The sequence below is a fragment of the Cupriavidus sp. 05N38 genome (genome assembly GCF_056397345.1).
In genome coordinates this window covers 56878-111611 of the sequence record NZ_JBFTNF010000007.1, presented here as the reverse complement: position 1 = coordinate 111611, position 54734 = coordinate 56878, and the positions used below count along the sequence as shown (strand labels likewise).

General features: G+C 66.9%; 55 protein-coding genes and 3 tRNA genes (2 of these 58 only partly in view). 25 read left to right on the top strand and 33 right to left on the bottom strand.

Annotated elements, in window-relative coordinates:
- On the bottom strand, window positions 1-887 hold the 5' portion of the coding sequence (locus AC1DK4_RS07645) for an aldehyde dehydrogenase (NADP(+)) (protein WP_441612448.1). It extends 691 nt beyond the left edge of the window; only the first 887 of its 1578 coding nucleotides appear in the window; it begins with the start codon at window positions 885-887; the stop codon falls past the left edge of the window.
- A 161-nt stretch (window positions 888-1048) separates the two neighbouring features.
- Window positions 1049-1795 carry a FadR/GntR family transcriptional regulator gene (locus AC1DK4_RS07640; RefSeq protein ID WP_441612447.1) on the bottom strand — a complete coding sequence of 249 codons (747 nt, stop codon included), beginning with the start codon at window positions 1793-1795 and terminating at the stop codon, window positions 1049-1051.
- Window positions 1796-2028: 233 nt separating this feature from the next.
- Between AC1DK4_RS07640 and gudD the strand changes: the two genes are divergently transcribed.
- The 3 genes from gudD (at window position 2029) to AC1DK4_RS07625 (ending at window position 5044) form a co-directional block, all read left to right on the top strand.
- A complete protein-coding gene (gene gudD, locus AC1DK4_RS07635) occupies window positions 2029-3417 on the top strand; it encodes a glucarate dehydratase (RefSeq protein ID WP_477131452.1) in 1389 nt (462 codons plus the stop codon).
- 105 nt (window positions 3418-3522) lie between these two features.
- Window positions 3523-4530 carry a Bug family tripartite tricarboxylate transporter substrate binding protein gene (locus AC1DK4_RS07630; protein ID WP_441612444.1) on the top strand — a complete coding sequence of 336 codons (1008 nt, stop codon included), beginning with the start codon at window positions 3523-3525 and terminating at the stop codon, window positions 4528-4530.
- A 136-nt stretch (window positions 4531-4666) separates the two neighbouring features.
- Window positions 4667-5044: a hypothetical protein gene (locus tag AC1DK4_RS07625; RefSeq protein ID WP_441612443.1), complete on the top strand. Its 378-nt coding sequence runs from the start codon at window positions 4667-4669 to the stop codon at window positions 5042-5044.
- Between the two features lie 20 nt (window positions 5045-5064).
- On the opposite strand, the gene AC1DK4_RS07620 is transcribed toward AC1DK4_RS07625, so the two are convergent.
- From AC1DK4_RS07620 to AC1DK4_RS07600, 5 genes are all read right to left on the bottom strand, one after another.
- A complete protein-coding gene (locus tag AC1DK4_RS07620) occupies window positions 5065-5526 on the bottom strand; it encodes a hypothetical protein (RefSeq protein WP_441612442.1) in 462 nt (153 codons plus the stop codon).
- Window positions 5527-5793: 267 nt separating this feature from the next.
- On the bottom strand, window positions 5794-6564 hold the full coding sequence (locus AC1DK4_RS07615; RefSeq protein WP_441612441.1) for an anti-sigma factor family protein: 771 nt from the start codon (window positions 6562-6564) through the stop codon (window positions 5794-5796).
- Window positions 6561-7079 (bottom strand): RNA polymerase sigma factor, encoded by a 519-nt coding sequence (locus tag AC1DK4_RS07610; RefSeq protein ID WP_441612440.1) that lies wholly within the window; start codon window positions 7077-7079, stop codon window positions 6561-6563. The genes AC1DK4_RS07615 and AC1DK4_RS07610 overlap by 4 nt, the downstream gene beginning before the upstream one ends.
- Window positions 7076-7207, bottom strand: a complete 132-nt coding sequence (locus AC1DK4_RS07605) for a hypothetical protein (RefSeq protein ID WP_441612439.1) — start codon at window positions 7205-7207, stop codon at window positions 7076-7078. The genes AC1DK4_RS07610 and AC1DK4_RS07605 overlap by 4 nt, the downstream gene beginning before the upstream one ends.
- A 400-nt stretch (window positions 7208-7607) precedes the next feature.
- Window positions 7608-7697: transfer RNA gene (locus AC1DK4_RS07600), tRNA-Ser, on the bottom strand.
- Between the two features lie 231 nt (window positions 7698-7928).
- On the opposite strand from AC1DK4_RS07600, the gene AC1DK4_RS07595 reads away from it, so the two are divergent.
- Window positions 7929-8471, top strand: a complete 543-nt coding sequence (locus AC1DK4_RS07595; RefSeq protein ID WP_441612438.1) for an outer membrane lipoprotein — start codon at window positions 7929-7931, stop codon at window positions 8469-8471.
- A gap of 72 nt (window positions 8472-8543) precedes the next feature.
- On the opposite strand, the gene hemW is transcribed toward AC1DK4_RS07595, so the two are convergent.
- The 5 genes from hemW to AC1DK4_RS07570 form a co-directional block, all read right to left on the bottom strand.
- On the bottom strand, window positions 8544-9782 hold the full coding sequence (gene hemW / locus AC1DK4_RS07590; RefSeq protein WP_441612437.1) for a radical SAM family heme chaperone HemW: 1239 nt from the start codon (window positions 9780-9782) through the stop codon (window positions 8544-8546).
- Complete coding sequence (gene rdgB, locus AC1DK4_RS07585; RefSeq protein ID WP_441612436.1) at window positions 9779-10393, bottom strand: RdgB/HAM1 family non-canonical purine NTP pyrophosphatase; 615 nt, start codon at window positions 10391-10393, stop codon at window positions 9779-9781. Before rdgB ends, hemW begins: the two co-directional genes overlap by 4 nt.
- 26 nt (window positions 10394-10419) lie before the next feature.
- Window positions 10420-11139 carry a ribonuclease PH gene (rph, locus tag AC1DK4_RS07580; protein WP_441612435.1) on the bottom strand — a complete coding sequence of 240 codons (720 nt, stop codon included), beginning with the start codon at window positions 11137-11139 and terminating at the stop codon, window positions 10420-10422.
- A 164-nt stretch (window positions 11140-11303) separates the two neighbouring features.
- Window positions 11304-12218 (bottom strand): PP2C family protein-serine/threonine phosphatase, encoded by a 915-nt coding sequence (locus AC1DK4_RS07575; protein ID WP_441612433.1) that lies wholly within the window; start codon window positions 12216-12218, stop codon window positions 11304-11306.
- Between the two features lie 54 nt (window positions 12219-12272).
- Complete coding sequence (locus tag AC1DK4_RS07570; RefSeq protein WP_441612432.1) at window positions 12273-13328, bottom strand: serine/threonine protein kinase; 1056 nt, start codon at window positions 13326-13328, stop codon at window positions 12273-12275.
- Between the two features lie 178 nt (window positions 13329-13506).
- On the opposite strand from AC1DK4_RS07570, the gene AC1DK4_RS07565 reads away from it, so the two are divergent.
- From AC1DK4_RS07565 to AC1DK4_RS07550, 4 genes are all read left to right on the top strand, one after another.
- Window positions 13507-14448 (top strand): YicC/YloC family endoribonuclease, encoded by a 942-nt coding sequence (locus AC1DK4_RS07565; protein ID WP_441612431.1) that lies wholly within the window; start codon window positions 13507-13509, stop codon window positions 14446-14448.
- 5 nt (window positions 14449-14453) lie between these two features.
- Window positions 14454-15107: a guanylate kinase gene (gmk, locus tag AC1DK4_RS07560; RefSeq protein WP_441612430.1), complete on the top strand. Its 654-nt coding sequence runs from the start codon at window positions 14454-14456 to the stop codon at window positions 15105-15107.
- An 82-nt stretch (window positions 15108-15189) separates the two neighbouring features.
- Complete coding sequence (rpoZ, locus tag AC1DK4_RS07555; protein ID WP_006578656.1) at window positions 15190-15393, top strand: DNA-directed RNA polymerase subunit omega; 204 nt, start codon at window positions 15190-15192, stop codon at window positions 15391-15393.
- A 266-nt stretch (window positions 15394-15659) separates the two neighbouring features.
- Entirely contained in the window at window positions 15660-18077 is a 2418-nt protein-coding gene (locus AC1DK4_RS07550; RefSeq protein WP_441612429.1) for a RelA/SpoT family protein, read from the top strand.
- Window positions 18078-18095: 18 nt separating this feature from the next.
- On the opposite strand, the gene greB is transcribed toward AC1DK4_RS07550, so the two are convergent.
- Window positions 18096-18677 (bottom strand): transcription elongation factor GreB, encoded by a 582-nt coding sequence (gene greB / locus AC1DK4_RS07545; RefSeq protein WP_441612428.1) that lies wholly within the window; start codon window positions 18675-18677, stop codon window positions 18096-18098.
- Between the two features lie 123 nt (window positions 18678-18800).
- Here greB and AC1DK4_RS07540 point away from each other — a divergent pair.
- The 4 genes from AC1DK4_RS07540 to AC1DK4_RS07525 all read left to right on the top strand — a co-directional run bounded on the left by AC1DK4_RS07540 (window position 18801) and on the right by AC1DK4_RS07525 (window position 20914).
- Window positions 18801-18877: transfer RNA gene (locus tag AC1DK4_RS07540), tRNA-Arg, on the top strand.
- 428 nt (window positions 18878-19305) lie between these two features.
- Complete coding sequence (locus tag AC1DK4_RS07535) at window positions 19306-20055, top strand: DUF1266 domain-containing protein (protein WP_441612427.1); 750 nt, start codon at window positions 19306-19308, stop codon at window positions 20053-20055.
- Between the two features lie 100 nt (window positions 20056-20155).
- Window positions 20156-20437, top strand: coding sequence for a hypothetical protein (locus tag AC1DK4_RS07530; RefSeq protein WP_441612426.1), 282 nt, complete (start codon window positions 20156-20158; stop codon window positions 20435-20437).
- Window positions 20438-20671: 234 nt separating this feature from the next.
- On the top strand, window positions 20672-20914 hold the full coding sequence (locus tag AC1DK4_RS07525) for a hypothetical protein (RefSeq protein ID WP_441612425.1): 243 nt from the start codon (window positions 20672-20674) through the stop codon (window positions 20912-20914).
- A gap of 57 nt (window positions 20915-20971) precedes the next feature.
- Here AC1DK4_RS07525 and AC1DK4_RS07520 read toward each other — a convergent pair whose 3' ends face one another.
- Together AC1DK4_RS07520 and AC1DK4_RS07515 are read right to left on the bottom strand one after the other, a co-directional pair.
- A complete protein-coding gene (locus AC1DK4_RS07520; RefSeq protein ID WP_441612424.1) occupies window positions 20972-21379 on the bottom strand; it encodes a hypothetical protein in 408 nt (135 codons plus the stop codon).
- 114 nt (window positions 21380-21493) lie between these two features.
- Complete coding sequence (locus AC1DK4_RS07515; RefSeq protein WP_441612422.1) at window positions 21494-21781, bottom strand: hypothetical protein; 288 nt, start codon at window positions 21779-21781, stop codon at window positions 21494-21496.
- Window positions 21782-22041: 260 nt separating this feature from the next.
- Between AC1DK4_RS07515 and AC1DK4_RS07510 the strand changes: the two genes are divergently transcribed.
- Window positions 22042-22725, top strand: a complete 684-nt coding sequence (locus tag AC1DK4_RS07510; RefSeq protein WP_441612421.1) for a Fe2+-dependent dioxygenase — start codon at window positions 22042-22044, stop codon at window positions 22723-22725.
- A 155-nt stretch (window positions 22726-22880) separates the two neighbouring features.
- Here the strand turns inward: AC1DK4_RS07510 and AC1DK4_RS07505 are convergent, their stop codons facing one another.
- Window positions 22881-23180, bottom strand: coding sequence for a hypothetical protein (locus tag AC1DK4_RS07505; RefSeq protein WP_441612420.1), 300 nt, complete (start codon window positions 23178-23180; stop codon window positions 22881-22883).
- A gap of 202 nt (window positions 23181-23382) precedes the next feature.
- Between AC1DK4_RS07505 and AC1DK4_RS07500 the strand changes: the two genes are divergently transcribed.
- The gene (locus AC1DK4_RS07500) at window positions 23383-23694 is read left to right on the top strand and encodes a hypothetical protein (protein ID WP_441612419.1); all 312 of its coding nucleotides are present in this window, start codon (window positions 23383-23385) and stop codon (window positions 23692-23694) included.
- Window positions 23695-23854: 160 nt separating this feature from the next.
- Entirely contained in the window at window positions 23855-24757 is a 903-nt protein-coding gene (gene lpxO, locus AC1DK4_RS07495) for a lipid A hydroxylase LpxO (RefSeq protein ID WP_441612418.1), read from the top strand.
- 127 nt (window positions 24758-24884) lie between these two features.
- Here the strand turns inward: lpxO and AC1DK4_RS07490 are convergent, their stop codons facing one another.
- The 3 genes from AC1DK4_RS07490 to AC1DK4_RS07480 all read right to left on the bottom strand — a co-directional run bounded on the left by AC1DK4_RS07490 (window position 24885) and on the right by AC1DK4_RS07480 (window position 28648).
- Window positions 24885-26363 carry a sensor domain-containing diguanylate cyclase gene (locus AC1DK4_RS07490; protein WP_441612417.1) on the bottom strand — a complete coding sequence of 493 codons (1479 nt, stop codon included), beginning with the start codon at window positions 26361-26363 and terminating at the stop codon, window positions 24885-24887.
- Between the two features lie 215 nt (window positions 26364-26578).
- Entirely contained in the window at window positions 26579-26992 is a 414-nt protein-coding gene (locus tag AC1DK4_RS07485) for a hypothetical protein (RefSeq protein ID WP_441612416.1), read from the bottom strand.
- A gap of 168 nt (window positions 26993-27160) precedes the next feature.
- On the bottom strand, window positions 27161-28648 hold the full coding sequence (locus AC1DK4_RS07480) for an aminotransferase-like domain-containing protein (protein ID WP_441612415.1): 1488 nt from the start codon (window positions 28646-28648) through the stop codon (window positions 27161-27163).
- Between the two features lie 175 nt (window positions 28649-28823).
- Between AC1DK4_RS07480 and AC1DK4_RS07475 the strand changes: the two genes are divergently transcribed.
- Both AC1DK4_RS07475 and AC1DK4_RS07470 read left to right on the top strand, forming a co-directional pair.
- The gene (locus AC1DK4_RS07475; protein ID WP_441612414.1) at window positions 28824-29255 is read left to right on the top strand and encodes a hypothetical protein; all 432 of its coding nucleotides are present in this window, start codon (window positions 28824-28826) and stop codon (window positions 29253-29255) included.
- Window positions 29252-30226, top strand: a complete 975-nt coding sequence (locus tag AC1DK4_RS07470; protein ID WP_441612413.1) for a threo-3-hydroxy-L-aspartate ammonia-lyase — start codon at window positions 29252-29254, stop codon at window positions 30224-30226. Before AC1DK4_RS07475 ends, AC1DK4_RS07470 begins: the two co-directional genes overlap by 4 nt.
- Before the next feature lie 21 nt (window positions 30227-30247).
- Here the strand turns inward: AC1DK4_RS07470 and AC1DK4_RS07465 are convergent, their stop codons facing one another.
- Window positions 30248-30553: a single-stranded DNA-binding protein gene (locus tag AC1DK4_RS07465; RefSeq protein WP_441612412.1), complete on the bottom strand. Its 306-nt coding sequence runs from the start codon at window positions 30551-30553 to the stop codon at window positions 30248-30250.
- 222 nt (window positions 30554-30775) lie between these two features.
- Here AC1DK4_RS07465 and AC1DK4_RS07460 point away from each other — a divergent pair, with 222 nt between their 5' ends.
- Window positions 30776-32392 carry an NAD(P)/FAD-dependent oxidoreductase gene (locus AC1DK4_RS07460; RefSeq protein WP_441612411.1) on the top strand — a complete coding sequence of 539 codons (1617 nt, stop codon included), beginning with the start codon at window positions 30776-30778 and terminating at the stop codon, window positions 32390-32392.
- Between the two features lie 30 nt (window positions 32393-32422).
- Here AC1DK4_RS07460 and AC1DK4_RS07455 read toward each other — a convergent pair whose 3' ends face one another.
- Window positions 32423-33685, bottom strand: coding sequence for a TIGR03862 family flavoprotein (locus AC1DK4_RS07455; protein WP_441612410.1), 1263 nt, complete (start codon window positions 33683-33685; stop codon window positions 32423-32425).
- Between the two features lie 178 nt (window positions 33686-33863).
- On the opposite strand from AC1DK4_RS07455, the gene AC1DK4_RS07450 reads away from it, so the two are divergent.
- Window positions 33864-34262 carry a hypothetical protein gene (locus AC1DK4_RS07450; RefSeq protein ID WP_441612409.1) on the top strand — a complete coding sequence of 133 codons (399 nt, stop codon included), beginning with the start codon at window positions 33864-33866 and terminating at the stop codon, window positions 34260-34262.
- Between the two features lie 55 nt (window positions 34263-34317).
- A complete protein-coding gene (locus AC1DK4_RS07445) occupies window positions 34318-34872 on the top strand; it encodes a DUF1415 domain-containing protein (protein ID WP_441612408.1) in 555 nt (184 codons plus the stop codon).
- Window positions 34873-34915: 43 nt separating this feature from the next.
- Here AC1DK4_RS07445 and AC1DK4_RS07440 read toward each other — a convergent pair whose 3' ends face one another.
- Window positions 34916-35818, bottom strand: coding sequence for a class I SAM-dependent methyltransferase (locus AC1DK4_RS07440; protein WP_477131451.1), 903 nt, complete (start codon window positions 35816-35818; stop codon window positions 34916-34918).
- Between the two features lie 439 nt (window positions 35819-36257).
- On the opposite strand from AC1DK4_RS07440, the gene AC1DK4_RS07435 reads away from it, so the two are divergent.
- Window positions 36258-37913, top strand: a complete 1656-nt coding sequence (locus AC1DK4_RS07435) for a DUF342 domain-containing protein (protein ID WP_477131450.1) — start codon at window positions 36258-36260, stop codon at window positions 37911-37913.
- A gap of 474 nt (window positions 37914-38387) precedes the next feature.
- Here AC1DK4_RS07435 and AC1DK4_RS07430 read toward each other — a convergent pair whose 3' ends face one another.
- The 5 genes from AC1DK4_RS07430 to pepN all read right to left on the bottom strand — a co-directional run bounded on the left by AC1DK4_RS07430 (window position 38388) and on the right by pepN (window position 44075).
- Entirely contained in the window at window positions 38388-38918 is a 531-nt protein-coding gene (locus AC1DK4_RS07430; protein ID WP_441612405.1) for a hypothetical protein, read from the bottom strand.
- 464 nt (window positions 38919-39382) lie between these two features.
- The gene (locus AC1DK4_RS07425; RefSeq protein ID WP_441612725.1) at window positions 39383-39751 is read right to left on the bottom strand and encodes a hypothetical protein; all 369 of its coding nucleotides are present in this window, start codon (window positions 39749-39751) and stop codon (window positions 39383-39385) included.
- 211 nt (window positions 39752-39962) lie between these two features.
- Window positions 39963-40038: transfer RNA gene (locus tag AC1DK4_RS07420), tRNA-Thr, on the bottom strand.
- A gap of 196 nt (window positions 40039-40234) precedes the next feature.
- Window positions 40235-41251, bottom strand: a complete 1017-nt coding sequence (locus tag AC1DK4_RS07415) for a class 1 fructose-bisphosphatase (protein WP_441612376.1) — start codon at window positions 41249-41251, stop codon at window positions 40235-40237.
- A 124-nt stretch (window positions 41252-41375) separates the two neighbouring features.
- Complete coding sequence (gene pepN / locus AC1DK4_RS07410; RefSeq protein WP_441612375.1) at window positions 41376-44075, bottom strand: aminopeptidase N; 2700 nt, start codon at window positions 44073-44075, stop codon at window positions 41376-41378.
- A 328-nt stretch (window positions 44076-44403) separates the two neighbouring features.
- On the opposite strand from pepN, the gene AC1DK4_RS07405 reads away from it, so the two are divergent.
- Both AC1DK4_RS07405 and AC1DK4_RS07400 read left to right on the top strand, forming a co-directional pair.
- On the top strand, window positions 44404-45027 hold the full coding sequence (locus AC1DK4_RS07405; protein ID WP_441612724.1) for a DUF4136 domain-containing protein: 624 nt from the start codon (window positions 44404-44406) through the stop codon (window positions 45025-45027).
- Between the two features lie 242 nt (window positions 45028-45269).
- Complete coding sequence (locus AC1DK4_RS07400; RefSeq protein WP_441612374.1) at window positions 45270-47591, top strand: NADP-dependent malic enzyme; 2322 nt, start codon at window positions 45270-45272, stop codon at window positions 47589-47591.
- Window positions 47592-47729: 138 nt separating this feature from the next.
- Here the strand turns inward: AC1DK4_RS07400 and AC1DK4_RS07395 are convergent, their stop codons facing one another.
- The 6 genes from AC1DK4_RS07395 to AC1DK4_RS07370 all read right to left on the bottom strand — a co-directional run bounded on the left by AC1DK4_RS07395 (window position 47730) and on the right by AC1DK4_RS07370 (window position 53563).
- Window positions 47730-47975 (bottom strand): hypothetical protein, encoded by a 246-nt coding sequence (locus AC1DK4_RS07395; RefSeq protein ID WP_441612373.1) that lies wholly within the window; start codon window positions 47973-47975, stop codon window positions 47730-47732.
- 469 nt (window positions 47976-48444) lie between these two features.
- On the bottom strand, window positions 48445-49530 hold the full coding sequence (locus tag AC1DK4_RS07390) for a porin (RefSeq protein WP_441612372.1): 1086 nt from the start codon (window positions 49528-49530) through the stop codon (window positions 48445-48447).
- 167 nt (window positions 49531-49697) lie between these two features.
- Window positions 49698-50216, bottom strand: coding sequence for a 2-oxo-4-hydroxy-4-carboxy-5-ureidoimidazoline decarboxylase (gene uraD, locus AC1DK4_RS07385; protein ID WP_441612371.1), 519 nt, complete (start codon window positions 50214-50216; stop codon window positions 49698-49700).
- A gap of 14 nt (window positions 50217-50230) precedes the next feature.
- The gene (gene puuE / locus AC1DK4_RS07380) at window positions 50231-51205 is read right to left on the bottom strand and encodes an allantoinase PuuE (protein ID WP_441612723.1); all 975 of its coding nucleotides are present in this window, start codon (window positions 51203-51205) and stop codon (window positions 50231-50233) included.
- Window positions 51206-51265: 60 nt separating this feature from the next.
- On the bottom strand, window positions 51266-52672 hold the full coding sequence (locus AC1DK4_RS07375; protein ID WP_441612370.1) for a nucleobase:cation symporter-2 family protein: 1407 nt from the start codon (window positions 52670-52672) through the stop codon (window positions 51266-51268).
- A gap of 147 nt (window positions 52673-52819) precedes the next feature.
- Window positions 52820-53563 (bottom strand): GntR family transcriptional regulator, encoded by a 744-nt coding sequence (locus tag AC1DK4_RS07370; protein ID WP_441612369.1) that lies wholly within the window; start codon window positions 53561-53563, stop codon window positions 52820-52822.
- A gap of 325 nt (window positions 53564-53888) precedes the next feature.
- Between AC1DK4_RS07370 and uraH the strand changes: the two genes are divergently transcribed.
- Both uraH and AC1DK4_RS07360 read left to right on the top strand, forming a co-directional pair.
- A complete protein-coding gene (gene uraH, locus AC1DK4_RS07365; RefSeq protein WP_441612368.1) occupies window positions 53889-54242 on the top strand; it encodes a hydroxyisourate hydrolase in 354 nt (117 codons plus the stop codon).
- A gap of 30 nt (window positions 54243-54272) precedes the next feature.
- A protein-coding gene (locus AC1DK4_RS07360) for a urate hydroxylase PuuD (RefSeq protein WP_441612367.1) crosses the window boundary here: on the top strand, window positions 54273-54734 show its 5' end (the start). Its footprint extends 744 nt past the window's final position; the window shows 462 of its 1206 coding nt (coding positions 1-462); it begins with the start codon at window positions 54273-54275; its stop codon lies off the right edge, out of view.

Below are 54734 nucleotides of genomic sequence, written 5' to 3'. Positions count from 1 at the left end.
CCCATCACCAGCGAATCCACCAGGTTGCGCGCGATCTCGGCCGCGCGTGCGTTCAGCGCCGCGGGCAGCAGGAACACCGGGTTGATGCTGCTCATCTCGGCGTAGACCGGGATCGGCTGCGGCCGGTTGTTCGCGGTCTGCACCAGGGCCAGGCCACCGCTGCGCGAGCCGGTAAAGCCGACCGCCTGGATCGACGGATTGGCCACCAGGGCGGTGCCCATGGTGAAGCCGGAGCCCACCAGCAGCGAGAACACGCCCTCCGGCAGGCCGGCATCGGCCACCGCCTTCTGGATCACGCGCCCGACCAGTTCGGAGGTGCCGAGGTGGCCCGAGTGTGCCTTGACGATGACCGGGCAGCCGGCCGCCAGCGCCGAGGCGGTGTCGCCGCCGGCCACCGAGAACGCCAGCGGGAAGTTGCTGGCGCCGAATACCGCGACCGGGCCCACGGCGATCTTCTGCAGGCGCAGGTCAGGCCGGGGCGGCGTGCGCTCGGGCAGGGCGGAGTCGAGCGTGGCCGATTGCCAGCGGCCGTCGCGCAGCACGCTCGCGAACAGGCGCAGCTGGTTGGCGGTGCGGGCACGTTCGCCCTGCAGGCGCGCGATCGGCAGCGCGCTTTCGGCATGGGCGCGCTCGATCAGCGTATCGCCCAGCGCTTCCAGGCCCGTGGCGATGGACTCCAGGAACCTGGCGCGGGCCTCGGGCGAGGTGTTGCGGTAGGTATCGAAGGCCGCTTCTGCCAGCGCGCAGGCGCGCTCGGCATCGGCCGCGTCGCCGCCGTGGAATTCCGGTGCGAGCGTTTCGCCCGTAGCCGGGTTGGTGGCATGGAGGATCTTCGCGGTGCCGCGTACGGCGCTGGCGCCGATCAGCATTTCGCCGGTGATGGTCATGAGGGTTCCTTCAACTGCGGTCAATTAAGGCGCCCGGGCAGCGGGCGGGTGACGGGCCGGGCACAGTCGCATTCGCTGCGCTTCGTTATAAGACATCCTACAACATCAGAGACCTTGCCTGCAAGCGGGAGAACCCGCGCCAGGCGGGTGCGGGGCGCGGATCAGCCGGCGTCGAGCGCGGCCGACGCCTTGCGCAGCCGTTCGCGGCTGTTGGTGAGGTGCATGCGCATCGCCGCCTTGGCGCCTTCGGGATCGCGCCGTTCGATGGCGTCGTAGATATTCTCGTGCTCGATGTTGACGCGCTCGAGATATTGCTCGCGCTCTTGCGCGCTCACGTGCAGGCGGCTGCGCGGGATCACCATGGTGCCCAGGTGGCCCATGATGTCGGTGAAATAGCGGTTGCCGGTTGCGCGCGCGATGGTCAGGTGGAATTCGAAGTCCGCGCCGACGGAGTCCTTGCCGTCGGTGGCGGTGCGCTTGAGCTCGTCCAGGGCCTGGCGCATGGTAGCCAGTTGCTCGTCGCTGCGGCGCGAGGCTGCCAGGCTGGCCGCCTCGGCTTCCAGGCTGACGCGGAATTCCAGCATGGCCAGCACGTCCATGGCGGTGACCATGGTGGCGGGATCGATGCGGAACGGCGAGGCGCTTTCGGCGGGGCGGGCCAGCACGAAGGTGCCGATGCCATGGCGCGTCTCGACCAGGCCGCTGGCCTGCAGTCGCGACAGCGCCTCGCGCACCACGGTGCGGCTGACGCCGAGCGCGCTCATGATCTCGGACTCGGTCGGGAGTTTGTCGCCCGGCTTGAGCGCGCCTTGCTGGATGCGTTCGCTCAGGCTGCTCACTGCCTCTTCGGCAAGCGTACGGCCGCGGCGCCGCAGCGGAGTGGAGGAAGCAAGCATGGGGTTTGACATGGTTGGCGGGGACTTGACCGGATCGCAATGCGCTCATTATACTTCGTCGTAAGTCATATGACGACCGATAACAGCCATCCGGCAACAAACATGCGCGGCCAGCCTTGCTGGGCGCACAATCTGCCGGAATCGCTAGCATGAGAAAGCCGGCACGATCCGGCACCGCCAAGCCCGAGACAACCCTAAGCGCAGCGTCGCCTGGTCGACCGCCGCGCTTTCCGCCGGAACCCGACATGACCCAAACGCCCAATCCCGCAAGCCACGATGCGTCGGCGACACGTTCGACGTCCGCGCCCGGCGGCACGCCGGTCGTCACCGAACTGAGCGTGGTCCCAGTGGCCGGCCACGACAGCATGCTGATGAACCTGTCCGGCGCGCATGGTCCGTTCTTCACCCGCAATATCGTCATCCTCAAGGACAGTGCCGGCAACATCGGCGTGGGCGAGGTGCCGGGCGGGGAAGCCATCCGCCAGACGCTGGAAGATGCGCGCGAACTGCTGGTGGGCCAGTCGATCGGCAACCACCAGGCGGTGCTCAACCGCGTGCGCAGCGCCTTCGCCARCCGCGACGCCGGCGGCCGCGGTCTGCAGACCTTCGACCTGCGCATCACCATCCATGCGGTGACCGCGCTCGAAGCGGCGCTGCTCGACCTGCTCGGCAAGCACCTCGGCGTGCCCGTGGCCGCGCTGCTGGGCGAAGGGCAGCAGCGCGATGCGGTGGAGATGCTGGGCTACCTGTTCTACGTCGGCGACCGTAACCGCACCACGCTCGGCTACCGCGGCGAGCCCGATGCGGACAACGCATGGTTCCGCCTGCGCAATGAAGCGGCGATGGACGCCAAGGGCGTGGTCCGGCTGGCCGAAGCCGCGTTCGAGCGCTACGGCTTCAACGACTTCAAGCTCAAGGGTGGCGTGCTGCGCGGCGACGAAGAAATGGAAGCGATCCTCGCGCTGGCCGAGCGCTTCCCCAAGGCGCGCATCACGCTCGACCCCAACGGCGCGTGGTCGCTGGCCGAGGCGGTGCGGCTGTGCCGCGACAAGCATGGCGTGCTGGCCTATGCGGAAGACCCCTGCGGCGCCGAGGACGGCTATTCGGGCCGCGAGATCATGGCCGAGTTCCGCACSGCCACGGGCCTGCCCACCGCCACCAACATGATCGCCACCGACTGGCGCCAGATGGGCCATGCGGTGCGCCTGCAATCGGTGGACATTCCGCTGGCCGACCCGCATTTCTGGACCATGCAGGGTTCGGTGCGCGTGGCGCAGATGTGTGCCGAGTGGGGTCTCACGTGGGGCTCGCATTCCAACAACCATTTCGATATCTCGCTGGCCATGTTCACGCACGTGGCCGCCGCCGCGCCGGGCCGCGTCACCGCCATCGACACGCACTGGATCTGGCAGGACGGCGAGCGCCTGACCAAGGCGCCGCTCAAGATCGAGAATGGCAAGGTGGCCGTGCCCACGGCGCCGGGCCTGGGCGTGGAACTCGACGTGGAGCAGCTGGCGCTGGCGCACGAACGCTACAAGAGCATGGGGCTGGGCGCGCGCGACGACGCTGTCGCCATGCAGTTCCTGATCCCGGGCTGGAAGTTCAACAACAAGGCGCCGTGCATGGTCCGGTAGGGGTGCCGTCCTCCCGCCTGGAACGCCAACAATAAAAAAGCGGTATCAATCAGAAGTCGAAAGCTCGCGACATCAAGAAATCCAACAAGAAACCAGGAGACAACGATGACCAAGTTCCAGCAACCCGCCGCGCGGCGCAGGCTGTTCAAGCTTGCCGGGGCGCTGATCGCCGCCCTGGCGGCAGCCGGCAGCATGACCGCCGCCGCTGCGCAGACGTGGCCGACCAAAGCCGTATCGGTGGTGGTGCCGTTCCCGGCCGGCGGCTCCACCGACACCATTGCGCGCATGCTGGCGGTGCCGCTCAACGAGAAGCTCGGCCAGCCATTTGTGGTGGACAACCGCCCGGGCGCGACCGGTGCCATCGGCGCGACCATGGTCAAGCGCGCGCCCGCCGACGGTTACACGCTGATGGTGGCGTCGATCGGCGTGTACGCCGTGAACCCCTTCCTGCAGAAGAACCTGCCCTACGATCCGGCCAAGGATTTCGACCTGCTGACGGTGGCCGTGCGCGCGCCCAACGTGCTGGTGACCAAGCCTGATTTCCCGGCCAAGAACCTGCAGGAACTGGTTGCGTACATGAAGAAGAACCCGGGCAAGGTCGCCTTCGCCACCTCCGGCGCGGGTTCGTCGGACCACCTGACCGCGGCGCTGTTCTGGCAGAAATCCGGCACCGACGGACTGCACGTGCCGTACAAGGGCGGCGCGCCCGCGATCTCCGACCTGTTGGCGGGGCAGGTGGACGCCTCGTTCCAGAACGTCAACGCGGTGCTGCAGCATATCCGCAGCGGCAAGCTCAAGGCGCTGGCCGTGACCGGCGACAAGCGCTCGGCGGTGCTACCCAATGTGCCGACCATGGCAGAAGGCGGCGTGAAGGAAGTGGACGTCTACTCGTGGCAGGGCGTGGCCGCGCCGCGCGGGCTGCCCAAGGACGTCAAGGGCAAGCTGCACGCCGCGCTGGTCAGCGCGCTGGCCGAACCGCAGATGCGGCAGAAGCTGGCCGAAAGCGGTTTCGAGGTCGTCGCCAATACGCCCGAGCAGTTCGACCAGTTCGAGAAACAGGAACTGCAGCGCTGGAAGACCGTGATCGAAGCCGGGAAGATCACCAGCGAATAAATCCACGCCACGCCGATGGCGGGGCGCACCGGTTTCACGCTCCTTGGCCCTGCTTCACGGCAGGGCTTTTTTATTGGGCGGACGCGGGCGTTGCCTGTCGCGCAGGCTGGCAGCAAAGCCTGTTACGCTTGTTGGCATGCACCGCCCCAGGATCCGCCTCTGCAAGTCGCCGCCGTGTCTGCTGATCGAGACCCGCTGGCTGGTGCCGCGCCGCTTCGACGGATTCGCGCCCGGCCCGCTGATCTTGCTGCGGCCCGGCGCGAGCCATGCGCTGATCGAGCACGAGAAGGTCCATGTGCGCCAATTCTGGCGCTCCGGTGGCCTGATGGGCGTGCTCTACCTGCTCAGCCCGCGCTGGCGCCTGCGTTTCGAACTGGAGGCCTACCGCGAACAGCTCAGGCACTGCGAGCCATCCGCGGCGCGCCAGTTCGCCCGCATGCTGTCTCGTCACTACCGCCTGAAGATCTCCGAGGAGCAGGCGTACCGCCTGCTGACGATGCCGGCCGGAGAGTGACGTTCACCATGGCATGCGCATCAGTGATGGCCGCCGCCTCCGCCGCCTCCGCCGCCGCCATGGAAGCCGCCGTGGAAGCCACCACCGCCCCCATGGAACCCGCCGCCATGAAATCCGCCACGGAAGCCACCGCCGACGCGCATCCCGGGCGCACGGAAGAACGCGTGTGCGACATGGTGGGCATGATGGAAGCGATCGATGAAGATCACGCCGCCAAACGCCACGCCATATGGTGCCCAATACCACGGGTCATAGTAGGGCGCGGCGTAGGTAATCACGCCCGCGTCGCCGGTGTCGACCATCTGCCAGCTGCCATCGGGTTGCAGGCAGGCCAGGCCCTGGACTTGCTGCAGGACGCCGTTGATCACGGCCTGTCCCGACATCTCCTCGCAGGGTGGGCCTGATATGTCCTGGCCTGCCGCCGGCAGGCCAAAGCCGAGGGCGGCCAGTGCCGCCGCCGCGGCTGCGAAATGCTTGCCCATGGTTGTTCATCCCGAGCGAGAACTCCCGACGTCACGATACGGCCTACGGCGCTGGTTTTCCGGGGGAGGGGCGAGAGCGGTGAAAGCGGTCTGTGATCGCAGCGCCCCGTTCCGGCATGTCCGTATGGAATCCGGTCTTATCTGAAGGCACATCGGTTTGCCTGCGGGTCCCGTTTCCGTGTCCATCGCGGAACGGTCCTGCACACGATGTAAACGGATCAGGTGCCGGCTTTATTCCCCCGGAGCACGGGATTTATCGGCCACCGCTCAACGCCATTCCTCGGGGGCGCCGCCCAGGCTGCCGCACACGTCCAGTGCAATCTCCCGCAGGCGCGGCTCGGTGCTTTGTCCCGAAACGGCATAGCCCGCGCCGCCGGTGGCCCAGTAGAAGGTGCGCCTTTCATTCTCGCGCAACACGCTGACCGAGGGATGCGTGGAGGAGGCAGAGGCGATGTACAGGGTCAGCCGCTCTCCCGCCGGGTTCTCGTACATCAACTGCGCCGCGGGGCCGGTTGCGCCGGGCAGCAGCCGGCCACCCATCAGCTTGTAGCCGAAGTCGTCCAGCACCGGGATGGTCAGCGTGCGCGACAGCCGGCGCGACAGCCATGCCACGAGATGAGCCTGGTCGGATGCGGGCACCTCGACCGGGTGGCGTTGCTCGACGGCAAAGACCGCATAGGCCAGGTCGGCATGGCGGGCAAAGGCAGCGGGGTCGGCCGCGGCACCCGGCAAGCGGGCGGCGCCCGTGCCGAGCGCCAGGCCGACGACCAGGCACCCCAGCGCCGCTGCGCCACGCCACCACCAGTTCGGCCGCGCGCGCACCACCAGGTAGCGCGCATCGTGCTGCGGCGGAAACAGCGCCTTGAGCGCGGCGCACTGGCGCCGGTAGTCGGCCACCCGCGCGGTGGCCTGCTCGTCATGCGCCAGCCCGGCCAGGGCTTCGGCTTGTGCCCGTGGCGACAACTCACCGTCTACCAGGGCCGACAGACGTTCGAGGTCCGGCTCCGGCGGCGTGGCAGGATCGCGATCGTCGGTCATGACGTGCTCCTCACGGCTTTGAGTTGGGTGGGGCGCTGGCCGGCGCCATCCTGGAGAAGGGCGCGCAGGTGCTCGCGCGCGCGCGACAGTCTCGACATCACGGTACCCACGGGCACCTGCAGGATCGCGGCGGCCTCCCGGTAGCTCAGTTGCTCCAGCGCCACCAGCAACAGCACCTCGCGCTGGTCCGGAGGCAGCCGGTACAGCGCGCGCTGCACATCGCGCAACAGCAATCCCTCGATCTGCTGGTCCGGCGATTCCAGCCGCTCCCAGAGCGGGTCGCCGTCATCGACGGTGAACTCATGCCGCTTGCGCAACTGGTCGATATAGAGGTGGCGCAGCACGGTCAACAGCCAGGCGCGCGTATTCTTGTGGGCGCGCAGCGAGGCCCAGCCGAGTGCGCGCTCAACGGTGTCCTGCACGAGGTCGTCCGCCCAGGCGGCGTCGCCCGTCAGCGCGCGCGCATAGCGCCGCAGTTGCGGTAGCCAGGCCGCCAGATCTTGCTCCAGGCTCACCGCAGCCAGCCGGCCAGGCTGCCCGGTCGGCTGCCGCTGTAGCAAGGGGCGGGCGAGCCGCCGGTGAAATATGGCGCCGGCGCCATGGCGGCGGGCAGCACGGCCGGAATCAGGCGAAGCACTTCCAATTCGATCTCCTCGTGTCCTGCCCTGGATTGCCAGGCTGATGCATGAGGCAGGACTCCGGCGACCGGCCGCAGTGTCGATCGATCTCCTCGACATCGCGTCTGTCCTCACACCGGGTTCCGTTCGGCCTGCCCAATACGGTAAACGAGCCGCGACCGGGATTTATTCCCGCCGCTCGGGCAGGAGGCGCAGGGCGTTGATGCGGTCATCAAGCGATCACGCGATCGAGACGCGCAGGGCCGTTCAGTGTTCAAGCGCCGTGCACGGGCTTGCGGGCATCAAGGGGGGAAGGTCGGCACGCATGCCGCCGGGGGCGACCAGCGCTCGTGGCCGGCGCGCGTGCCGCTTGCCAAGGCGGGAGCGCAATGACGCAACCCGCAGGCCGCCGTGTGACAGGGAAACTGGCGGAAGCGGTGAGATTCGAACTCACGGATGGGTCACCCCATCGGCAGTTTTCAAGACTGCTGCCTTAAACCACTCGGCCACGCTTCCGGGAAGGAAAGAGCGCGCATTATAGCAAGGGAGCTGCGCCTGGTCGCGTGCTCTTGGGCAGGATTGCCTGATGTGGTCTTGTCGGTGTCTGTCGGACAGGGCGGAACCTTCGAAGTGGTGCCGGGCTCCTATGATGCGTGGGGGGGCGCATGGCGACAGGGCCGCGTTCCCCGGCTTTCGGCAATGCAAGCCATTGCGGTCAACATTGCGGTCAATCGAGGAGGATATTTGATGAAGGGCAAAATTCTGGTGGGTGTGGCGGCAGCGGTCGCCGTGGCGGGTCTGGCCGGATGCGCGGCACCGGGCGGCGGCTACAGCGGTGGCTATAACGGTGGGTATGGCGGCGGCTACAACAACGCCCCGCCGCCTCCGCCGCAGCAGCAGCCCGCCTACCAGACTCCGGGCGCCACCACCTACCAGGCGCCACCCGGATCGGTGCTGTACGGCCGGGTCGAGTCGATCGAGCCGGTCACCACGCAGCAAAGCAGTTCGGGCCTGCTGGGCACCGTGATCGGCGGCGTTGCCGGCGGCTTGCTGGGACACCAGATCGGCGGCGGCACCGGCAATACCGTCGCCACCATCGGCGGCGCGGTCGTGGGTGGCGTGGCAGGCAACCAGGTCGAGAAGCGTGCCAGCAGCGGCACCGAGACCGTCTATCGCGTCAACGTGCGTCTCGACGATGGCCGCATGGCCACGGTCACGCAGCGCAATGTGAGCAATCTGCGCATCGGCGCCCGCGCCCAGGTTGCCAACGACATGGCAATGCCCTATTGATCGAAGGTGCCGCACGATGCAATCGGCCACCCGCGAGGGTGGCCGTTTTGCTTGCAGGGGCGCTGCCGGGGCTCAGCCCTTCAGGAACATCTCCTGCAGGTCGTTGAGGAAGCGGCGCCCCAGCTCGGTGGGCCTGATGGTGGCCAGATCGGCTTCGAGCAGGCCCTTTTTCTCGGCGGCGGCCAGGTCGCGGCTGATGGTATGCAGCGGCAGGCCGGTGTGGTCGAAGAAGGTGCTGGCCGGCACGCCGTCGGTCAGGCGCAGCGCGTTGAGCATGAACTCGAAGGGGAGATCCGCCGCGGCGACGTCGTGGCTTTCCTGCACTGCGTTGCCGGCCATGGCCTGCGCCATGTAGGTGGCCGGATGCTTGTGGCGCATCTGGCGCAGCACGCGGTGCGGGAACGAGAGCTTGCCGTGCGCGCCGGCGCCGATGCCGAGGTAGTCGCCGAAGCGCCAGTAGTTCAGGTTGTGGCGCGCTTCGCGATGGGGCCTGGCATAGGCCGAGGTCTCGTAGTGCCGGTAGCCGGCCTGCGCGGTGCGCGCCTCGATCAGGTCCTGCATCTCGTAGGCGCTGTCGTCGTCCGGCAGCGCGGGCGGGAACTTGGCGAACAAGGTGTTCGGCTCGAGCGTCAGGTGGTACAGCGACAGGTGCGTGGTGCCGAACGAGAGCGCGGTTTCCAGGTCCTGCACGCATTCCGCCAGGGTCTGCCCCGGCAGCGCGTACATCAGGTCCAGGTTGACGTTATCGAAGTTGGCCAGCGCGATGCCGATGGCGGCACGCGCCTCGTCGCCGCCGTGGATGCGCCCGAGCGCGGCGAGGTGGCGGTCGTTGAAGCTCTGGATGCCGATCGACAGGCGGTTGATGCCGCTGGCGCGGTAGCTGGCGAAGCGCTCGGCCTCGAAGGTGCCGGGATTGGCCTCCATCGTGATCTCGGCGTCGGCATCGAGCGGCAGCAGCGCGCGGATGTCGGACAGCAGGCGGTCCATGCCGGCGGCCGACAGCAGGCTCGGCGTGCCGCCGCCGATGAACACGGTATGGACCTGGCGGCCCCATACCAGCGGCAGCGATTGTTCCAGGTCCGCCCGCAGCGCATCGAGATAGGCGTCTTCCGGGATATCGTGGCTGCCGTCCGCGCCGGGCACGGCATGGGAGTTGAAGTCGCAGTACGGGCACTTGCGCACGCACCACGGGATATGCACGTAGAGCGAGAGCGGCGGCGACGCCGGCAGCGAGAGCTGGCCGGGCTGCAGCCACAGCGACTTGGTGTCCGCCGGCGCGCTCGCCGCGCCCACGGGAATGATCGGGATCATGGCTGGCCGTGCTGGCCCGAGGCGCGCAAGCGTTCGGTCAGCACCTTGAGCGCCAGCGCGCGGTGGCTGACGGCGTTTTTCTCCTCGGGGCTCAGCTCGGCCGCGGTCTTGCCGATCTGCGGCAGCAGGAAGTGCGGGTCGTAGCCGAAGCCGGCATTGCCGCGCGGTGCGTCGACCACCTCGCCGGCCCACACGCCTTCGGCGATGACCGGGCGCGGATCGTCGGCGTGGCGCACCAGCACCAGCACGCAGTAGTAGTAGGCATGGCGGTTGAGCTTGCCGGCCAGCTGCGAGATCAGGTGCGCGTTGTTGGCGGCATCGGACTTTGCCTTGCCCACCAGTTGCGCGTAGCGCGCAGAGTAGACGCCCGGCGCGCCGTCCAGTGCGTCCACGCAGATGCCGGAGTCGTCGGCCAGCGCCGGCAGGCTGGCCAGGCGGCTGGCGTGGCGCGCCTTGGCGAGCGCGTTCTCGACGAACGTGGCGAAAGGCTCTTCGGCTTCGGGGATGCCAAGCTGGCCTTGCGGCACCACGTCATAGCCCAGCGGCGCCAGCAGGGCGCCGAACTCGCCGAGCTTGCCGGGGTTGTTGGAGGCGAGGACCAGGCGTTGCATTGCGTTCACCGTATGGGATCCAGCCATCAGGCCAGGCCCAGCGCGCGGCGCTGGTGCGTCACCAGGTCGGCGATGCCCTGCTCGGCCAGGCGGGTCATGGCGTCGAGATCGGCGCGGCTGAACGGCGCGCCCTCGGCGGTGCCCTGCACTTCGACGAAGCCGCCGCTGCCGGTCATCACGACGTTCATGTCGGTGTCGCAGCCGCTGTCCTCGGCGTAGTCGAGGTCGAGGACGGCCACGCCGTCCACCATGCCGACCGACACGGCCGCGACGAAGTCGCGGATCGGGCTGGTCTTGATCAGGCCGTCGCGCAGCATCGCGGAGACGGCATCGTGCGCGGCCACGAAGGCGCCGGTGATGGCCGCCGTGCGCGTGCCGCCATCGGCCTGCAGGACGTCGCAATCGAGGTGGATGGTGTATTCGCCCAGCGCGGCGAGATCGAACACCGAGCGCATGGCACGGCCGATCAGGCGCTGGATTTCCTGCGTGCGGCCGGTCTGCTTGCCGCGCGCGGCCTCACGGTCCGAGCGGGTATGGGTGGCGCGCGGCAGCATGCCGTACTCGGCGGTGACCCAGCCTTCGCCGCTGCCTTTCTTGTGCGGGGGCACCTTGCTCAGCACACTGGCCGTGCACAAGACCTTGGTGTCGCCAAACGCACTCAGGACGGCACCTTCGGCGTGGCGGGTGTAGTGACGGGTCAGGGTGATAGGGCGCAGCGCATCGGCAGCGCGTCCACTTGGTCGCATGGGGGATTTTTTCTCGGGAGACAGTCCAGGAGCGGGATTTTACCGCCGCCAGGCCGCGCGCGCCCGTTCGGCGTCTGCATGGCGCGCGGATGGCGCGCCATTCCCGGCTTTTTGCGCGAAGAGTGGCTTATGCGGTACCCCCTGGCCGGATTGCCCGGCCCCGCTCAGCGCATGAAGTTGGTGGTCTTGTCGATCGCGGCGCGGATCTCGGCGATGGAGCGCTCGATTTCCTCCTCCGACAGCAGGTCGGTGTCGCCGCCGTTGTTCTCGAGGATGGAGGTGGTGAAGGTGTTGAGCGGCAGGGTTTCGGTCGCTACCGCCTCTTCGTTGGAGAGATGCGCGTCCAGTTCCCACATCATGGCGATGGCGGTGGTGTTGTCCGCGCCTTCGCCGGCATTCTCCAGGGCCTGCTCGATCAGGTCGGGGATGGCGTGCACCACCGACAGGTGGGTCACCTTGTCGACCAGCAATTGCTCTTCGATGCTGCCCCACAGGCCGTCCGAGCACAGCAGGGCGACATCGCCGGGCTCCAGGCGCAGCGGTCCGCCGATGTCGATCAGCGGCAGGTTGGGGGAGCCCAGGCAGTTGTAGAGCTTGTTGCGTTCGGGGTGGTTGGCCACCTGCATCGGCAAGACGCGCTCCTGCTGCAGCAGGTTCTCGATCTTGGAGTGGTCACGCGTGCGGGTCAGCAGGCTGCCCTTGCGCACCAGGTACAGCCGGGAGTCGCCGGCGTGCGCCCAATGGATCTGGCCGTTCTGCACCAGGCAGCAGACTACCGTCGTGCGCGGCACGTCGGCCAGGCCGTTGGCCTCCGCATAGCGATGGATTTCCCGGTGGGCCAGCATGATGGTGTCCTGCAGGAAATCGGCAGGGTTGCGGATCGACGGCCGGGCCTGCGCCTGGAACTGGCGGGCCAGGGTCTGCAGTGCCTGCTGCGCGGCGACCTCGCCGAGCGCATGGCCGCCGAGGCCGTCGGCCAGCACCATCAGCAGGGCATCGCGCGTGAAGCAATACCCCATGCGGTCCTGGTTGATGCGGCGGCCGCCTTTTCTGCTTTCCTGGTAGACGGAGAATCGCATGTTGGCTGTTGGGGTCGGTTTCTCGAGGGCGGCACTGGGCGCCCTGGTTGTGATTTATTCGCCGCCTGCGCCGATTTCTCCGGCGGGGACGCCGGCGGCAGGTTCGTCGCGCTTGCGCAGCAGCGTCAGGAAGCGGCTGGCGATGGGGCGTTCGGCCGTGGTGGGGGCTGGCGCGCTGGCGGCGGCCTGCTCGCCCAGCGCGTTGGTCTGCTCGCGCAATTCCTTCTGCAGCCGGAACACGCTCTGCGGCCGCTCGGACGGGGTCAGCCGCAGGCACCATTCGACCAGGTCGACCAGGCCGTCGGTGTAGCTGGTGCGCAGGCGCGTGAGCGATTCGGCCATGCGGTCATCCTTCTCGCGCTGGTTCGCCTCCTGCGGCGGCATGCCGGCCATGCAGGCGTAAAGCGTGGCGCCGAGGCTGTAGATGTCGGTCCAGGGGCCAAGATCGCTGTGCTTGCCGTAGAGTTCGGGCGCGGCGAAGCCGGGCGTGTACATGGGCTGGAAGCGCGCCGCCTCCATGGTCAGGATCTGCCGCGCGGCGCCGAAATCCAGCAGGATCGGTGATTCGTCCTCGCGCAGATAGATATTGCCGGGCTTGATGTCGAGGTGCAGCAGCTTGTGGATATGGACCTCGCGCAGGCCGCTCATCAGCGCGTGGAAGACCTTGCGGATGAAATGCTCGCGCAGGACCTTGGCCCGGCCTTGCTGGCGCGCATGCAGGATGTGTTCCTGCAGCGTCTTGCCCAGCTCGTAATTCATCACCATGTAGACGGTGGAATTCTCGCGGAAGAAGTTCACCACGCGCACGACGCTGGGGTGCGAGATGCGCGCCAGCGAGCGGCCTTCCTCGAAGAAATACTTGAGCCCGAGCCGGAACGACGCGGCGCTTTCTTCCGGTACCACCGGGATCAGCTCGCCAGGCTTGCGGCGCGCCAGCGACGACGGCAGGTACTCCTTGATGGCGACGGGCGAGCCGGTCTCGTCAGTGGCGAGGTACACGAAACTGAACCCCCCGCTGGCCAACTTCTTTACAATACGATAGTTGGACAGCAGCGTGCCAATGGGCAGCGGTGCGCTCTTCGGAGGTATTGCGCCCTTGGACTCTGTCATAGGATTCGGGACCTTGATTGCCTCCGGATTGTCCTGACTAATCGATGACTTGTAAAGAACACAATTGCGGCCATTTTTGGCCCTCTTTCCGGCGTTCGAACGGCGCAAGAGCGGGGCAGCAGGCTCCCCGTGCCGCCAGAACCCATGCGGCCAGCCGGCCATTTCGCGAGACTATTCAATGATCCACAGCATGACAGGCTACGGCCTGGCGACGCGCCAGGCGCCGCTGACCGACGCGCACGGCGCGCCGACCGGCAGGACGGCTTCCGTTTCGGTCGAATTCCGTACTGTCAACTCGCGATTCCTCGACCTGTTCTTCCGGGCCCCCGAAGAATGCCGCGCCTTCGAGCCGGCCCTGCGCGAAATGCTCATGGGCAAGCTGTCGCGCGGCAAGCTGGAGTGCCGTATCAACCTGCAGCGTGCCGAGGCCGGAACGGGCGGCGCCACGCTGGCGCTCAACGACGCGCTGCTGACGCAGATCCGTGCAATGGAGGCGACGGTGGCGGCCACCTTCACCCAGGCCGGCACGCTGCGCATGGGCGAGATCCTGCGCTGGCCTGGCGTCCTGGTCGAGCCCGAGCTGTCGCAGGATGCGCTGCGCGAAGCCGTGACCGGGGCCGCCAGGGACGCGCTGGCCCAGTTGCTGGAAGCGCGCCGGCGCGAGGGCGACGCGCTCAAGGCCACGCTGGAAGAACGCATCGACACCATGCTCGCCATCGTCGAGCGGCTCACGCCCGCTATTCCGCAACTGATCGCGCAACACCAGGAGAAGCTGACGGAGCGTCTGCAGGAAGCGTTCAACCTGGTCGCGCCGAACGGCATGACCTCGATGAGCCGCGACGAGATCGGCGAGCGCATCCGCCAGGAAGCCACGGTCTACGGCATCCGCATCGACATCGCCGAGGAGCTCTCGCGCCTGCAGGCCCACCTGAACGAAACCCGCCATATCCTCAAGAAGGGCGGCCAGGTCGGCAAGCGGCTCGATTTCATGATGCAGGAGCTCAACCGCGAGGCCAACACGCTGGGTTCCAAGGCCGCCGCCAAGGAACTGGCCGATGCCTCCATGGAGCTCAAGCTGCTGATCGAGCAGATGCGCGAACAGATTCAGAACCTCGAATAACCATCATGAGTGAAACCATGCCCCACGTCGCCATCGATACCGCCTATCCCGGCAACCTGTTCATGGTGGTGGCACCTTCCGGCGCAGGCAAGTCCACGCTGGTCAACGCGCTGCTGGCGCAGGATTCGGCCATCCGCCTGTCGATTTCCCACACCACCCGCGCGCCGCGTCCCGGCGAGCAGGATGGCCGCGAATATCACTTCACCACGGTGGATGCCTTCCGCGCGGCGCGTGACCGCGGGGAGTTCCTCGAGTGGGCCGAGGTGCATGGCAACTACTACGCCACCTCGCGCGTCTGGATCGAGCAGCAGATGGCCCAGGGCAACGACGTGCTGCTGGAAATCGACTGGCAGGGCGCGCAGCAGGTGCACCAGCGCTTCTCCAACGCCATGGAGATCTTCATCCTGCCGCCGTCGCTGTCAGCGCTCGAGGAGCGCCTGAACAAGCGCGGCCAGGACGAGCCCAAGGTGATCGTGCGGCGGCTGCTTGCCGCGGGCAGCGAGATGGCGCACGCCTCCGAGTCGGACTACGTCATCATCAACGAGGTTTTCGAGCAGGCACTGGAGCAGCTGCGCTGCGTGATCCGTGCAACCCGTCTGCGGTTTTCATCGCAGAAGGCACGCCACACCGAGCTGTTCATCGAGCTCGGAATTCATTGAGCCGGAGCGCGCGGGAACGTTTTTTGCCGCGTGCTGTAAAATAGCCGGCATCGCATAGGTTTTGTCCCAAGGTGGATTTGATATGGCGCGTATTACCGTCGAAGATTGTCTGAAACACATCCCGAACCGTTTCGAGCTCGCGCTCGCGGCGACCTACCGGGCCCGTCAGCTGGTGCAGGGTCACACACCCAAGGTCGAGGCCAAGGACAAGCCCACCGTGGTGGCGCTGCGCGAGATCGCCTCGGGCCAGGTCGGCATCGAGATGCTCAAGAAGGTACCTACCTGATCTTCGGGCGGCCGTGGCCAGTCTTCGCAATGCGTACCTTTGCATTCAGCACTTGCTGCATCTGCTAACGTACCTGTCCGCGAACACGATTGCACAGCCAGATTTCAGAGGCCGCCCTTATGTCTTCATCCCAGCCTTCTCCTCCTGCCGCAACGGCGAGCCCCACGGCCGCGCCGGCGCGCTCGCACGGAGAAGGGCCTGGTGATGCGGGCGGCGACGCAATGCCGCCCGTTCCGCGCAAGCGTGCCGGGAGCGGTCAGCCGAACGTGACCGCACGCACAGGCGCTCCCAATCTTCCTGATCCGCTCGGCGACAATGTCGTTGGCGAGCGTGGTGTCGCGCCCGCAATGGGCTCGGGCAAGGGCAGGGCCGCGCACGCCGCGGCCGAAGGCGAGCTGAACGAGGCGCCTGTCGCAGCCGCGTCGGGCGACGCGTTGTTCATCGACGCAGTGCTGGCGCAGTCCTACCGCCACTTCTTCGGTCCTACCTCGCAGCCCGCGGTGCCGCCGCGCCAGCAGGTGATCTCGATCACCCGGCTGATGGAAAAGCTCGCCTACCTCAAGCCGGTCGACCAGGCCATCGTGCGCGAGGCCTTCCAGTTCTCCGACGAGGCCCACCTGGGGCAATACCGGCAGAGCGGCGAGCCCTACATCACGCATCCGGTGGCGGTGGCCGAGCTGTGCGCGGACTGGAAGCTCGATGTCCAGTCCATCATGGCGGCGCTGTTGCACGACGTGATGGAAGACCAGGGCATCACGAAGAGCGAGCTGGCCGAGAAATTCGGCCCGAAGGTGTCGGAACTGGTCGATGGCCTGACCAAGCTGGACAAGCTCGAATTCCAGAGCCGCGAGCAGGCGCAGGCGGAAAGCTTCCGCAAGATGCTGCTGGCCATGGCGCGCGACGTGCGGGTGATCCTGGTCAAGCTGGCCGACCGCACCCACAATATGCGCACGCTCGATTTCGTGCCGCCCGAAAAGCGGCGCCGGATCGCGCTCGAGACCATGGAGATCTACGCGCCGATCGCGCACCGGCTCGGTCTCAACACCACCTACCGCGAACTGCAGGAACTGTCCTTCAAGGTCGGCTCGCCGTTCCGCTACGCCACGCTCGAAAAAGCGGTCAAGGCCGCGCGCGGCAACCGGCGCGAGGTGGTCAGGCGCATCCTGGAGACGGCGCAGAAAGCGCTGGGCGACGCGGGCATCGTGGCCGAACTGTCCGGGCGCGAAAAGACCCTGTACAGCATCTACCGCAAGATGCACGACAAGCAGTTGTCGTTTTCGCAGGTGCTGGATGTCTATGGTTTCCGCGTGGTGGTGGAAACGCAGATGCATTGCTATATGGCGATGGGCGCGCTGCATGGCTTGTACAAGCCCATGCCGGGCAAGTTCAAGGACTATATCGCCATCCCCAAGATCAACGGCTACCAGTCGCTGCACACCACGCTGGTGGGTCCGTTCGGCACGCCGGTGGAGTTCCAGATCCGCACGCGCGACATGCACCAGATCGCGGAAGCCGGCGTGGCCGCGCACTGGATGTACAAGCACCAGGCCGACCAGGCCAACGACATCCAGCAGCAGGCCCACCAGTGGCTGCAGTCGCTGCTCGATATCCAGAGCCAGACCGGGGATTCGCAGGAATTCCTCGAGCACGTCAAGATCGATCTGTTCCCCGACGCGGTCTACGTGTTCACGCCCAAGGGGCATATCCGCGCGCTGCCGCGCGGCGCCACCGCGCTTGATTTCGCCTATGCCGTGCACAGCGACCTGGGCAACCAGTGCGTCGCGGTCAAGATCAACAACGAGCTGCTGCCGCTGCGCACCGAGCTCAAGAGCGGCGACATCGTCGAGGTGGTGACGGCGCCGTACTCCAAGCCCAACCCGGCGTGGCTGGCGTTCGTGCGCACCGGCAAGGCGCGCGCGGCAATCCGCCACTATCTCAAGACCACGCGGCTCGACGAAGCCATCCAGCTCGGCGAGCGCCTGCTGGAGCAGTCCGCGCGCCAGCTCGGCATCGAACTGAAGGCGCTACCGCAATCGGTATGGGACCGCATGGTGCAATGGACCGGCAACAAGCACCGCGAGGACATCTTCGCCGACCTGGCGCTGGGGCGGCGCGTGCCCGCCGTGGTGGCCAAGCGCATGGAAATCCTGTTGCAGGAACTGTCCGGCGATGTCGACAGCGCCTTGCTCGCCGCGGTGCAGACCTTCGCCGGCGACGAAGCGCCGGCGGTGCCGATCACCGGCGACGAAGGCATGTCGATGATCTTCTCGGCATGCTGCCGCCCGATTCCCGGCGACTCCATCGTCGGCTACCTGGGCAAGGGTGAAGGCCTGCAGATCCACGTGCAGGACTGCAAGGTGGCCAAGCGCCTGCACAGCAAGGATCCCGAGCACTGGATCGACGTGATGTGGGCGCGCAAGACCACGCGTGCCTTCGATGTCTCGATCAAGGTGATGGTGCGCAACGTCAAGGGCATCGTCGCCCGCGTGGCGGCGGACCTGACCTCGGCCGACGCCAACGTGGCGCACGTCGCGATGGAGCAGCAGGAGGGCGGCCACCAGGAAGCCACCTATATGCAGTTCATCATCCAGGTGCAGAATCGCCTGCACCTCGCGAACGTCATGCGGGCGCTCAGGCGCAATCCCGACGTGATCCGCATCTTCCGCGACCGCAACGACAGCTGACGTGCCTGCGGCCGGGGTTCACGCCTTGTCCGGTTGCGCAGCGGCCCGCGCCGGGTAGCGGACTTCCAGGATATCGATCTGCTCGACTCCGCCGGGCGTGCGCAAGGGGACGGTGTCGCCCTCGCGCGCCTTGATCAGCGCGCGCGCGATCGGGGAGATCCAGCTCACGTGGTTGCTGTCGAGGTCCACCTCGTCCATGCCGACGATGGTGATGGTGGTTTCCTCGCCCGCCTGGTTGGCGTAGGTCACCGTGGCGCCGAAGAAGATCTGGTCGTTGTCGCCCTGCAGGGAGGCGTCCACCACCTCGGCCTTGTCCAGGCGCCGGGTCAGGAAGCGGATGCGGCGATCGATCTCGCGCAGGCGCTTCTTCCCGTAGTGGTAGTCGCCATTCTCCGAGCGGTCGCCGTTGGACGCCGCCCACGACACGATCTGGACCACCTCGGGGCGTGCCGCATCGATCAGGTGCATCAGCTCGTCGCGCAGGCGCTGGTAGCCTTGCGCCGAGATGTAGTTCTTGCTGCCCGGCGGCAGCGGGGTTGCGCCTTCGGGGAGGTCGTCGTCCTCGTCGTCGGACGACTCTTTGACAAATGCCTTGTTCATGGTGTGAATCACTTCGAGAGGGCTCTCATTATAGAAAGTCCGGGTGCGCTGTCAGAAAAAGCGAAAAAAAGCACAAAGGGGGTTCACAAACTCTGAAAGTACGATATAATTTCCTTCTCGAGTGCGGCTGTAGCTCAGTTGGATAGAGTACTTGGCTACGAACCAAGGGGTCGTGGGTTCGAATCCTGCCAGCCGCACCACCTATTAAAAGGGCTTCCAGAAATGGAAGCCCTTTTTCATTTCTGGCTCCATTTTCTGCATTTCCGGGCTCCGTTTCCGGATCTGCTTGTCCCGCCCGAACTCCCCGATCCCCTCCCCGGTTCCGCCCATTCTACGTCGGCCTCGCTTCCGGCAATGCGCGCGCTCGCGCAAGCGATTCAGAGTCTTCGCATCGCGAGGGGGATTGCGGATCGCTAATCTCTGATCCGGCGCGCAACCGATGCGCGCTTGTCTCTCGATCGCTTCCGCGCAGCCTTGCTTCCGGCAGTTCGTGCAGGGCGATCGCATTCTCCGAACGCATCCCTTGGGAGCTTCCTCGATGCGACCTTTGCCCTGGTTCGTTCTTGCCTTGCTGTTTGCCATGCTGGCGGGCGCCGCCCGGCGCCCGCCACGTAGCCGCATTTCGTGTGTGCCACTGCCTGCGCCGGCTTGCCGCCCGGCTGGCAGGGGCAAGCCGCGCGGCGGCATTGCCGGGGGCGGCCCGATGCAGGCTCACGGCGAGCGTGCGTGCGGCTTGCTGCTTGGCCTGCTCCACGACGGACGCTTCGATGGCGACGTGCGCGGGCTCGGCACAGGTGCCGAGCCGCGCGCGCAGGCCCATGCGCTTGCCGATGGCTGGCATATCCATACGCCCGGCGAAGCGCGGGGCACGCTGGCCTGGTTGCTGGAGGAGGGGCATCGCGCGTTGTATCCACAGGTTTGCCGGATCCTGTTCACCGCGCCGCGCGCGGCGCGCGAGCGGGAGATCGTGCTGCTTGACCAGTTCTTCGATCCCGTGCGCCTGGCGCGGTGCATCGACAATCTGGAGCGAGCGCTGCCGGGGCTGCGCGCGGATGGCTTCGTCGCCTCGGGTGAGGACCTCGCTCGCGGCGTGCTGGCATGGGACATGAGCCGCGCCGTCCATGTCGCGCGCATGGCCTATGACTGCGGGATGCAGAGCGAAGTGCAGGCCTGGGCTGTGATCGAGCGCGCGGCGGCACAAGTGTTCGCGCAGTTCGCGTCGTGGGAGCATGTCATGCATAGCTATCTGCTCGGGCGTGCGATGTGGGGCGGCCCCGATGGCGGGCTCACGCACCATATGTCGTTTGCGAGAGCCTGCATCGACGATCCCGCCAGCCCCTGGCGCGCCACGCCTTACCCCGGCCGTATCGCGATGTAGGCCTACGCCGCCTTGCTTGCCCGCGACGCGCGGGCTAGGCTGGAGCGGAGGCGCGGCGCTTGTGCGCGGTGCCCGACGACAGGCAACCGGGGAGGATTTCATGAGCAATTCGGACTGGCGCGTCGAAGCCTATCGCGGCATGGATGTCTATGTCCTGGTGTCCCAGCAACGGACCGACGGCGTCGCCTCCGTCGGCGGTCTGGGCGAATGGCGCTACGAGGTGAGGGTGGCCCAGGAGGGTGCGGATCCGTCCGATGCGGGCGACACCGAGCGTTCGTCGGGCGACGGCGTGCCCTTCGCAAGCCGGCGCGCGGCCGAGGAGGCCGCTTTTGCCGCGGGCTACCAGATAGTCGACAAGCTCGTGGGGCGCGCGGAGGGGTAGCGCACGCATTGCTTCAAGCCTGGCCGAGGTCGCGCGGAGCCTCTCCAGGCGGCTTGGCGTGCCTCGGGGCACACTTCCCAGTGTTATTGCAAATTGCACAACATCGCATATCACGTCGTGATATGCATTCTTCTTCTGCGTTTGATCGCGATCATGATGGCGCATTGTGGGGCGCCCTACTCTGAAGCTGAAGCACGTGGCCTGTTCCGCGTGCAGCAGCACGGAGGTGCCATCATGCCGGAGTTCAACGGCTACAAGATCATCTACGAAGTCCAGTCGCTGCCCAAGGCGAAATGGGCAATCCTGGTCGAGGTCATCCGCACGCTGGACGGCGCGGTGGTGGCGAAGCGCCATAATCCGTTCCCGCTCCAGACCTTCGGTGCCAAGCTCGAAGCGCTGGACCAGGTCAATCGCTATCTCCAGGAATTGCTGGGAGGTCTGGCCGCCAGCGCACGCACGCCGCGCGGCAAGGCCTAGCCGAATTGCGTCGATCTCCTGCGCGCGGCCTTGCGCGCAGGCTCCAGACCGGCAATCTCAGCGCCGCCCCCGTCCGCCTCCGCTGCGCCCGCCAGGGCCGCCAACGCGTCCCGAGCCTCCGCTCCAGCTACCGCCGCCGTGATAGTAGCCATGTCCCATGCCGTGATAGGGGTAGCCACCACGATAGTGATACCAGCCGTGGCCGGGTCCGCGGTAGCCATGAGAGTGGTAGCTGTAGACGACGGCACCGCCGTAGAAACCGCCGTAGAACGGCAGCGGATAGTCATAGTCGTAGCCATACCCATACCCATAGCCGACCGGCGGATACGCGACGCCGGGCTGGTAGAAGCCGTAGGGGTCGTAGGGGCTGTATGGGGAATAGCCGTAGCCGTTGTCGTAGGTTGCGCAGGCGCCCAGCGATAACAGCGGGAAAGCCAGTAGCAGGCGGAGCAGGGCGCGGCGCATGGTGCGTTCACTTCAGCATTGGCTGCCCGGCGGACACCGGGCGATAGCGATTAGAGGCCGCCATGGCCCGGGAGGTTCAGCGCCGCGGCGCCGGGCAAGGACGCTGTGCCGGCTTCAGGCTGGCATCCTGGCGAGTTCGGCGGCACGCGCGAACGTATCGCGCACCTGCGGCTGGTCCTCGCGCTGCGCGGCCTCGGCGCGCGCATCGAGGCGCTCGACCAGCACACTCAGGTTGTTGCCAGCGGGTGCCGTCTTGCTCGCCGCGCACTGGCGGGCGGCTTCCTGCACGAGTTGTCCGAGTTCCTTGGCGATGTCGGCGCCGTCGAAGGCGCTGATCGACAGGGCGGAAATCTGCTCGAGGTAGAGGTTGACCAACGCTTCGTCGTGTACCGGTTCGGGCATTTCCGTCTCCTTCACATGATGGCCGGGTGAGCTTCATTGTAGTGGCCGGGCGGAGACCCGGCTGTCGGAGCGAGGCCTACAGGAAGAGCCGCATCCATCACCGTGGCCTGCTTGCGTGGCCCATCTTGCTCCAGATCAAGTATGCATTAAATGGAAATGATTCCTATTTGAGTGGCGGGGTGCTTTCTCATACAATCGGCGCTCGCCCGTCACGGCCAATCCCCAACCTTGCCCACTGTCTTGCCGAGGTACCCGAAATCATGATGCTGCAGATCCCCGATGTGCTGACGCCGGCCCAGGTGGCCCAATGCCGCGAACTGATGGACGCTGCGCAGTGGACCGACGGCAACGCCACCTCCGGGCACCAGTCGGCGCTGGCCAAGCGCAATCTGCAATTGCCCGAGGGCTCGCCGGTGGCGCGCCAGGTCGGCGACCTGATCCAGGACGCGCTGGGCGCCAATGCGCTGTTTTTCTCCGCCGCCCTGCCGCTCAAGGTCTATCCGCCGCTGTTCAATCGCTACGAGGGCGGGCATGGGTTCGACAACCATGTCGACAATGCCATCCGCCATCTGCGCGGCACCAGTTTCCGCATTCGCAGCGACCTCTCCGCGACGCTGTTCCTGACGGCACCCGAGGACTACGACGGCGGCGAGCTGGTGGTGGAGGATACCTACGGCCAGCAGCGCGTGAAGCTGCCGGCCGGCCATATGGTGCTGTATCCCGCCACCAGCCTGCACCACGTGAGTCCGGTCACGCGCGGAGCGCGCGTGTCCTCATTCTTCTGGATCCAGAGCATGGTGCGCGACGATGGCCAGCGCTCGGTGCTGTTCGAGTTGGACACGCAGATCCAGCGCGTGGCGCGGGCGCTGAGCCATAGGGAACCCGCCGTGGTGGGACTGACCGGGGTCTATCACAACCTGCTGCGCCGCTGGGCCGATGCCTGAGCCGGGAGGCGGAAAATGGGGCAGCGGGAGGGATGGCAGCGGGGAGGGAGATGCGGGGCGGGTACCGGATCTTTCGAGGCCGGCGCCCGCCGCTACGCTTCGGGCCGGTTGCCGGCCAGGGCGCTGCAGTGATGGAAAGCGGTGATGGTGAGCGGCTATTCTCGATCGCGCCGCTGCGGGGGCAACGGCACCATGGCAACACGCCGTCGCGCGGGTTTGAGGGCGCGGGTGGGCCAGAAGACGTAGGTGGTATGCGGATCCATCGGCTTGCCGAAGTAGGACACCCACACCTGCACGCCCTGTTCGGTTTCGGCAACGATTGCGGCCACTGCGCGGGCCGCGACTGCGGGAGACTTGAGCAAGGTGGCCAGTGCTTCGACGCCTTGGACTACGTGGTGTTTGACACCGCCGAACCACGCATACTGGCGCATGGCTGACAACAAACGCTTGGTCATGGACGCTAGTGTTTGGTTAGTGGAATTAGTGAGACAGGAGCTTACCCGCTTTGTTCAGCGCCAGGCGATGGGACTTGTCTATCGCTTTCCCTGAGTCATCGGACTACGTGCCGGTCGTGCGCCGCATTGACAAGCCGATGCGCGCGGATTAGCGTCGTCATCAGGACTGTCATGTCCGCCGGCCGTTTCCAGGAGCTTGCCGATGACCGAAGAGATGCTGATGCAACTGATGGTCGAAGTCGAGAAAGAGGACCCGATCGATTACGCCGACCTGCCCTTCGACGATGCCACGCTGCGCGGCCTGGTGTGCCGCCTGGTGGCGCAGCGCTCGAGCGCGATGGAGTCCGCGGGCATGCGTGCGGACGACCTCCTCGCCACCATGTGGGCGTCCACCGCCAAGCTGGTGCTGGAGAACATGGTGCTCAATGCGCGGCTGCTGACGCTGCAGGGCCTGCCCGACGATGCCAGCGCACTGATCGAACGCATCGCCCGCCAATCGCGCGGCAATTCCTGAGCGCGGCCACGCTGGCTCCGTGCCGGCCAGGCGTGCCTTTTAAATCTCATTCGGCAGGGCGACTGCCGTTTCGCTACACTACGGGTTTTCGCCCCCGCCGCTGCGCCGTTCCCCGTCCCGGGCAACGGCGCTTAGTGTTGCTGATTTGGAGGATTTTCGGGTGATCAAGTGGATAATCGTCGCGGCGTATCTGGGCGCGGTCCTTTACGTGCATTTCCGCGGCAAGGTGAGGTTGCGCATCTGGCGCCAGCTGCTGGATCATTCGGCGCTGGTGGCGCCGGTCAACTGCTTCATGTACATCTTCTCCGGCGTGCCGCGCACGCCGTATATTCCCGTCGACCGGTTCCCCGAGCTCGAGAAGATCCGCGCCGCCTGGCCGCAGATCCGCGACGAAGGGCTGGCGCTGGCCGCGATGCGCAAGATCAAGGCTGCCGAGAAGAACGACGACGCGGGCTTCAACTCGTTCTTCAAATACGGCTGGAAGCGTTTCTACCTGAAATGGTATGAGGCGCGCCACCCGTCCGCCGAGGTCTTGTGCCCGCGGACGGTGGAACTCCTGCGCGGCCTGCCCAGCGTGAAGGCGGCGATGTTCGCCGAGCTGCCGCCCGGCGGCAAGCTCAACCCGCACCGCGATCCGTTCGCCGGTTCGCTGCGCTATCACCTCGGCCTGGCCACGCCCAACGACGACCGCTGCTTCATCGAGGTCGACGGCGAGCGCCATAGCTGGCGCGACGGCCAGGGCGTGGTGTTCGACGAGACCTACCTGCACTGGGCGGAGAACAAGAGCGACAGCAACCGGCTGATCCTGTTCTGCGACATCGAGCGCCCGATGCGTTTCGGCTGGGCCGGCAAGGTCAATCGCTGGATGGGTCGCAAGGTCATGACCGCCGCGAGCTCGCCCAACGAAGAAAGCGACCAGACCGGCATGATCAACCGGCTGTTCCGCATCGTCTGGGTGGGCGGGCAGTATCGCCGCCGCTTCAAGGCCTGGAACCGCCAGGCGTACTACGTGGTCAAGTTCGGCCTGATTGCCGCCGGCGTGGCGCTGATCGTGTATCTCTGAGGAAGCATCGGCGAGGCCGGCGCGGCGAGCGCCGCGCCTCGTCTCCCAGGCAGAAGGGCCGGCATTCGCCGGCCCTTCTGCCTTCTGTCTCCTGTCGTCCGCGCGCCTGCGCCGCGCCCTCGCTGTCTCAGCGGCGCCGGCGCTCGCGCTCGTCGTCCAGCGCCTCGTAGTAGGCGCGCTTGGCCTGGTACATGCGCGCGTCGGCAAGCTTGATCGCGTCGCTCAGCCGCTCGCCGATATGGCAGGTGGCGGTGCCGATCGACAGGCTCAGCGCGGTGCCGGGATAGAACTGGTTGTTGAGCTCCACCACCTGGTGGATCTGTTCCATCACGGTGGCCACGCCGCGCTCGTCGCGTCCCGGCAGCAGCACCATGAATTCGTCGCCGCCGACGCGCGCCACGCAGACCTGGTCGCCCACGGCCTTCTTCAGCGCCTCGCCGGTACGGCGCAGCAGCGCGTCGCCGTCGCCATGGCCAAGCTGGTCGTTGACCTGCTTGAGCCCGTTCAGGTCCAGCGCGATCACGCTGACCGGCCACGGCCCCTTGCGGCCCAGGCGCGCCAGCTCATCCTCGTAGTAGGCGCGGTTGTAGAGCTTGGTGAGCACATCGTGCTTGCCGAGGAATTCCACGTAGGCCTCGGCCTTCTTGCGCGCGGTGATGTCGGTCAGGGAGACCAGCACCTGGTCCCAGTCCGCCTCGTGGCCCGGAAAGACCGACCACTGCATGAACACGTCGACCGGCCGGCCATCCAGCGCGTAGTTGACGACCTCGCGCTGCTGCCACAGCCTTTCGTTCCACAGGTCGATCAGCTGCTCGGCGAACTGGATGCGCATATTGTCGCGGAACACATCGCCCAGGCGCGACAGCAGCTCTGCCTTGGACGAGGCGCTGAACATCAGGAGCGTCTGCTGGTTGACGTCGAGCACGCGGATTTCCTGCATGCAGCGCGAGATGAAATCGGGATGCACGTTGAGGAATGTGCGGAAATCCGTGATGCCCGCGCCGCGCACTTCGTCCAGCAGCAGCTTGACGGCGCTGAAGTCCTCCACCCACAGCGAGACCGGCGAATGTTCGAACAAGCCAAGCGCGTACTGCTCGCTGCGGCGCAGTTCGCGCTCGGTGGACACACGCACCGTGATGTCCTCGATGGACAGCAGTACGCGCGCCCAGGTGTCTTCGTGGCCGGGCATGACGGTCGCCTCAAGGCGGATGTCCAGCCGCTTGCCTTCGAGCGTGTAGTTGACGGTCTGGCTGGAAAAATGCAGCCCGCCGTCCCATAGCTGGCCAAGCTCCTCGACATGCTGGTCGAACATGTCGTCGCGGAAGACGGTGTCGAGATTGCTGACCAGGTCGGCCAGGTCGGAGGCGCGGAACAGGTCCAGCGTGCGCTTGTTGACGTCCAAGACGCGGATCAGCGCCGAGCACCGCGCGACCTCCCGCGGATGCTGGCGCAGGTAGCTGCGCAAGTCAGTGATGCCCCGTGCCCGCAGGACCTGGAAGTACTCGCGCACCGCGCTGAAGTCTTCGAGCCACAGCGAAACCGGCGCGAGCCGGAACAGGGTCTTGTATTCGTCGTCGATGCGCGACGCGTCGCTGGTGGCCGTCAATGTGTTTTTCTCCCTTTCCCGTTGGCGCGCCGGGCCGGCTGACCCGGTCGTCCGGGCCTTTGCCGGACCGCTGCCATGCGCGCACCGCCGATAGCATAGGGCAGCGGGGAGAAAAATGGGGAGGTGTGTGGCGTAAAAGCCTACGCGCAGCCGGGGGCCTTCCGTGTCGCGTTCGCGGCCACTTCGCGGCCACTTCAACGCCGCCTCGCGGCGACTCAGGCCTGGCGCGAGAGTTCGGCAATGCGGGCCGGCGCAAAGCGCTGCGGCGCGTTTTCCTGTTCGGCGATCAGTTGCAGCGTGGCTGCCTGCAGCAGCGAGCCGGCAGTCAGGTGCGAAGCCAGCTGGCGCAGCTCGTCGAGCTTGCCGCGGGCCGGGGCTTGGATGGAAGTCATGTCGCGCATGGTCTGCTCGGGAACAGCGGCCATGTTAGCGGCGACCGCGAACGCCTTGCTTTGCGCATGGTCATGTTCCGTGCGCGCGGCGCCATCGTCGCCGGTGTCCGGGCCGGGCCTGGCCGGCCTCGCTTCGGCGCGCGCCTTGCGGTGTGCCTGGTCGGCACGGCGCGCGGTGCACAGGCGCAGGGCCGAGCCGATCGAGTCTGCAGCGTGGGGGAGGGAAGGGAGTGCCATCTTTTCTCCTGGTAGGCGTCTTGCCACCTTCGGCAAGGCTCGCCAGTTTGCCGGCTGCCTCCGCCCGCGCCCAGCACGCTGCGATGAATGGCGGAATCGGTGGCGTGAACGGCGGGCCAGGCGACGGAGGCTGCCCCTGGCAAGCGCCGGGCCGTGGCCGGGCGGTGCCTAGCCCCTTGCGCGCGCCTCGCCGCGTCCGGTCCGCTGCGGCTTGCCGGCCACCCGTGCGGCCACGGCAGCCAGCGTGCGCAGCGCGCGTTCGATCTCCGGCGAGAACGGCATGCCGCAGTTCAGGCGCAGGAAATGGTCGAAGCGATTGGAGTTGGAGAACATGACCCCCGGCACCACGCGGATGCCGGCTTCCAGGGCCTCGTCGAACACGGCCTCGGAGGACACCGGCCCGGGCAGCTCCACCCACAGGTGCAGGCCGCCGTTTGGATTCGAGGCACGCGTGCCGGCGGGGAATTCGGCGGCGATCGCCTGCGCCACCTGCGCGCGCTGGCTGCGCAGTTGCTCGCGCAGGCGCCGCAGGTGGCGCTCGAAGGCGCCCGAGCCCATATAGTCCGCCAGCGCCATCTGCGCCAGCAACTCGTTGGGGCGCGACTGGCTGTACTTGAGCATTTCCACGCGGGCCTGCCAGCGGCCCGCGGCGATCCAGCCAAGCCGCATGCCGGGGGCGAGGATCTTGTGCAGCGACGCGCAGTGGATCACGCCGCCGCTGCGGTCCCAGGCCTTCAGCGCCGCCAGCGGCGCCTCCGTGTCAGCCAGTGCGGAGAAGCAGTCGTCCTCGATCAGCGCAATGGCGCGCTGTTCGCACCAGGCCACCAGCTGCGCCTTGTTGCTGTCCGGCATGATGCAGCCCAGCGGGTTCTGCAGGTTCGGCACCACGACCACGGCGCGGATGTTGTCGTAGGTCTGCGCCGCCAGTTCCAGCGCTTCGAGCGAGATGCCGGTCTGCGGGCTGCTGGGAATCTCCAGCGCACGCATGCCCAGGCTTTCGAGGATCTGAAGCAGGCCATAGTAGGTCGGCGATTCCACGGCGATCACGTCGCCGGGCTGCGCCACTGCGCGCAGCGCCAGGTTGAGGGCCTCGGTGCAGCCGTGCGTGACGAGGATGTCCTCGGGCGCCACCGTGATGCGCGACAACAGCGCGTGCCGCGCCAGCACCGCGCGAAAGGCGGGGTGTCCGTCGGCATCGGCGGCACTGCCGAACAGCAGCGGGTGGCGCCGCAGCGCGCGTGCCGCCGCATCGCGCAGCGCCTGCGCCGGGTAGAGCGAGGGCGCGCCGCAGGCGCCGGCGAAGTTCACCGCCACGGAGTGCTGTCGCCCACGGGCGGTGATGGCAGAAATGCGCTCATGGATGCCGACATACTGCGCCGGGTCCGGCAGCGTGGCGGCTGGCTCCGCGATCGGGGCCAGCGGCTGGTGGCGCGCGGGCGGCGCGTGCCGCACGAAATAGCCCGAGCGCGGCCTGGCCTCCAGCAGCCCGTCGCTTTCCATTTGCCGGCAAGCCTGCAACGCGGTGGACAGGCTCACGCCATGCAGTTCCATCAGGGTGCGCACGGACGGCACGCGGTCGCCCGGCTTCAGCGTGCCGGTTTCGATGGCATGGCGATAGTGCTGCGCAAGCTGACGGTAGAGCGGGGCGGAGTCCATGCGGCATGGTGGCGCGGCGGCGGCCTGCGCAACAGATACAGATGTAGGTGTTCTGTATCGTAACAGATGATTTTTCGGTGTTCTGTTACGGTTCACCTCGTGCATCCGTGTGCCTGTTTTGCCGGGGGGCGGCCCGATAGTCTGGAGCCTTGCCATCACAGCACGGAGCCGCATCATGCAAGGCTATCGTTCAGACCCGACCGAATCCGCCGAACCTGTCATCCCTGCCGTGACGCCTGCGCGCGTCATGGCGCCCGCTGGCGCGCCGGAGGCCCAGCTGCTCGATCTCGAGACCAGCCGTATGCTGCGGTTTTATGCCAAAGCCGGCACCACGCTGTACCTGATGGAGGGCGAGCTCGAATTGTCCGGGCCGCCGCGCTGGCTCGCCGACACGATATGGCGGCAGCCGCAGCGCCTGGCGGCCGGCAGTTCGGTCACGTTGCCGGCAGGCTGGGTGGAAGTGCTGGCCAGGCGCGCCGCCACGCTGAGGCTGTACCGGCCCGCCGCGCAGCCGTGGCGGGCTCGCTGGCTGGGCCTCGCTGCGCGATTCCGGGCCGCCGCATCCCCCGCCGCACCGCAATGCATTCACGGAGAGCAACAAAAATGAGCGAACTTGCAATTTCCTATGACGACGTGGTCGAGGCCCACCGGCGGCTGGAGGGCGTAGCCCACCGCACGCCGGTCATGACGTCCGCCTTTGCCGACGCGCAGAGCGGTGCCCAGCTGTTCTTCAAGTGCGAAAACTTCCAGCGCATGGGCGCCTTCAAGTTCCGCGGCGGCTACAACGCCATCGCGCAGTTCACGCCAGCGCAGCGCAAGGCGGGCGTGATCGCGTTCTCCTCGGGCAACCACGCGCAGGCCATCGCCATGTCCGCCCGGCTGTTCGGGGTGCGCGCGGTCATCGTGATGCCGCAGGATGCGCCGGCCATCAAGATCGCCGCCACGCGCGGCTATGGCGGCGAGGTGGTGCTGTACGACCGCTATACCGAGGATCGCGAAGCCATCGGCCGCCGCCTGGCGGAAGAACAGGGCCTGACCCTGATCCCGCCATACGACCATCCGCACGTGATGGCCGGGCAGGGCACCGCCGCCAAGGAACTGTTCGAGCAGGCCGGCCCGCTGGACGTGCTGATCACCCCGCTCGGCGGTGGCGGGCTCCTGTCCGGCTGCGCGGTGGCCGCGCGCGCGCTGAACCCGGGCTGCCAGGTGATCGGCGTCGAGCCCGAAGCCGGCAACGATGCCCAGCGCAGCCTGCGCAGCGGCAAGATCGTGCATATCGACACGCCGGACACGCTGGCCGACGGCGCCCAGACCCAGCACCTCGGCAACCTGACCTTCCCGGTGCTGCGCAGCCTGGTCGACGATGTCGTCACGGTCAGCGACGCCGAGCTGGTCGAGGCCATGGCGTTCTTCGCCGGGCGCATGAAGATGGTGGTGGAGCCGACCGGCTGCCTGGCGGCCGCGGCGGTATTCGCCAGGCGGCTCGATGTCAGCGGCAAGCGCGTGGGCATCGTGATCTCGGGCGGCAATGTGGACCTGGCCCGCTTCGCGACGCTGCTGCAGCCGGCGCAGTCATAGCGCTCGGCACGCCTGCGGCGCTCAGGGCTGGGCGTCGCGGGCGCTCAGCAGGCCGTGCGCCACCATGTCCAGCGCGGGGCGCGTGTCGCCGTTCTTGTCGGTCCAGACCTTGGGCGTGAGGCTGCCCGCGAGCGCCACCGATTCGCCGTCTTCCAGCGCCAGCAGCGCGGCGCGCACCTTGTCGGCGAACGCGATCACGTTGACGATCACGGTGTCGCCGTCGCCGAGCGTGGCCTTGAGCCTGGCGGTGACGAACAGGCTGCCGCCCTGGCCGGTGCGTTCGCTGGCGTGGCCATGGAGGCGGCCGCTGACTAGTCCATCGATCATGGTGTTCCTTGATGGGTTGCTGTGAAAGGCAAGGGCGCGAAGGCATGCGCGCGGGTGTGCCGGGGTGCGGAAGATCTCACAATTTCGCCGCCGCGGGGCAGAGATTGCAGGGCCTGGCCCGAAAAACTATAAAATTGCGGTCCGGCCAGCCCGACGCTCACCCAGAGTGCAGTTCGCGTCCCATGCGGGGCGGACCTACCGGCCGCAGAATTCCAGGTTCCCATGCTACGTCTAAGTGAAGTCAAACTCCCGCTCGACCATGCCGAGAGCGATCTCGATGCCGTGGTGCGCGCGCGCCTGGCCGAGATCGGTGTCACGGCCGATGGCCTGACCGGGTTCACCGTGTTCCGCCGCGCGCACGACGCCCGCAAGCGCTCCGACATCAAGCTCACCTACATCATCGATATCGCGGTCAAAGACGAAGCCGCGGCGATCGGGCGCATGGCAGGCAAGCCCAACTGGAGCGTGACGCCGGACATGGCCTACCGCTTCGTGGCGAAGGCGCCGGCGCAAGGCACGACGCTGCGTCCGGTGGTGATCGGCATGGGCCCGTGCGGGCTGCTCGCCGGGCTGATCCTGGCGCAGATGGGCTTCCGTCCGATCATCCTCGAGCGCGGCAAGGAAGTGCGCGAGCGCACCAAGGACACCTTCGGCCTGTGGCGCAAGAGCGTGCTGAATCCCGAATCGAACGTGCAGTTCGGCGAAGGCGGGGCCGGCACCTTTTCCGACGGCAAGCTGTACAGCCAGATCAAGGACCCGAAGCACTACGGCCGCAAGGTGCTGGAGGAGTTCGTCAAGGCTGGCGCACCGGAAGACATCCTCTATCTCGCGCGCCCGCACATCGGTACCTTCCGCCTGGTCAGCATGGTGGAGAAGATGCGCGCGGAGATCTTCGCGCTGGGCGGCGAGATCCGCTTCGGTACGCGCGTCGAAGACGTCGACATCGACAATGGCAAGCTGCGCGGCCTCAAGCTGCACGACGGTGAATACCTCGAAGCCGACCACGTGGTGCTGGCCGTGGGCCACAGCGCGCGCGACACCTTCCAGATGCTGCATGCGCGCGGCGTGTTCATGGAAGCCAAGCCGTTCTCGCTGGGTTTCCGCATCGAGCACCCGCAGGGCCTGATCAACCGCAGCCGCTTCGGCAAGTTCGCCGGCAACAAGCTGCTCGGTGCCGCCGACTACAAGGTGGTGCACCACGCCAGCAATGGCCGTGCCGTCTACAGCTTCTGCATGTGCCCGGGCGGTACGGTGGTGGCCGCCGCGTCCGAGCCGGGCCGCGTGGTGACCAACGGCATGAGCCAGTATTACCGCGCCGAGCGCAACGCCAATGCCGGCATCGTGGTCGGCATCACACCCGAGGACTTTCCTGGCGGCCCGCTGGCGGGCATCGATTTCCAGCGCCACTGGGAAGAGCGCGCCTTCGAGCTGGGGGGGCGCAACTACAATGCGCCGGCACAGCTGGTGGGCGACTTCATCGCGCGCCGGCCGTCCACCGCGATGGGCTCGGTGGAGCCGTCGTACAAGCCGGGCGTCACGCCGACGGATCTCTCCGACGTGCTGCCGTCGTACGTGACCGAGGCCATCCGCGAGGCCTTGCCGGAGCTCGACAAGAAAATCGCCGGCTTTGCCATGCACGACGCGGTGCTGACCGGCGTGGAAACGCGCACTTCATCGCCGCTGCGCATCCGCCGCAAGGACAACTACCAGAGCATGAACGTGGAAGGCCTGTACCCGGCCGGCGAAGGCGCCGGCTACGCTGGCGGCATCTATTCGGCGGCCATCGACGGCATCGAGGTGGCGGAGGCCGTCGCGCTGAGCATCGTCAAGGGCGTGTGAGCAAAGCGCTGCCCTGAGCGAAGCGCTGCTTCAGGCAGCGCGTTCCAGCCAGGCAGCGGCGCCCAGCCCGGCCGCGCGCCCGCTGGCGAAGCAGGCGGTGAGCAGGTAGCCGCCGGTGGGCGCTTCCCAGTCCAGCATCTCGCCGGCGCAGAACACGCCCGGCATGGCGCGCAGCATCAGCCGGGCGTCCAGCGCCTCGAACGTGATGCCGCCTGCGCTGCTGATGACTTCGTCGATAGGGCGGGCGCGCAGCAGGCGCAGCGGCAGCGCCTTGATCGCGGCGGCCAGCCGCGCGGGATCGGCGAAATCTTCCTTCGACAGGCATTCACGCAGCAGCCCGGCCTTGACGCCGGTAATGCCCAGCTTGCTCTGCAGGTGGCTGGACAGCGAGCGCGCGCCGCGCGGGCGCTGCACCGCCTCGGCCACGCGCTCCGCGCTCAGGCCCGGGGCGAGGTCGAGATGAATCACGGCCTCGCCGGTGCTGTCCAGCAGGTCGCGCATCGGCGCGCTCAGCGCATAGACCAGGCTGCCTTCGATGCCGCCCGCGGTGATGACGAACTCGCCCTGGCGATAGTGCTGGTTGCCGTCGCGGTCCTGCAGGCCGATCGCCACGGCCTTGACCGGCTGCCCCGCAAAACGTGAGCCGAAGTGCTCGCTCCAGGCCACGTCGAAGCCGCAGTTGGCGGGGCGCAAGGGCGCCACCTCGACGCCGCGCGCCGCCAGCAGCGACACCCAGGCGCCGTCCGAGCCCAGCCGCGCCCAGCTGCCGCCGCCCAGCGCCAGCACCACCGCATCCGCCTGTACGCGCAGTTCGCCCTCGGGCGCGGCGAAGCGCAGGGCGCCGGTGGTATCCTCGTCGTCCGCCCAGCCCAGCCAGCGGTGCCGCATATGGAACTGCACGCCGGCTTCGCGCAGCCGGTGCAGCCACGCGCGCAGCATCGGCGCCGCTTTCATGTCGGTGGGGAAGACCCGGCCCGAGCTGCCGACGAAGGTTTCGATGCCCAGCCCGTGCACCCATTCGCGCAGCGCCTGCGGATCGAAGCCCGCCAGCAGCGGCGCGATCTGCGTGCTGCGGCTGCCGTAGCGCGCCAGGAAGGGCTGCGCCGCCTCCGAGTGCGTCAGGTTCATGCCGCCGCGCCCGGCCATCAGGAACTTGCGGCCCACCGACGGCATGGCGTCGTACACGTCCACGCGCCAGCCGCGCGCGGCCAGCACCTCGGCCGCCATCAGGCCCGCGGGGCCGCCACCGATCACGGCGATGCTGGCGGAGAGAGAGGCGGCGGGTGCAGACATGGCTTGAATCCGGAGGAAGGGCGGTGAGCCGCGGCAATGCGAAAGGCGTGCCTTGGGCGTGCGGCGCGGCGGATCGGATTATATAGGGCGGCTCGCCATGGCCCGGCGCGGGGTGGCCGGCGCAGCCCGGCGGCGGCTGATAAGATCCGGTCCTCGATGCCGCCAGCGTGCGTTTCCCATGACCGTATCTTTTTCTTTCCCGGCGTTTCGCGCCGTAGTGCGCGCTGCCGCGCGAGGCGTGCCTGCCGGCCTGGTGCTCGGCCTGCTGTGCGGAGCGCCGGCGGCGTTTGCGCAGGAAACCGCGCAAGGGCTGCAGGACAAGGCCATGCATGGCGACTTCCTGGCCCAGCGCAACCTGTCCTACTGCCTGCAGTCAGGCTGCCTCGGGCTGGAGAAGGACCGCGTGCGTGCCTGCGCGTGGCGCAAGGTGATCGTGCTGTCCGGCGATCGCCGCGTGACCGACCTCGATACCGCCAACCTCGAGTACGTCTGCGGCAAACTGAGCGCGGCCGAGCGCGACGCGGCCATGCGCCAGGCCGATACGCTTGCCAGGCAGATCTACGGCCAGCGCCGCTGAGCGAGACGTGCGGGCCGGGCGCTAAAATGGTGGTTTCGCGCCGTTCGCCATCGTCATGACTTCAGCTCCGCCGTCCACCGAATCCGTCCTGCAAGCCACCCGGCAGTGGCTGGAGCGCGCCGTGATCGGCCTTAACCTCTGCCCGTTCGCCAAGGCCGTGCATGTCAAGCAACAGATCCGCTACGCGGTGAGCGGCGCCACCGATAGCGAGGGCGTGATGGCCGACCTCGAGGCCGAGCTGAAACTGCTGGCCGAGGCGGATCCGGCCGAGACCGACACCACGCTGCTGATCCTGCCGCACGCGCTGGCGGATTTTCTCGACTACAACGACGCGCTGTTTTTCGCCGAACGCCTGCTCAAGAGCCTGCGCCTGGCCGGCACGCTGCAGATCGCCAGCTTCCACCCGGACTACCAGTTCGACGGAACCGAGCCGGACGATATCGAGAACTACACCAACCGCGCGCCCTATCCGATCCTGCACCTGCTGCGCGAAGACAGCATCGCGCGTGCCGTGGAGGCCTTTCCCGATGCGGCGGATATCTACGAGCGCAACCAGGACACCATGCGCAAGCTCGGCCTGGAGGGGTGGCGGGCGCTGATGCGCGCCTGAAGCGGCGCGCCGGGCGGGCGCCGCCACGCATCAGGCCGGAAACTCACTGCGCCACGGCGCAGGCTGCCTCGCCGTGGCTTTCGCCGGTATAGAAGCGTCCCGACATTTCCTCCAGCCCCAGCGTCTTCAGCACTTCGTTGAGGCGCTCGGTGGGCCGGCGGCGCGGCAGATCCTTGTACTGCGCGATGATCAGTTCGTTCTTCATCGAATGCTCCCAACCCACCAGCTCGGTCACGCTGACCTGGTAGCCGTGCGCTTCGAGTTGCAGGCAGCGCAGCACATTGGTGACCTGGCTGCCGAACTCGCGCGTATGCAGCGGGTGGCGCCAGATCTCGGTGAGCGGGCTGGCGAGCGATTTTCCCTTGTTCTTGCGCAGCACGCCGGCCACCTCGGCCTGGCAGCARGGCACCACCACGATGTAYTTSGCGYGCTTYTCCAGCGCGAAGCGGATSGCATCGTCCGTGGCCGTATTGCAGGCRTGCARSGCGGTSACGATGTCGATGGYGGGCGGCAGYTGCGRCGAGGTGATCGAGTCCGCCACCGACAGGTTCAGGAAGGACATGCCCTTGAAGCCAAGCCGCGCGGCCAGCTCCTGAGAAGTGCGCACCAGTTCCTCGCGCGTCTCGATGCCGAAGATGTGCGAGTTGTCCAGGTGGTCCTTGAAGAACAGGTCGTACAGGATGAAGCCCAGATAGGACTTGCCTGCGCCATGGTCCACCAGCGTCACGTCGGGATGGTCTTGCTTGAGGTCCTGCAGCAGCGGCTCGATGAACTGGAACAGGTGATAGACCTGCTTGAGCTTGCGGCGGCTGTCCTGGTTCATCTTGCCGTCGCGCGTGAGGATATGCAGCGCCTTGAGCAGCTCGACGGACTGGCCGGGGCGGATTTCGTGGGGGCTGGGCGCCGGTGCGGCGGGCGTCTTCGACGCCGGGGACTTCTGGGCCATCTGGGGAACCTGGGAAAAGCGGTGAGGCAGTGGGGCGTGCGCCAAAGCGGACGACGCGGCGCCGGAATAGCGGCAGTTTACCGAAAGTCGCCGGCGGCCGGGCGGAGTGGCGCAACCGCCGCAGCGGATGCCGGTGCTCGCCACCTGCTTGCCGCCTGGTTTCGGCGGGATCCCGGCGCGCGGCCCTCAAGTTTTCCGCAAGGCCGCCGTTGGTGTTGTGTGCGCCAGAAAGAACAAAGATCAGCGGCGCGCAAAGACAACCCGGGGCCCCGTGCGCGGCGCCCGCGGGCAGATGCCAGAAGCCCAGGTACCCACGGCGATGCCGCCGCACCCTTTGGTCGCGGGCTGCGTCAGCGCGCGGCGGGGGCGGCCCGGAATGGCAAGTGGCGCAGCGGGCGGGACCGCGCGCCCGGACAGATCCACCAGAGGGAACGACGGAATGGAAAGTCGGGGAGAACACCCAGTTGACGCAGTAGAAGGGGGCTTGCGGGTCAGTCTCGATGAGGCCACGCGGCATCTGCACGCCACCTATGCCATGGCGCCGGGGCGGATGCCGCCGGACCGCGCGGCACTGGAGGCGGCGCTGGCCGCCGCAGGCTGGGGCGGGGCCAGGCTGGACACAGCCGCGGTCGGCGGCTTTCTCTCGCAGTGCCAGCGCGCCACCGAAGGCGCGCCGGTGCAGGCGCTGATCGGAGAGGTCACCGACGGCTATTTCGAGATCGACATCAGCGCCGACGGGCTGAGCGTGCGCCTGAGCCTGCTGCCGGCGCAAGGCGGCCGCGCGGTGGTGCGTGACGATGTCCGCGCCGCGCTGGCCGAGCGCGGCATCGTGGCCGAGCCTGACCGCGACATCCTGCGCACGGTCTTCGAGGCGGGCTTATGCGACAGCGTGGAGATCGCCGCAGGGCGCGCGCCGCGGCCCGGCACGCCAGCGCGCTTCGAAAGCCTGCTGGCGCCGCGCAAGCCCCTGGTGGCGGAAGACGAAAGTGGCCGCGTCGACMTGCGCGACCTCGGGACCCTGCTGCTGGTCAACCCGGGCACGCCGCTGATGCGCCGCATCCCGGCCCGCCAGGGCACGGATGGCGTCGACGTCTTCGGCAAGCCCGTGGCGGCGCCGGAGGCGGCCGATCCGCCCTATGCCGATGGATTGACGGGCGTGGCCCCCGATCCCGCCGATCCGGGCGTCCTGCTGGCGGCGATCTCCGGCTCGCCGACGCTRTTGCCGCATGGCGTTTCGGTCAGCCCGGTGGTCGACGTAGAAGCGGTGGACATGCATTCCGGCAATGTCACCTTCGACGGCACTCTGCGCGTCAACGGCGATATCAAGACCGGCATGACGGTGCGGGTGACCGGAGATGTCATCGTCAGCGGCACCATCGAGGCCGCGCATGTCGAGGCGGGCGGCGACGTCGTGGTGAAGGGCGGCATCATCGGCCGGGCCGAAGGCGCGCACCAGGGCGGCGATGGCGCGGCGGCGCTGGCGAGCGTGCGCTGCAAGGGCGCGCTGCACGCGCGCTTCATCGAAAGCGCGGTGGTCGAGGCCGGCACCGATGTCACCGTGGAAAGCGGCATCCGGCAGAGCGACGTGGCCGCCGGGCGCAGCATCCTCGCGGGCAGTCCCAAGGGCGGACAGGGCAATATCACCGGCGGCCGCATCCGGGCCAAGGCGGCGGTGCGCACCGCCACCCTCGGCGCGTCCGCAGGCACCGCCACCATCGTGCAGGTCGGCACCAATCCCTATGCGGAAGCGGAGAAGGCCGAAGCGGAGGCCCAGCGCCGCCAGCTCGAGACCGACCAGGCCAAGGTGCAGCAGCTGGTCAACTTTTTCGCCAAGAACCCCGAGAAAGCGGTCGGCGACCTGCGCGAGAAGGCGCGCGCGACCTTGTTCAAGCTGACCCGCGACTCCATCGAGCTGGACGCCAGGCTGGCCAGGCTGGCCGAGCAGCTGCGCCCCTCGCCCGGGGCGGTGATCGAGGTGAGCCGGCGCATCCACGGCGGGGTCAGCGCGCATATCGGGCAGAAGTCCATGAAGATCATGGAGGACAAGCCGGGCGGCCAGTTCCGGCTGGTCGAGGACCGCATCGCGCTGGTCTGACCTCGCAGCGGGATCGTCCGGCCAGCGGGCGATCCCCATTTCCTTCTCCCTTTTTCTCCCCCTTGTCCTGCGCGTTGTCCGGCAGCGGCGCGCAATGCCGTCAAGGTAGGCAATGCCCCCCCCGGTACTTGGCGCGCGGGTTTGATTTGCCGAAATTTCCGAATGGAAATTAGGAAGCGGCTGATTGGTTGGCGTGGCGCCAGTGATTACAGTAGCCACATACCGCTCTCTTCCCCGGGGGTGGTATTCCCGATGAGGGTCCATCCCTTGGCCCTCCTTCCGTAACGCCGCATGCTTGCGCATGCGGCGTTTTTTTCTGCAGAAGCCCTCGCGGCGCGCCTCGCGGCTTGCGGCAAGGTCGGAGGCATCCAGCCACACCGGGGGACAGGCACCCATCGCATCGGGCAGCGCATCGCAATTGATGCCGCTGGGGCCACCCGCGTGCCCTCGTGCCCTCGTGCGAATACGCGCGCGCTACCAGACCCGTATCCTGATTTGCAAGGAAATGCAGCCGTCGACCTTGCCTCGCATCGTCGGCACATAGATCAGGCTCGCGCCCACGCGGCGGTACTCGACACCGATCACCGGTGCGGCCATCGGTGACCAGCCGCCATGATTGATATCCGGATACCCGCGCACCGCGCCTGCCGCGACGCCGATCCGGAGCGGTCCCAGGTGCAGGGGCTGCCAGCTCACGGTGGCGTAGGTCGAGTGGTAGCGCATGCTGTTGCGGTATTCGCCGGCGGACAAGGTGAAATCCTCGCTGACGCGAAGATCGATGCCGAATCCCCAGTTGTACGCGTTGTAGTGCGCAGCGTGGTTGAAGTGATAGGAGAGAAAGCCCGCATTGAGCCAGACCTGCGGCGAGAATCCGGGAGCGGGAGCGGCGGCGGGCGTGTCCGCTGCCGGCAAGCCTTCCGGCGAAGGTACAGGGATATCCGGCGGCTTTGCATCGTCCGCGCGCGCCGGCGCCGCTGCCAGTGATGCGCACATGGCAAGCAGCACGACGAATCCGCGCGGAAAAAGACAACGGCTCGCCGTACCAGGGACTGGACAAGCATCCATGGCCGCTTCCTTTGTTCTTGTCGTGGCGTGGATCGGCCGCGCGCGGCGCGCGGGTGCGCGCGGGCACGGCCAACCTGCAAATCCGGCGCGGCGCCGGCTATGTCGGAGCGGTATGCATGCTGTTCCCCGGTTGCGCAGCAATGGCGAACGCGTGCCGGAACGCTGCCGGCCGGTTCGTCCTGTGTATTCGGGCGCCTGGAGTCGCTACCCGTTGTTCTGGTTGTCTTGTGATACCAGTCTGGTGCCTGGGGCGTGCAGATTCAATGAATCGAACGGCGTAAGCCCAAGGAGGGATGTGACGGACAGGAGGCTGTCAACGGCTGTCCTGCCGCCATGCTTTTGGCGGGCGCGGGATGTGTGCGGGGGGAAAGAGAAAATGCTCTGCCGGGCGTGCCGGCCCGGCGTCAGCGCTTCCAGGCGATTGGCGCTGTGGCAGAGCAGGTGGCCATCGTGCCGGACCAGTTCCTGCGGGTGGTGAGCTTGACGAGCCGGTCGTCGAGCGGTTCGATTTGCCGCTGACGGCGCTCGGAGAGGCTGTTGGCCACACTGGAAAGCGCTGCCTTGCACGCCGTCTGCGCCGTGCTGGACCGCACGGTGAACCCCGGGTAGCGATAGTTGACCATCAGCGTGAAGCCATCCGGGACGTACTCGACCGTGTACTCGGTGTCTGCGTCGTACGTCGACATCTGCCTGCCGCCGGATGGCGCGGGCGCGGGCGCAGACGTGGTGCAAGCCGCCGATACCAGGCAGGCCATTGCTGCCAATACCTTCATGTATTTCACGGCATGATCTCCAAAGAGTCGCGTTGCGGGCGGCGCAGCGCAACCGGGTTCGCTTGCGAGGCTGGGCTGGATGGTACCAAGGACCCGCGGTGACTGGCAGGCGTGGCGCCCCGGGATTCGCCGGCGCCGGGCAACAAAAAACCCGGAGAGCTCTGGGCTGTCCGGGTTGCTTGGCACTGCTGGCAATACTCTGGAATGCTTGTGGTGCCGAAGAGAGGAATCGAACCCCCGACCTTCTCATTACGAATGAGCTGCTCTACCGACTGAGCTACTTCGGCCTCACCATCCGCGAAACAACTACTGGATGAAGCCCGCAATAATAGCAACGTTTATTTTGCCTGTGAAGCCCCCCAGGCAAAAATTTCCGGGGCGGACGTGGCTGCGGCCAGCCTGGCCATGGAAAAGGGACGCCCGGGGCGTCCCTTCCCACACCAGCACATGCAAGTGCCGTGGCCTTCTCGCCGGCAGCCGGCGTCAGCCCGCGGCCTTTTCCTCGTGGTGGTAGCGCGTGACGCGCTCCACTTCGTTCTTCGAGCCGAGGATCACGGAAACGCGCTGGTGCAGCTTTTCGGGCTGCACGTCCAGGATGCGTTCGTGGCCGTTGGTGGCGGCGCCGCCGGCCTGCTCGACCAGCATGGCCATGGGGTTGGCTTCGTACATCAGGCGCAGCTTGCCGGGTTTCTCCGGCTCGCGCTTGTCCCAGGGGTACATGAAGACGCCGCCGCGCGTGAGGATGCGGTGCACGTCGGCCACCATGGAGGCGATCCAGCGCATGTTGAAGTTCTTGCCGCGCGGACCTTCGTCGCCGGCCAGGCATTCGTCGATATAGCGGCGCACAGGCGGGGCCCAGTGGCGCATGTTGGACATGTTGATCGCGAATTCCTTGGTGTCTTCCGGGATCTGCACGTCGGACTGGGTGAGCACGAAGCTGCCGGCTTCGCGGTCCAGCGTGAACATGTGCACGCCATTGCCGACGGTCAGCACCAGGGTGGTCTGCGGGCCGTACACGGCGTAGCCGGCGGCGACCTGGTGGGTGCCGGGCTGCATGAAGTCGGCCTCGGTCACGGTCTGGCCGGGCTTGGGCATGTGCAGCACCGAGAAGATGGTGCCGATCGAGACGTTGACGTCGATGTTCGACGAGCCGTCGAGCGGATCGAACAGCAGCAGGTATTCGCCCTTGGGATAGCGGTTGGGGATCTCGTAGAAGCTGTCCATTTCCTCCGAGGCCATGGCGGCGAGGTGGCCGCCCCATTCGTTGGCGTCGAGCAGGACTTCGTTGGCGATCACGTCCAGCTTCTGCTGGGTCTCGCCCTGCACGTTGCCGGTGCCGGCCGAGCCGAGGATGCCGGCGAGGGCGCCCTTGCTGACGGAGTTGGAAATGGCCTTGCAGGCGCGCGCCACCACTTCGATCAGCAGCCGCAGCTCCGGCTGGATCGTATTGTGTTTGCGCTGCTCCTCGACCAGATAGCGGGTGAGGCTGATGCGACTCATGGGGTTTCTCCTTGAATGGCCGCAATTCTACATGGCCGCATGGCTGCCAGGCCGCAGCGGCGACGGGCCGCGGCGCGCCGGCGGCCCGTCGGTGCGCCGGATCCGGCGCCCGTCGCGGTGCCTGTCAGGGCGCCAGCGCCTTGCTTACGATCTCGCGCACGTCGCGCGACAGGTCCTTGGCGCCAGCCACCTGTTCCAGCGCGGCACGCATGCGGTCGCGCAGCGGCAGGGCGTATTTCTGCCAGCGGTCCATGACGCGTGCCAGGCGCGAGGCCACCTGCGGGTTGATGGCGTCGAGCGCCAGCACCTGCTCGGCCCAGAACACATAGCCGGAGCCGTCCTCGGCATGGAACTGGGCCGGGTTGGCGGCGCAGAAGCTGAAGATCAGCGAGCGCGCGCGGTTGGGATTGCGCAGGTTGAAGGCAGGGTGTTCCATCAGCGCGCGCACGGTGTCGATGGTGTGCTTGCCGGCGTGGCCCGGGAGGCTCGGCCCCACCGTGCCGCGTTGCGCGGCCTGCAGCGAGAACCATTTGTCGATCACCAGCGCGTCCTGCTCGAAGCGCTGGTAGAAGTCGGCCAGCGCTGCCTCGCGTCCGGGAGCGAAGGTGTTGACCAGCGCGATCAGCGCGGCGACACGGTCGGTCATGTTGTCGGCCGCCTTGTATTGCGCTTCGGCCAGCGCCTGCATGTCGGCGTCGCCGCTGTCGGCCAGGTAGCCCAGCGCCAGGTTGCGCAGCGCGCGCTTGCCGGCGGAGACCGCATCGGGGCTGTAGTCGCCCGGCGTGGCGTTGGCATGATAGGCGGCCAGCCAGTCGGCCTTGAGTTCCCGGGCCAGCGCTTCGCGCATGAACTGGCGCGCGCGGTGGATGGCGGCCGGGTCGGCCACGCCCATGCGCTCGGCCAGGTAGGCTTCCGCCGGCAGGGTGAGTGCCTGCTCGCGGAAGGCGGGGCTGAGCTGCTGGTTGTTGAGCACGGTGCGCAGCGCGGCCACCAGCGCCGGGTCGAGCTTGAGCTCGCGCCCGGCCTGCGATTGCGACACCAGCTGCAGCAGCGCACGGGTGGTGAGGCGCTGACCGGCTTCCCAGCGGTTGAACGGGTCGCTGTCGTGCGCGAGCAGGAAGGTGAGCTGCGCCTCGCTGTAGTCGGCGTCGACGATGACCGGCGCGGAGAAGTCGCGCAGCAGCGACGGCAGCGGCGGCGCATCGCCGCGCGGCAGGTTGATGAAGCGCAAGCTCTGCTCGGCCTCGGTGAAGTCGAGCACGCGCGTGGTGGCGCCGGGCTGGCTTTCGCCTTCGAGTTGCAGCGGCAGATCGCGCCCTTCGGCATCGAGCAGGCCCAGCGCGAACGGGATATGGAAGGGCAGCTTGTCCGGCGTGCCGGGGTGGGTCTCGATGCCGACCTTTGGGCAGTGCTGCGACAGCGTCAGCGTCAGGCTGCCCTCGTCGCCGTTCCACGCGGTGCGCACGCCCACCACCGGCGTGCCGGCCTGGCTGTACCAGCGGCCGAACTGGGTGAGGTCGCGCCCGTTGGCATCGGCCATCGCGGCGCGGAAATCGTCGCAGGTCACGGCCTGGCCGTCATGGCGCTGGAAGTACAGGTCCATGCCCTTGCGGAATCCTTCGCGGCCCAGCAGGGTCTGGTACATGCGTACCACTTCGGCACCTTTCTCGTACACCGTGACGGTGTAGAAGTTGTTGATCTCTTCGTAGCTGTCGGGCCGCACCGGATGCGCCATGGGGCCGGCGTCCTCGGGGAACTGCACCTGGCGCAGCACGCGCACGTCCTCGATGCGCTTGACCGCGCGGCCCGATTCCGAGCCCATCATGTCGGCCGAGAATTCCTGGTCGCGGAATACCGTCAGGCCTTCCTTGAGCGAGAGCTGGAACCAGTCGCGGCAGGTCACGCGGTTGCCCGTCCAGTTGTGGAAGTATTCGTGGCCGACCACCGACTCGATATTGCCGAAATCGGCGTCGGTGGCGGTTTGCGCATTGGCCAGCACGTACTTGGTGTTGAAGATGTTGAGGCCCTTGTTCTCCATCGCGCCCATGTTGAAGTCGCCCACGGCGACGATCATGAAGCGGTCGAGATCGAGCTCCAGGCCGAAGCGCCGCTCGTCCCAGCGGATCGAATGGATCAGGGAGTCCATCGCATGACGCGTCTTGGGCAGGTCCTGCGGCTCCACCCAGACCTGCAGCAGCTTTTCCTTGCCGGAGGCGGAGGCGATGCGTTCCTCGATGCGCTCGAGCTTGCCCGCCACCAGCGCGAACAGGTAGGACGGCTTCTTGAACGGGTCTTCCCATACGGCCTCGTGCCGGCCGCCGGGCAGCTCGCGCTCGCTGACCAGGTTGCCGTTGGACAGCAGTACCGGATAGGCCGCGCGTTCCGCGCGCAGCGTGACGCGGAACGTGGACATCACGTCGGGGCGATCCAGGAAATACGTGATCTTGCGGAAGCCCTCGGCCTCGCACTGCGTGAAGAAATTGCCGTTCGAGACGTAGAGGCCCGACAGCGACGTGTTGGCGGCCGGCTGGCAGGCGGTGACGATCTCCAGCGTGCCGTGGTCGGGCAACTCGGGCAGTGTCAGGCTGGCGGCTTCCTGGCGGGCGTTGTCCAGCGGGCGGCCGTCGAGGCTCACGCCGACCAGTTCGAGTTCTTCGCCGGCCAGCACCAGCGGACCGGGTGCGTGGCGCATGAAGCGAAGCGTGTTGGTCACCACCGTGCGCGCGGGGTCGAGTTCGAGCACGAGGTCGACGTGCTCAAAAGCGAAGGCCGGCGGAGTATAGTCTTTGCGGTGGACGGTAACGGGCGTGTCGGTGCGCAGCATGAAAGAGTCCTGTCCTCTGAAGGCCAATGGGGCGTCATGGTCGCCACGCGGGCAAAGGGGCGGCAAGGGCGGCAGGTGGCTATGGCCGGATGGGACGAAGGCTGCCGCGGCCGCGCGCCGGCGTGGCACTGAAGAACCCATTGTAGCCAAGCACGGGCGCGGCGGCTCGGGCCGATGCGCCGGAGCCGCTCGGCGGCGGAAGTCGCGCTGTCACAGGCGGATAAAACAGGCGAGGAACAATGATCTTGCGAGGGGCATCATGACAAGGCAATGGATAGGCGCCCTGTGGGCGCGGCTGGCCGGCGCGGGTTTGCTGCGCAGCAGGGTGATGGCGGGTGCGGCGCTGCTCGGCGCGGCCCTGCTGTCGGGCTGCGCCAGCACCGTCACCACGGAGGTGACGGCATTCCGGCAGGGCAACTGGCAGAACGATCCGCCGCGCACCTATGCCTTCGACCGCGCGCCGGGCCAGGAGGCCCAGCTCGAGGACCAGACCTATGAGCAATGGCTGGCGCAGGCGCTGTCCGGGGTCGGCTTCGAGCAGGTGGCACGCGCGCAGGCGCGCTACCTGGTCAGGATGGACTACGACACCAATTCGCGCCTGATGCGCGTGCAGGAGACGACCTACTCCGATCCCTGGTATCCCGGCCCTTATGGCCCGTACTGGGGGCCCTACTACCGGCCGTGGGGGCCGTGGGGCTGGGGCGGCCCGGGTTACTGGCCACCGACCACCACCATCCGCGATGTGCCGGTGACCCTGTCCACGCTGCGGGTGATGTTCAAGGAGGCCGCCAGCGGCACGAAGGTCTACCAGGTCACGGCGCATCATCGCGGCGAGGAAACCTCGCTGCAGGCGGCGATGCCTTACCTGATCCGCAGCGCCTTCGTGCAGTTCCCCGCGGAGAACGGCAGGCCAAAGCGCGTGACCTTGCCGCTGGACCCGAACGATAAGTAACGCATTGCCCCTGCTGGGGTAAAAACTGAATTGCCCGGCGAAAACCCCGAATACCTTGCGCCCTCGCGTGGCAGGGTCTTCGCGCCGGGCCTGGCTGAGCTAGAATGACGGCTCGAATTTTCGGCCCGAGCCGCCGGAGCCTGTCTTGAAAGTTGCGCTGGAAGATTCCGGCAAGCGCGCCGGATACGACCGGAGCGGCCGCGGCAGACCCTGGTGGGGCCACTACTACCCGGACGAGCACAATGAGCAGCAAGACCGGCGGTGATGCACCGCAACATGCCCCCAACAGCCCTGAAGCGCAACTGCGCCTGGCAGCGCTGGAATATCACCGCAGCCCGACCAAGGGCAAGATCCAGGTAAATGCGACCAAGGCGCTGTCGAACCAGCGCGACCTGTCGCTGGCCTACTCGCCGGGCGTGGCCTATGCCTGCGAGGAGATCGCCAAGGATCCGGCCATGGCCGCCGAGTACACCTCGCGCGGCAACCTGGTGGCGGTGGTCACCAACGGTACCGCCGTGCTCGGCATGGGCGATATCGGTCCGCTGGCCGGCAAGCCGGTGATGGAAGGCAAGGGCTGCCTGTTCAAGAAGTTCGCCGGCATCGACGTGTTCGATATAGAACTCGACGCGCGCGACCCGGACAAGATCGTGGAAATCGTGGCCGCGCTGGAGCCGACGATCGGCGGCGTGAACCTCGAGGACATCAAGGCGCCCGAGTGCTTCTACATCGAGCAGAAGCTGCGCGAACGCATGAACATTCCCGTCTTCCACGACGACCAGCACGGTACCGCCATCATCTCCGCCGCGGCGTTGCTCAACGGCCTGAAGGTGGTGGGCAAGGATATCGCCAAGGTCAAGCTGGCGGTCTCGGGCGCCGGCGCGGCGGCCATCGCCTGCCTGGATACCATGGTGAGCCTGGGCGTGACCCGCACCAACATCACGGTGGTGGATTCGAAGGGCGTGATCTACACCGGCCGCGACGCCAACATGGAGCCCAACAAGGCCCGCTACGCGCAAGACACCTCGGCCCGCACGCTGGCCGACATCGTCAACGGCGCCGACGTGTTCCTGGGATGCTCGACCGCCGGCGTGCTGACCGCCGAGATGGTCAAGACCATGGGCGACAAGCCCATCATCCTGGCGCTGGCCAACCCGGAACCCGAAATCCGCCCGGAAGTGGCCAAGGCCGCGCGGCCTGACTGCATCATCGCCACCGGCCGTTCGGACTACCCGAACCAGGTCAACAACGTGTTGTGCTTCCCGTACATCTTCCGCGGCGCGCTCGATTGCGGCGCCACCAAGATCACGGAAGCCATGAAGCTGGCCTGCGTGAAGGCCATCGCCGAGCTGGCCGAGGCCGAGCTCAACGACGCGGTGGCGGCGGCCTACGGCGGCCAGGAGCTGAAGTTCGGCCCCGACTACATCATCCCGACGCCGTTCGACCAGCGCCTGATCGAGAAGATCGCGCCGGCCGTGGCCAAGGCGGCCGAAGAGTCCGGCGTGGCCACGCGCCCGATCAAGGACCTGGAGGCCTACCGCCAGCAGCTCACCCAGTACGTCTACCACACCGGCCTGATCATGAAGCCGGTGTTTACCGCCGCCAAGGCCGCGCCCAAGCGCGTGGCCTATGCCGAGGGCGAGGAAGAGCGCGTCCTGCGCGCGGTGCAGGGCGTGGTGGACGAAGGCCTGGCGCGCCCGATCCTGATCGGCCGCCCGCACGTGATCCAGATGCGCATCGAGAAGGCCGGCCTGCGCCTGAAGGCGGGCGTGGATTTCGAGCTGATCAATCCGGAAGACGATCCGCGCTACCGCGCCTATCACGAGGAATACCATGCGCTGCGCGGCCGTGACGGCGTCACGCCCGATATGGCCAAGGTGGCGCTGCGCCGCTCCAACACGCTGATCGGCACCATGCTCGTGCACATGGGCGACGCCGACGCGCTGCTGTGCGGCACGGTGGGCCGCTTCGAGGCGCACCTGGAACATGTGCGCGACGTCATCGGCCTGGCGCCGGGCGCCAAGGTATTTGCGGCAATGAACGCGCTGATGCTGGAGAAATACACGCTGTTCATCACCGATACCTTCGTCAACGACGATCCCACCGCCGAGGAACTGGCTGCCATCACCAAGCTGGCCGCCGAGGAAATCGCGCGCTTCGGCATTCATCCGAAGGTGGCGCTGATGTCGCACTCGATGTTCGGTTCGTCGAACCGTCCGTCGGCGCGCAAGATGCGCGCGGCCCAGGAGATCCTGGCGCAGGTGGCCCCGCACCTGGAAGTGGAAGGCGAGATGCAGGGCGACGCCGCCCTGGTCGAGGACGTGCGCCGTCACTTCCTGCCGGGCACCAAGCTGGCCGGCAGTGCCAACCTGCTGGTCATGCCGACCCTGGATGCGGCCAATATCGCCTTCAACCTGCTCAAGATCACGGGCGGGCAGGGCGTCACCATTGGCCCGATCCTGCTCGGCGCGGCCAAGCCGGTGCACATCCTCAATCCGCAAGCCACCACGCGCCGCATCGTCAATATGACGGCGGTGGCAGTGGCGGAGGCGAACGCGACGCGCTGAACCGGCGTATCGCGGTCAGGGACCGCAGCATGAAAAACGGGGCTCCTTGGGAGCCCCGTTTTTTTTGGACCGGTTTGTGATGCAGTTCCGCCGGCCCGCTGAAACCTGGATGTCTGGATGTCCTTGCGGCTGCCGCACCTACTGCAGCATGTTGTACTGCTCGCGCATCACCACGATGATGGATTTGGCGGCTGCCAGTTGCGTCGATAGCTGGTCATCGCATTCGCGCCGGAAATCGACTTCAGCGCTCCAGTTGCAACCCGTGTGGTCGGGCTGGTGCACGCGCATGGCGTGCAATTCACATTCACCGCACTCGGGGTTGTTGTTTAGGAACTGGTTCAGGATGGCCATCAACTCCGACCGGGTCTTTGCATCACGCCGCATGAGTCACCTCGTCCGTTGCCGTCTCGTTGCCTGGAAACTTAATCTAGGCAGGCATTGACGGCCTCGCCAATTGAATCGGCCTATTAAACGGCGACTTTCGATCCTGATTGCTCGGTAGGCTGCCTCTATCGCATTGCAGCAATTTTCCGGGCCCGACGGCGTCCTGCCATCTGCCTGGCAAGGGCGCGGGCGCAAGCCGCTGCGCGGCGAATCCTCGCACACGTCACTTCGCGAACTGGCGCAAAAGGCATATTCGCGCCCGGTTAGACAGATTAGTAAATGTTAATAAAAACCAAAATTATTTGCGTCAAAACAAGGCATGCCGGGCTTCGAGCTGGGGCGGCCATCTGCCGCAGGGCACGCCGCGCACGTTCAAGGTGGCGATGACGGTGGACCTTGCGGGCATCGCGCGCATAAAAAAACCCGCCATGGAGGCGGGTTCCAGATTCCCGTCGACAAGGCCGGCGCGTCAGAACTTGTGACGCAAGCCCACGCCGAAGGTATCGCCGTGCGACAGGTCGGTGATCTTGTCGTAGAAATAAGCGGCGTAGACGTCGGTGCGCTTGGACAGGTTGTAGTCGTAGGCGACTGCCAGCGTGTTGCGCTTGAAGTCCGCGACCGAATTCTTGGTCTTGTCGTAGGCGTAGGACGCCAGCACGTTGCCCGCGCCGAGCGGCACCGACACGCCGACCTGGCCGTTGTAGTGCTTGATGTCGCCGTTGACGTTGTTGTTGATGTCGGACTTGATGTACTGGCCTTGCGCGAACACCTTCACGACCTGGAAGTCGTAGCTCAGGCCGCCCTGTACGGCGTTCTGCTTGCTGAAGCCGACCAGCAGCGGGCTGGTGGAGGCGGTGATGTCGCCCGGCGTGTTGTCGAACTTCACTTGCTGGAAGGCCAGGGTGGCGGCCAGGTTGCCGCTGAAGTACGTCAGGTTGCCGCCCCACTTGTTCTGGCCGATGGAGCCGGTCTTCTCGCCGAAGGAGTAGATCACGTTGGCGGTCAGGCCGCCAAAGGTCGGCGTCGAGTACAGCAGCGAGTTGTTCCAGCCCGAGTCGCCGATGATGCCGGGGTCGTTCACGCGCGCCGTGGACGCGCCGAAGTAGGTGTGGAACACCATCGGCGAGAACACGTAGGAGTCGATCAGCGGATTGAACAGGATGGTCGAGACGAAGTAGGGCGTGGTGTTGCGGCCCAGCTTGATCGTGCCCAGCTTGTCGTTCTGCAGGCCGACGAAGGCGTTGCGGCTGAACATCGAGTCGCCGTCGAAGCGGCCGGACTTGCCGTTGTCGGTACGGAAGAAGCCGTTCAGGTCGAAGATGGCCTTGGTGCCGCTGCCGAGGTCTTCGGTACCCTTGATACCCCAGTACGAGGTCTGCATGCCGCCCGAGTTGGCCACGTAGGCGCGGTCGGCCGCGCCTACGTTCTTGACGCCGCCGACGAACATGTCGGCCTGGCCGTACAGCGTGACGCTGGACTGGGCCATGGCGGCACCGCTGGCGAGTGCCGCGGCCATTGCCGCCAGCTTGAGGGCCGGCTTGAGTTGTTTCTGCATTGGTGAGATCTCCGTGGTTGATCCGTTGCGTGCTTTTGTGTACTGGGTCCCTGACGGGTTCTATTCGTTCTTGGGGCGCGCGCCGGCCGGGAAATCCGCTGGCTCGCGGACCCCTGCGGGGCGCTGCCCGGGCGCCTGTCATCGATAAGCAGGCTGCCTATTTTTGCTCAGCCGGATACTAAGTCGTTCAGGCGGAACTGCGCAATGCGATGGATCTGGTTGATGCATGTTTGCAACTCCGCGGCCGGCTCGTTGGCCGCGCGCCTTGCGAACTCGCCGATGATGCCGGCGCGGTCGTAGCCGCGCACGGCCAGGATGAAGGGGAAGCCGAACTTCTCGTTGTAGCGGCGGTTGAGTGTCTGGAGTTGCTCGAATTCCTCGGCGGAGCACTGGTCCAGGCCGGCACCGCTTTGCTCGCGGGTCGATTCGGCAGTCAGTTCGCCGCGCACGGCGGCCTTGCCGGCCAGCTCCGGGTGGGCACGCACGAGCTTGATCTGGGCGGCGTCGCCGGCGCCGTCCACGATGGCCCGCATGGCGTCGGCCAGCGTGGCGGCATTGGCGAACGGGCGCTGGGCCGCGGCGGCCTCGGCCACCCATGGCGAGTGTTCATAGATGCCGCCGAGCACCTGGACGAAGGTGGCGGCGGGCAGGGCGTTGAGTTGGTCGAGGGTGTAGGTTTGGCTCATGCTGGCGGGTCGGTTCAGGCGTGCGTCTTTGCGGAATGGCTGGCGGCGTGGCTGGCCGGATGGGGGTGGGTCTCGGCCCAGTGGCGCGCGATATCCACGCGCCGGCAGATCCAGACCTTGTCGTGGCCCTGCACATAGTCGAGAAAGCGCTGCAGCCCGCGCATGCGCCCAGGGCGGCCGAGCAGGCGGCAATGCATGCCGACCGACAGCATCTTCGGCCGGTCCAGGCCTTGCGGGTCGCCTTCGGCGTAGAGCACGTCGAACGCATCCTTGAGGTACTGGAAGAACTGCTCGCCGGTGTTGAAGCCCTGCGGCGTGGCGAAGCGCATGTCGTTGGAGTCCAGCGTGTAGGGCACCACCAGGTGGGGCTTTTTCTCGCCGTTGCTCACCTCCACCTCGGTCCAGAACGGCAGGTCGTCGCCGTAGTAGTCCGAGTCATAGAGCAGGCCGCCGTGCTCCACCACCAGGCGGCGCGTGTTGGGGCTGTCGCGGCCGGTGTACCAGCCCAGCGGCAGCGAGCCGGTCAGTTCCTTGATGATCTGCATGCCGATGCGCATATGCTCGCGCTCGGTGGCCTCGTCGATGCCCTGGTAGTGGATCCAGCGCCAGCCGTGGCAGGCGATCTCGTGCCCGAGTTCGACAAAGGCACGGGTCAGCTCGGGATGGCGCTGCAGCGCCATCGATACGCCGAACACCGTCAGCGGCAGCCCGCGCTGCTCGAACTCGCGCAGGATGCGCCAGACGCCGGCGCGCGAGCCGTACTCGTACACGCCTTCCATGCTCATGTGGCGGTCCGGGTAGGCGGCCGCGCCGATGATCTCCGAGAGAAACTGCTCGGAGCCGGCATCGCCGTGCAGCACGTTGTTCTCGCCGCCCTCTTCGTAGTTGAGGACGAACTGCAGCGCAATGCGCGCGCCGCCAGGCCAGCGCGCATGAGGCGGCTGGCTGCCGTAGCCGATCAGGTCGCGTGGATAGTTGTTGCTTGTCATCGGGGTCATGGTTCTTCAGGAAACTGTGCCGGCCGCCGCCGGCGAAATTGGCTCCGTGCGTTATTCCGTGCCGTGCGAGTTCGCGGCCGCATGGCGCATGGCTTCTTCACGCGACTGGATGCCGTTGAAGAAGACGTTGAGCACCACCGCCACGATGGTCCCCAGCACGATGCCGCTGTGGGTGAAGGGATCGGACCACTTGGGCAGGTACTGGAACAGCGTCGGCGACAGCGTGGGGATCATGCCAAAGCCGATCGAGATGGCGACGATGAACAGGTTGTGGCGGTTGCGGTTGAAATCGCACGATCCGAGGATGCGGATGCCGGTGGCCGCCACCATGCCGAACATCACGATGCCGGCGCCGCCCAGCACGAATTGCGGCACCGAGGCCACGATGTGCGCCATCTTCGGGAACAGGCCCAGCGCGATCAGGATGATGCCGCCGGCGGCCGCCACATAGCGCGAGCGCACGCCGGTCACCGTGACCAGGCCCACGTTCTGCGAGAACGAGGTGTAGGGGAAGGTGTTGAACACGCCGCCGATCACGGTGCCGAGCCCGTCGGCGCGCAGGCCGCGGGTCAGGTCCTCGTTGGAGAGCCGCTTGCCGGTAATGTCGGCCAGCGCGAGGAACATGCCGGTGGATTCCACCAGCGTGATCAGCATCACCACGCACATCGACAGCGTGGCCGCGATATCGAAGGTCGGGATGCCGAAGTGCAGCGGCGTGATGACCGCGATCATGCTGGCCTCGTTGACCCCCTCGAAGGAGACCTTGCCCAGCGCCATCGCCACCAGGGTGCCGGCGACGATGCCCAGCAGCACCGCGCAGTTGGATACCAGCCCGCGACCGAACTTGCTCAGCAGCAGGATCACCACCAGCACCAGCCCGGCGATGCCCAGCGCGCCGAGGTCGCCATAGGCCAGGTTGGGCACTTCCTTGACCACGCCGTCGATCACGGCGCGCGTGGTGGGCTGGCCGCCGCCGGCCCAGTTGATGCCCACCCGCATCAGCGACACGCCGATCAGCGTGATCACCGTGCCGGTCACCACCGGCGGGAACAGGCCGAGCATGCGTCCCATCAGCGGCGCCACCAGGATGCCGAACAGCCCCGCCGCGATCACCGCGCCGTAGATGCCGAGCAGGCCCACATTGGGGTCGGAGCCGATGGCGATCATCGGCGCCACCGAGGCGAAGGTCACCCCCATCATCACCGGCATGCGGATGCCGAACTTCCAGAAGCCGAAGGCCTGGATCAAGGTGGCCAGGCCCGCGGCGAACAGGTCAGCGTTGATCAGGAAGGCAAGCTGGTCCTTGGGCAGCTTGAGCGCGCCGCCGACGATCAGCGGCACGGCAACGGTACCGGCATACATCACCAGTACGTGCTGCAGGCCGAGCGCGAGCAGCCGGCCCGAAGGCAACCGCTCGTTGGTGAGATCCGTGGGGACCGTGGTGCTAGCGCTAGTCATAGGTGTGTCTCCTCTCCTTTGGATTTGATGGGAACGCTGCCGGTGGCTGGCTCTCTTCGGGGTTCCGGCTCGTGCGCATCGTCACAGGACGCGTTCTTATGAGCAGGAATCGGGCCTTGGCCGCTGGAAGGCAGCGGGAACACCGTGCTAGGTGGAGTGGCCCAGCACGCTGCGAAGATCGAAGTTGCCCGGTTCGTCGGGCTGCACGCGGTCGGCGCAGGCGCCGAGATGGTGCGCCATGCGGCTCTGGGCAAGAGCGGCGTCGCCCTGTTCCAGTGCATCGAGAATCTCTTCGTGCTCGTCGAACGAGCAGGCGTTGTTGCCCGGCGCTTCCACGCTGGCGATCATCAGCGTGGTGCGCGACACCAGCCTGCGCATCATGGTGACCAGCAACGCGTTGCCGGAAAGCTCGGCCAGCGCGGTGTGGAACTCGGCCGACAGGCGGATCCACTTGGGGCGCTCATTGGTGAGAAAGGCCTGGCGCTCGGCCCCGACCATCTTGCGCAGCGGCGCGATCACGCGCTTGACGTCGCGCATCGCGGCGAGCTTTTCCAGCACCGCCCGCTCGAGCATCTGGCGCAACTCGAACATGTCATGCGCCTCGTCGGTGGAGGGGCTGGCGATAAAGGCGCCGCGGTTGGGTTCGAGGTCGACCATGCCGTCGGCGGCCAGTCGCGCCAGTACCTTGCGCACGGTATGGCGCGCGGTGGCATAGATTTCGCAAAGCGAGTGTTCGGTCAGCTTGGTGCGCGGCGGCAGCCTGTGCTCCATGATCGCGTCATAGATCTCGTGATACATGCGCTCCTCGACGGACCCCTTGCGGGCGGGTTTGATTTCGGTCGGGGCGGCGGTGTCATCGACACCGGCAATCAGCTTGAGACTCTTGGACATCTTGGCACCAGCGTATTGGTGGGAGGGGAGCGGCGCGCCTTGGGAATCGGCCGGAAGCAGCGGCCAAAACCAGTAGCGCGCCCCAAAAATTGTTGACAATTATTTGGTTATGCGTTCAATATTGTCAACAAAACCGAGCTAGGTTTTCGACAACTCAGGGTAATTCCTGAGTTGCCATCCGGAGTGGTGCGAAGCATTGTCGCCCTGCACCAGTCCAGCGCCGGGATGCGTTAGAAATACGTACCGAGCGGGCACCATTCCCCACAAATGGTGCTAGTGAAGGCAGCGGCGCCTCTCACAACCCAAAGCCCTAAGGAAGAACAGGATGGGACGCTTGACCACTCATGTACTCGACACGGCAGCCGGGACCCCCGGCGCCGGCATGTCGATTTCCCTGCATAAAATTGTCAACAATCGGCGAGAGACTCTGAAAACAGTCGTCACCAACCACGATGGCCGTTGCGACCAGCCCCTGCTGGACGGCGACACCATGGCGGCAGGCGTGTACGAACTGGAATTCGGCGCCGGCGACTATTTCCGCGCGCAGGGCACCAAGCTGCCGGAACCGGCGTTCCTCGACGTGGTGACGCTGCGCTTCGGCATTGCGGACACGGCCGCGCACTACCACGTGCCGCTGCTGGTCTCCCCCTGGTCGTATTCGACTTACCGCGGCAGCTGAGCGCGGACCAGGCAACACAGGAGACAAGACATGGAAGGCTATATCCTCGACTGGGCCAATCTGTTGCTGCGGTGGGTGCACGTCATCACCGCCATCGCGTGGATCGGTTCCTCGTTCTATTTCGTCTGGCTCGACAACAGCCTGACGCGTCCCGACGACCCCGACCTGCAGGAGAAAGGCGTGGGCGGCGAGCTGTGGGCCGTGCACGGCGGCGGCTTCTACAACCCGCAGAAATACCTCAGCGCGCCCAAGACGCTGCCGGAGAACCTGCACTGGTTCTACTGGGAGTCGTAYTCCACSTGGATGACMGGCTTCGGCCTGCTGGTGGTGCTGTACCTGTTCAACGCCAGCACGTTCCTGATCGACAAGAACGTCTTCGACATGTCGCCGGGCGCGGCCGTCGGCTTTGCGCTGTCCTACCTGGGCCTGGGCTGGGTGGTGTACGACTGCATCTGCCGCGTGTTCGGCAAGAGCGACCGCACCGTCGGCATC

What these genes read in the sequence shown, in the direction of transcription:
- AC1DK4_RS07525 (WP_441612425.1), top strand. Translation starts at nt 20,672, where the DNA reads ATGCCGGAGTTCAACGGCTACAAGATCATCTACGAAGTCCAGTCGCTG.
- greB (WP_441612428.1), bottom strand. Translation starts at nt 18,677, where the DNA reads ATGAACAAGGCATTTGTCAAAGAGTCGTCCGACGACGAGGACGACGAC.
- AC1DK4_RS07530 (WP_441612426.1), top strand. Translation starts at nt 20,156, where the DNA reads ATGAGCAATTCGGACTGGCGCGTCGAAGCCTATCGCGGCATGGATGTC.
- AC1DK4_RS07485 (WP_441612416.1), bottom strand. Translation starts at nt 26,992, where the DNA reads ATGGCACTCCCTTCCCTCCCCCACGCTGCAGACTCGATCGGCTCGGCC.
- AC1DK4_RS07375 (WP_441612370.1), bottom strand. Translation starts at nt 52,672, where the DNA reads ATGACTAGCGCTAGCACCACGGTCCCCACGGATCTCACCAACGAGCGG.
- AC1DK4_RS07405 (WP_441612724.1), top strand. Translation starts at nt 44,404, where the DNA reads ATGGCGGGTGCGGCGCTGCTCGGCGCGGCCCTGCTGTCGGGCTGCGCC.
- uraH (WP_441612368.1), top strand. Translation starts at nt 53,889, where the DNA reads ATGGGACGCTTGACCACTCATGTACTCGACACGGCAGCCGGGACCCCC.
- AC1DK4_RS07620 (WP_441612442.1), bottom strand. Translation starts at nt 5,526, where the DNA reads ATGGGCAAGCATTTCGCAGCCGCGGCGGCGGCACTGGCCGCCCTCGGC.
- AC1DK4_RS07565 (WP_441612431.1), top strand. Translation starts at nt 13,507, where the DNA reads ATGATCCACAGCATGACAGGCTACGGCCTGGCGACGCGCCAGGCGCCG.
- AC1DK4_RS07480 (WP_441612415.1), bottom strand. Translation starts at nt 28,648, where the DNA reads ATGGACTCCGCCCCGCTCTACCGTCAGCTTGCGCAGCACTATCGCCAT.
- uraD (WP_441612371.1), bottom strand. Translation starts at nt 50,216, where the DNA reads ATGAGCCAAACCTACACCCTCGACCAACTCAACGCCCTGCCCGCCGCC.
- AC1DK4_RS07515 (WP_441612422.1), bottom strand. Translation starts at nt 21,781, where the DNA reads ATGCCCGAACCGGTACACGACGAAGCGTTGGTCAACCTCTACCTCGAG.
- AC1DK4_RS07500 (WP_441612419.1), top strand. Translation starts at nt 23,383, where the DNA reads ATGACCGAAGAGATGCTGATGCAACTGATGGTCGAAGTCGAGAAAGAG.
- rdgB (WP_441612436.1), bottom strand. Translation starts at nt 10,393, where the DNA reads ATGCAACGCCTGGTCCTCGCCTCCAACAACCCCGGCAAGCTCGGCGAG.
- gmk (WP_441612430.1), top strand. Translation starts at nt 14,454, where the DNA reads ATGAGTGAAACCATGCCCCACGTCGCCATCGATACCGCCTATCCCGGC.
- puuE (WP_441612723.1), bottom strand. Translation starts at nt 51,205, where the DNA reads ATGACAAGCAACAACTATCCACGCGACCTGATCGGCTACGGCAGCCAG.
- AC1DK4_RS07400 (WP_441612374.1), top strand. Translation starts at nt 45,270, where the DNA reads ATGAGCAGCAAGACCGGCGGTGATGCACCGCAACATGCCCCCAACAGC.
- AC1DK4_RS07510 (WP_441612421.1), top strand. Translation starts at nt 22,042, where the DNA reads ATGATGCTGCAGATCCCCGATGTGCTGACGCCGGCCCAGGTGGCCCAA.
- AC1DK4_RS07640 (WP_441612447.1), bottom strand. Translation starts at nt 1,795, where the DNA reads ATGTCAAACCCCATGCTTGCTTCCTCCACTCCGCTGCGGCGCCGCGGC.
- AC1DK4_RS07625 (WP_441612443.1), top strand. Translation starts at nt 4,667, where the DNA reads ATGCACCGCCCCAGGATCCGCCTCTGCAAGTCGCCGCCGTGTCTGCTG.
- AC1DK4_RS07390 (WP_441612372.1), bottom strand. Translation starts at nt 49,530, where the DNA reads ATGCAGAAACAACTCAAGCCGGCCCTCAAGCTGGCGGCAATGGCCGCG.
- AC1DK4_RS07570 (WP_441612432.1), bottom strand. Translation starts at nt 13,328, where the DNA reads ATGACAGAGTCCAAGGGCGCAATACCTCCGAAGAGCGCACCGCTGCCC.
- AC1DK4_RS07455 (WP_441612410.1), bottom strand. Translation starts at nt 33,685, where the DNA reads ATGTCTGCACCCGCCGCCTCTCTCTCCGCCAGCATCGCCGTGATCGGT.
- AC1DK4_RS07425 (WP_441612725.1), bottom strand. Translation starts at nt 39,751, where the DNA reads ATGAAGGTATTGGCAGCAATGGCCTGCCTGGTATCGGCGGCTTGCACC.
- AC1DK4_RS07505 (WP_441612420.1), bottom strand. Translation starts at nt 23,180, where the DNA reads ATGACCAAGCGTTTGTTGTCAGCCATGCGCCAGTATGCGTGGTTCGGC.
- rpoZ (WP_006578656.1), top strand. Translation starts at nt 15,190, where the DNA reads ATGGCGCGTATTACCGTCGAAGATTGTCTGAAACACATCCCGAACCGT.
- AC1DK4_RS07575 (WP_441612433.1), bottom strand. Translation starts at nt 12,218, where the DNA reads ATGCGATTCTCCGTCTACCAGGAAAGCAGAAAAGGCGGCCGCCGCATC.
- hemW (WP_441612437.1), bottom strand. Translation starts at nt 9,782, where the DNA reads ATGATCCCGATCATTCCCGTGGGCGCGGCGAGCGCGCCGGCGGACACC.
- AC1DK4_RS07370 (WP_441612369.1), bottom strand. Translation starts at nt 53,563, where the DNA reads ATGTCCAAGAGTCTCAAGCTGATTGCCGGTGTCGATGACACCGCCGCC.
- AC1DK4_RS07445 (WP_441612408.1), top strand. Translation starts at nt 34,318, where the DNA reads ATGACTTCAGCTCCGCCGTCCACCGAATCCGTCCTGCAAGCCACCCGG.
- AC1DK4_RS07470 (WP_441612413.1), top strand. Translation starts at nt 29,252, where the DNA reads ATGAGCGAACTTGCAATTTCCTATGACGACGTGGTCGAGGCCCACCGG.
- AC1DK4_RS07460 (WP_441612411.1), top strand. Translation starts at nt 30,776, where the DNA reads ATGCTACGTCTAAGTGAAGTCAAACTCCCGCTCGACCATGCCGAGAGC.
- AC1DK4_RS07395 (WP_441612373.1), bottom strand. Translation starts at nt 47,975, where the DNA reads ATGCGGCGTGATGCAAAGACCCGGTCGGAGTTGATGGCCATCCTGAAC.
- rph (WP_441612435.1), bottom strand. Translation starts at nt 11,139, where the DNA reads ATGCGACCAAGTGGACGCGCTGCCGATGCGCTGCGCCCTATCACCCTG.
- AC1DK4_RS07415 (WP_441612376.1), bottom strand. Translation starts at nt 41,251, where the DNA reads ATGAGTCGCATCAGCCTCACCCGCTATCTGGTCGAGGAGCAGCGCAAA.
- AC1DK4_RS07475 (WP_441612414.1), top strand. Translation starts at nt 28,824, where the DNA reads ATGCAAGGCTATCGTTCAGACCCGACCGAATCCGCCGAACCTGTCATC.
- AC1DK4_RS07465 (WP_441612412.1), bottom strand. Translation starts at nt 30,553, where the DNA reads ATGATCGATGGACTAGTCAGCGGCCGCCTCCATGGCCACGCCAGCGAA.
- AC1DK4_RS07630 (WP_441612444.1), top strand. Translation starts at nt 3,523, where the DNA reads ATGACCAAGTTCCAGCAACCCGCCGCGCGGCGCAGGCTGTTCAAGCTT.
- AC1DK4_RS07520 (WP_441612424.1), bottom strand. Translation starts at nt 21,379, where the DNA reads ATGCGCCGCGCCCTGCTCCGCCTGCTACTGGCTTTCCCGCTGTTATCG.
- AC1DK4_RS07450 (WP_441612409.1), top strand. Translation starts at nt 33,864, where the DNA reads ATGACCGTATCTTTTTCTTTCCCGGCGTTTCGCGCCGTAGTGCGCGCT.
- pepN (WP_441612375.1), bottom strand. Translation starts at nt 44,075, where the DNA reads ATGCTGCGCACCGACACGCCCGTTACCGTCCACCGCAAAGACTATACT.
- AC1DK4_RS07595 (WP_441612438.1), top strand. Translation starts at nt 7,929, where the DNA reads ATGAAGGGCAAAATTCTGGTGGGTGTGGCGGCAGCGGTCGCCGTGGCG.
- AC1DK4_RS07615 (WP_441612441.1), bottom strand. Translation starts at nt 6,564, where the DNA reads ATGACCGACGATCGCGATCCTGCCACGCCGCCGGAGCCGGACCTCGAA.